Annotated in this window: 40 protein-coding genes; 13 read left to right on the top strand and 27 right to left on the bottom strand. The window is 64.3% G+C overall.

The genetic code is table 11. The features are described from left to right. Positions 1–3: 3 nt before the first annotated feature. From ABMA59_RS18455 to ABMA59_RS18440, 4 genes are all read right to left on the bottom strand, one after another. Positions 4–987, bottom strand: coding sequence for a threo-3-hydroxy-L-aspartate ammonia-lyase (locus ABMA59_RS18455; RefSeq protein ID WP_349006843.1), 984 nt, complete (start codon positions 985–987; stop codon positions 4–6). Between the two features lie 140 nt (positions 988–1,127). Beyond that, on the bottom strand, positions 1,128–1,703 hold the full coding sequence (locus ABMA59_RS18450) for a DUF1349 domain-containing protein (protein WP_349006842.1): 576 nt from the start codon (positions 1,701–1,703) through the stop codon (positions 1,128–1,130). 75 nt (positions 1,704–1,778) lie between these two features. After that, a complete protein-coding gene (locus ABMA59_RS18445) occupies positions 1,779–3,194 on the bottom strand; it encodes a mannose-1-phosphate guanylyltransferase/mannose-6-phosphate isomerase (protein ID WP_349006841.1) in 1,416 nt (471 codons plus the stop codon). Further along, positions 3,191–4,630 carry a phosphohexomutase domain-containing protein gene (locus ABMA59_RS18440; protein WP_349006840.1) on the bottom strand — a complete coding sequence of 480 codons (1,440 nt, stop codon included), beginning with the start codon at positions 4,628–4,630 and terminating at the stop codon, positions 3,191–3,193. Before ABMA59_RS18440 ends, ABMA59_RS18445 begins: the two co-directional genes overlap by 4 nt. A gap of 614 nt (positions 4,631–5,244) precedes the next feature. Between ABMA59_RS18440 and ABMA59_RS18435 the strand changes: the two genes are divergently transcribed. Both ABMA59_RS18435 and ABMA59_RS18430 read left to right on the top strand, forming a co-directional pair. Continuing rightward, entirely contained in the window at positions 5,245–12,747 is a 7,503-nt protein-coding gene (locus ABMA59_RS18435; RefSeq protein WP_349006839.1) for an SDR family NAD(P)-dependent oxidoreductase, read from the top strand. Beyond that, positions 12,744–14,135, top strand: a complete 1,392-nt coding sequence (locus ABMA59_RS18430; protein WP_349006838.1) for an aminotransferase class I/II-fold pyridoxal phosphate-dependent enzyme — start codon at positions 12,744–12,746, stop codon at positions 14,133–14,135. Before ABMA59_RS18435 ends, ABMA59_RS18430 begins: the two co-directional genes overlap by 4 nt. A 45-nt stretch (positions 14,136–14,180) precedes the next feature. Here the strand turns inward: ABMA59_RS18430 and ABMA59_RS18425 are convergent, their stop codons facing one another. Then, positions 14,181–15,479: a capsule biosynthesis protein gene (locus ABMA59_RS18425; protein WP_349006837.1), complete on the bottom strand. Its 1,299-nt coding sequence runs from the start codon at positions 15,477–15,479 to the stop codon at positions 14,181–14,183. Next, a complete protein-coding gene (locus ABMA59_RS18420) occupies positions 15,476–17,071 on the bottom strand; it encodes an LTA synthase family protein (protein ID WP_349006836.1) in 1,596 nt (531 codons plus the stop codon). The genes ABMA59_RS18425 and ABMA59_RS18420 overlap by 4 nt, the downstream gene beginning before the upstream one ends. A gap of 196 nt (positions 17,072–17,267) precedes the next feature. Between ABMA59_RS18420 and ABMA59_RS18415 the strand changes: the two genes are divergently transcribed. Then, positions 17,268–18,086 (top strand): SDR family oxidoreductase, encoded by an 819-nt coding sequence (locus ABMA59_RS18415; RefSeq protein ID WP_349006835.1) that lies wholly within the window; start codon positions 17,268–17,270, stop codon positions 18,084–18,086. Between the two features lie 8 nt (positions 18,087–18,094). Here ABMA59_RS18415 and rbsK read toward each other — a convergent pair whose 3' ends face one another. The 3 genes from rbsK to ABMA59_RS18400 are packed head-to-tail and all read right to left on the bottom strand — an operon-like array spanning position 18,095 to position 20,573. Then, the gene (rbsK, locus tag ABMA59_RS18410) at positions 18,095–19,015 is read right to left on the bottom strand and encodes a ribokinase (RefSeq protein WP_349006834.1); all 921 of its coding nucleotides are present in this window, start codon (positions 19,013–19,015) and stop codon (positions 18,095–18,097) included. 4 nt (positions 19,016–19,019) lie between these two features. Beyond that, positions 19,020–19,469, bottom strand: a complete 450-nt coding sequence (locus tag ABMA59_RS18405) for an RbsD/FucU family protein (protein ID WP_349006833.1) — start codon at positions 19,467–19,469, stop codon at positions 19,020–19,022. A 54-nt stretch (positions 19,470–19,523) separates the two neighbouring features. Further along, positions 19,524–20,573 (bottom strand): ABC transporter ATP-binding protein, encoded by a 1,050-nt coding sequence (locus tag ABMA59_RS18400; RefSeq protein ID WP_349006832.1) that lies wholly within the window; start codon positions 20,571–20,573, stop codon positions 19,524–19,526. 272 nt (positions 20,574–20,845) lie between these two features. Between ABMA59_RS18400 and ABMA59_RS18395 the strand changes: the two genes are divergently transcribed. The 3 genes from ABMA59_RS18395 (at position 20,846) to ABMA59_RS18385 (ending at position 24,858) form a co-directional block, all read left to right on the top strand. After that, a complete protein-coding gene (locus tag ABMA59_RS18395; protein ID WP_349006831.1) occupies positions 20,846–22,492 on the top strand; it encodes an extracellular solute-binding protein in 1,647 nt (548 codons plus the stop codon). 193 nt (positions 22,493–22,685) lie between these two features. Next, positions 22,686–23,711: a carbohydrate ABC transporter permease gene (locus tag ABMA59_RS18390; RefSeq protein WP_349006872.1), complete on the top strand. Its 1,026-nt coding sequence runs from the start codon at positions 22,686–22,688 to the stop codon at positions 23,709–23,711. A gap of 229 nt (positions 23,712–23,940) precedes the next feature. After that, the gene (locus ABMA59_RS18385) at positions 23,941–24,858 is read left to right on the top strand and encodes a carbohydrate ABC transporter permease (protein WP_349006830.1); all 918 of its coding nucleotides are present in this window, start codon (positions 23,941–23,943) and stop codon (positions 24,856–24,858) included. A 10-nt stretch (positions 24,859–24,868) separates the two neighbouring features. Here the strand turns inward: ABMA59_RS18385 and ABMA59_RS18380 are convergent, their stop codons facing one another. After that, positions 24,869–25,264 carry a type II toxin-antitoxin system VapC family toxin gene (locus ABMA59_RS18380; RefSeq protein WP_349006829.1) on the bottom strand — a complete coding sequence of 132 codons (396 nt, stop codon included), beginning with the start codon at positions 25,262–25,264 and terminating at the stop codon, positions 24,869–24,871. After that, positions 25,264–25,509: a type II toxin-antitoxin system VapB family antitoxin gene (locus tag ABMA59_RS18375; protein WP_349006828.1), complete on the bottom strand. Its 246-nt coding sequence runs from the start codon at positions 25,507–25,509 to the stop codon at positions 25,264–25,266. Before ABMA59_RS18375 ends, ABMA59_RS18380 begins: the two co-directional genes overlap by 1 nt. A gap of 199 nt (positions 25,510–25,708) precedes the next feature. On the opposite strand from ABMA59_RS18375, the gene ABMA59_RS18370 reads away from it, so the two are divergent. Then, positions 25,709–26,155, top strand: a complete 447-nt coding sequence (locus tag ABMA59_RS18370) for a hypothetical protein (RefSeq protein WP_349006827.1) — start codon at positions 25,709–25,711, stop codon at positions 26,153–26,155. Positions 26,156–26,278: 123 nt separating this feature from the next. Here ABMA59_RS18370 and ABMA59_RS18365 read toward each other — a convergent pair whose 3' ends face one another. The 5 genes from ABMA59_RS18365 to ABMA59_RS18345 form a co-directional block, all read right to left on the bottom strand. Continuing rightward, complete coding sequence (locus tag ABMA59_RS18365; RefSeq protein WP_349006826.1) at positions 26,279–27,022, bottom strand: creatininase family protein; 744 nt, start codon at positions 27,020–27,022, stop codon at positions 26,279–26,281. 11 nt (positions 27,023–27,033) lie between these two features. Beyond that, complete coding sequence (locus ABMA59_RS18360; protein ID WP_349006825.1) at positions 27,034–27,588, bottom strand: SIS domain-containing protein; 555 nt, start codon at positions 27,586–27,588, stop codon at positions 27,034–27,036. After that, on the bottom strand, positions 27,585–29,078 hold the full coding sequence (locus ABMA59_RS18355) for an FGGY-family carbohydrate kinase (RefSeq protein ID WP_349006824.1): 1,494 nt from the start codon (positions 29,076–29,078) through the stop codon (positions 27,585–27,587). The genes ABMA59_RS18360 and ABMA59_RS18355 overlap by 4 nt, the downstream gene beginning before the upstream one ends. 285 nt (positions 29,079–29,363) lie before the next feature. Further along, complete coding sequence (locus tag ABMA59_RS18350) at positions 29,364–30,500, bottom strand: M42 family metallopeptidase (protein ID WP_349006823.1); 1,137 nt, start codon at positions 30,498–30,500, stop codon at positions 29,364–29,366. Beyond that, positions 30,500–31,312, bottom strand: a complete 813-nt coding sequence (locus ABMA59_RS18345) for a BtpA/SgcQ family protein (protein ID WP_349006822.1) — start codon at positions 31,310–31,312, stop codon at positions 30,500–30,502. Before ABMA59_RS18345 ends, ABMA59_RS18350 begins: the two co-directional genes overlap by 1 nt. A gap of 131 nt (positions 31,313–31,443) precedes the next feature. On the opposite strand from ABMA59_RS18345, the gene ABMA59_RS18340 reads away from it, so the two are divergent. The 3 genes from ABMA59_RS18340 (at position 31,444) to ABMA59_RS18330 (ending at position 33,690) form a co-directional block, all read left to right on the top strand. After that, positions 31,444–32,466, top strand: a complete 1,023-nt coding sequence (locus tag ABMA59_RS18340) for an aldo/keto reductase (protein WP_349006821.1) — start codon at positions 31,444–31,446, stop codon at positions 32,464–32,466. 139 nt (positions 32,467–32,605) lie between these two features. Beyond that, a complete protein-coding gene (locus ABMA59_RS18335) occupies positions 32,606–33,424 on the top strand; it encodes an alpha/beta hydrolase (RefSeq protein ID WP_349006820.1) in 819 nt (272 codons plus the stop codon). A gap of 29 nt (positions 33,425–33,453) precedes the next feature. Continuing rightward, positions 33,454–33,690 (top strand): Lrp/AsnC family transcriptional regulator, encoded by a 237-nt coding sequence (locus ABMA59_RS18330; protein ID WP_349006819.1) that lies wholly within the window; start codon positions 33,454–33,456, stop codon positions 33,688–33,690. Positions 33,691–33,699: 9 nt separating this feature from the next. Here the strand turns inward: ABMA59_RS18330 and ABMA59_RS18325 are convergent, their stop codons facing one another. From ABMA59_RS18325 to hutI, 8 genes are all read right to left on the bottom strand, one after another. Then, entirely contained in the window at positions 33,700–34,491 is a 792-nt protein-coding gene (locus tag ABMA59_RS18325; RefSeq protein WP_349006818.1) for a heme ABC transporter permease, read from the bottom strand. 94 nt (positions 34,492–34,585) lie between these two features. Then, positions 34,586–36,361, bottom strand: a complete 1,776-nt coding sequence (locus ABMA59_RS18320; RefSeq protein ID WP_349006817.1) for a glucan ABC transporter ATP-binding protein/ permease — start codon at positions 36,359–36,361, stop codon at positions 34,586–34,588. A 220-nt stretch (positions 36,362–36,581) separates the two neighbouring features. Continuing rightward, positions 36,582–45,164: a glycoside hydrolase family 94 protein gene (locus tag ABMA59_RS18315; RefSeq protein WP_349006816.1), complete on the bottom strand. Its 8,583-nt coding sequence runs from the start codon at positions 45,162–45,164 to the stop codon at positions 36,582–36,584. A 264-nt stretch (positions 45,165–45,428) separates the two neighbouring features. Beyond that, complete coding sequence (locus tag ABMA59_RS18310) at positions 45,429–46,016, bottom strand: HutD/Ves family protein (protein ID WP_349006815.1); 588 nt, start codon at positions 46,014–46,016, stop codon at positions 45,429–45,431. Beyond that, the gene (gene hutU / locus ABMA59_RS18305) at positions 46,013–47,683 is read right to left on the bottom strand and encodes a urocanate hydratase (protein WP_349006814.1); all 1,671 of its coding nucleotides are present in this window, start codon (positions 47,681–47,683) and stop codon (positions 46,013–46,015) included. Before hutU ends, ABMA59_RS18310 begins: the two co-directional genes overlap by 4 nt. Before the next feature lie 28 nt (positions 47,684–47,711). After that, complete coding sequence (gene hutG / locus ABMA59_RS18300; protein WP_349006813.1) at positions 47,712–48,506, bottom strand: N-formylglutamate deformylase; 795 nt, start codon at positions 48,504–48,506, stop codon at positions 47,712–47,714. Positions 48,507–48,737: 231 nt separating this feature from the next. Continuing rightward, the gene (gene hutH / locus ABMA59_RS18295) at positions 48,738–50,270 is read right to left on the bottom strand and encodes a histidine ammonia-lyase (RefSeq protein WP_349006812.1); all 1,533 of its coding nucleotides are present in this window, start codon (positions 50,268–50,270) and stop codon (positions 48,738–48,740) included. Next, on the bottom strand, positions 50,267–51,502 hold the full coding sequence (hutI, locus tag ABMA59_RS18290; RefSeq protein ID WP_349006811.1) for an imidazolonepropionase: 1,236 nt from the start codon (positions 51,500–51,502) through the stop codon (positions 50,267–50,269). The genes hutH and hutI overlap by 4 nt, the downstream gene beginning before the upstream one ends. 73 nt (positions 51,503–51,575) lie before the next feature. Between hutI and ABMA59_RS18285 the strand changes: the two genes are divergently transcribed. Together ABMA59_RS18285 and hutC are read left to right on the top strand one after the other, a co-directional pair. Further along, a complete protein-coding gene (locus ABMA59_RS18285) occupies positions 51,576–52,931 on the top strand; it encodes a formimidoylglutamate deiminase (protein ID WP_349006871.1) in 1,356 nt (451 codons plus the stop codon). Between the two features lie 16 nt (positions 52,932–52,947). Next, positions 52,948–53,694: a histidine utilization transcriptional repressor HutC gene (hutC, locus tag ABMA59_RS18280; protein ID WP_349006810.1), complete on the top strand. Its 747-nt coding sequence runs from the start codon at positions 52,948–52,950 to the stop codon at positions 53,692–53,694. Positions 53,695–53,786: 92 nt separating this feature from the next. Here the strand turns inward: hutC and ABMA59_RS18275 are convergent, their stop codons facing one another. Together ABMA59_RS18275 and ABMA59_RS18270 are read right to left on the bottom strand one after the other, a co-directional pair. After that, entirely contained in the window at positions 53,787–54,131 is a 345-nt protein-coding gene (locus tag ABMA59_RS18275) for a RidA family protein (RefSeq protein WP_349006809.1), read from the bottom strand. Between the two features lie 27 nt (positions 54,132–54,158). Further along, positions 54,159–55,286 (bottom strand): NAD(P)/FAD-dependent oxidoreductase, encoded by a 1,128-nt coding sequence (locus tag ABMA59_RS18270; RefSeq protein WP_349006808.1) that lies wholly within the window; start codon positions 55,284–55,286, stop codon positions 54,159–54,161. A gap of 194 nt (positions 55,287–55,480) precedes the next feature. Between ABMA59_RS18270 and ABMA59_RS18265 the strand changes: the two genes are divergently transcribed. Then, on the top strand, positions 55,481–55,819 hold the full coding sequence (locus ABMA59_RS18265; protein ID WP_349006807.1) for a protein tyrosine phosphatase family protein: 339 nt from the start codon (positions 55,481–55,483) through the stop codon (positions 55,817–55,819). Between the two features lie 100 nt (positions 55,820–55,919). Here the strand turns inward: ABMA59_RS18265 and ABMA59_RS18260 are convergent, their stop codons facing one another. Continuing rightward, entirely contained in the window at positions 55,920–57,113 is a 1,194-nt protein-coding gene (locus ABMA59_RS18260; protein ID WP_349006806.1) for a M14 family metallopeptidase, read from the bottom strand. Positions 57,114–57,671 lie beyond the last annotated feature (558 nt).

The raw sequence follows: 57,671 nt of genomic DNA, 5'->3' as shown, positions 1-57,671 counted from the left end.
GGTTCATCCGCCTCGCAGCAGGGAATTGAACTTTTCGAGGTCGATATTTCCGCCGCTCAACAGGACGCCTACCCGCTTGCCGGCACTGGCAATCGTTCCCGACAAGACCGCGGCCGCGGCGAGGCATCCGGTCGGCTCGACCAGGATTTTCATGCGTTCGGCGAAAAAACGCATGGTCTCCACCAGTTGGGCATCGGTGACCGTGACGATGTCGTCGACGCAGCGCTGCAGGATCGGAAAATTGTGCTGCCCGACATGGGTAACGAGCGCACCGTCCGCGATGGACTTCGGCACCGGAATGCGGACGATCTCGCCCTTGCGCAGCGATTGCTGTCCGTCATTGCCGGCCTCGGGTTCGACGCCGATGACGGTGCAATTCGGGGACAATGCGCGGGCACTGAGCGCGCTGCCGGCAAGCAGGCCGCCGCCGCCCAGCGGGACGACGAGCACGTCGATTTCCCCGACCTCTTCGATCAGTTCAAGCGCGGCTGTGCCTTGCCCGGCAATCACATCCGGATGGTCATAGGGCGGAATGAGCGCCGCGCCCCGCTCCGCCGCCAAGCGCCGGCTTATCGCCTCGCGGTCTTCCGTGTAGCGGTCATAGAAGACGACATCGGCTCCATAACCCCTGGTGGCCGCCACTTTCACCTCGGGCGCGTCCTTCGGCATGACAATCGTGGCCCCGACGCCTTGCAGGTTTGCGGCATAAGCCACGGCCTGGGCATGATTGCCTGACGAATAGGCCACGACGCTTCTTTGTGAGGCGGAATCCAGCCCGGCGATGGCGTTGAAAGCACCGCGGAATTTGAAGGCGCCGGCCCTTTGGAGGTTCTCGGCCTTGAAGGAGAGAGTCGCGCCCGTCCTTTGGTCCGCGGTGCGCGAAGTCAGGACCGGCGTGCGATGCGCCGCGCCGGAAATCCGAAGGCTTGCGGCCTTGACGTCTTCGAATGTCGGGATGCGCAACAAGTCGGACATTTGGTTGTTCATGAGGAATTCCGCAAGCTCTTGTGCCGTTCGGTCACGATGGGATCGGGCAACGGCCGCAAACTAACACGGCGCCAAGTCTTCTACGAGCCGACCCGTGGAACTTGGTTCGCGCCAGCCCGCCGCGATGGTACCCCACCCGCTCAATCGTCGTGCAGCTTGCGCGGGATCGCAGGCCCGACCTCGATAGCGCGGAACCGGGCGCGAAAGCCTTCGCGTTCGGGCGAGCAGGCCATCACGCCAACGGAAGCGTCGGCATCGGAGAACGGTGCGAGCCGTGCCATTTGCCAGGGAGAGCCGTCGATGGAAAATTGGACGCGGACCACATCGTCGTGACGGGTCAGGCGCACGCGGACCTCGCTTTCGCGCGTGGCGCCGGGCAGCGGGATCATCGACCAGTCGGATATTTCGCGCGTCACCACCACGCTGAAATGCATAAGCTTGTCGGTGAATTCGATGCCGGTCTTGATCCAGTTGCGCTCGTCGACGCGCAGCATCAGGCCCGCCTGGTCGTAGAGTTCCTCGTAGGCGCCGACGACAGTGGCGGAGGCAGTGAAATCGCCGGAAACCGGGCGGAGCCAGGCATGACCGTTGTCGCGGACGAAACCGTAGAAGGTCTCTCGCCAGAAGTCGGTCGCCTCACCCGTCGCCAGGCTGAGATCGGCAGCATCGCCCTGCCATGAGGCAGGCTCGTTGATCCAACTGTAGGTGCCGGTCACAACTCTCCTCCCCGTCGCTTCGCCTGGATATCCCTGAAAACAGACCGGCCACGGAAAGCGTTTGCCGGATTCCGGTCAGCTCCGGCCATACACATCGTCGAAGCGGACGATATCGTCCTCGCCGAGATAGTCGCCGGTCTGCACCTCGATCATGACGAGGCCCAATATGCCGGGATTTTCCAGCCGGTGCTTCGTGCCGGACGGAATGTAGGTGGACTGGTTGGTGGCGAGCAGCTTTTCCGTCTCGCCATTGACCACCCGCGCAGTGCCGGAAACGACCACCCAGTGTTCGGAGCGGTGGTGGTGCATCTGCAAGCTGAGGCGGCCGCCCGGCTTGACCTCGATGCGCTTGATCTTGAAACGCTCGCCGTCCTCCAGCACCGTGTAGGTTCCCCAGGGGCGGTGGACGGTGCGATGCAGCTTCGTCGATTCGTGGCCCTCGGCCTTCAGCCGGTTGAACAGCGCCTTGACCTGCTGCGCGTCGTCGCGGTGGGCGACCAGCAGCGCATCGGCGGTGTCGACGATGATCATGTCCTCGACGCCGACGGCGCCGATCAGGCGGTCGCCGCCGCTGATGATCGAGTTCTTCGTGTCGACCAGCGCGACTTCGCCCACCGTGTGGTTGCCGAATTCGTCGCCGGGCAAGAGGTCGGCGAAGGCGGTCCAGGAGCCGATGTCGCTCCAGCCGATGTCGCATGGCACGACCGAGACGTTGTCAGCCTTCTCGAGCACGGCGTAGTCGATGGATTCCTTGCGGACTGTCGAGAAAATCGCCTTGTCCAGTTCGATCTGGACGACGCCGGTGCCCGACGCCTGCCGGGCAGCTTTCAGAGCGTCGCGGCAGCCCTGCAAGATGTCGGCGGCGTGCCTTTCCAGCAGATCGAGCATGGTGGCGGCGGTGAAGCAGAACATGCCGGCGTTCCAGAAGAAACGGCCGCTGGCGAGATAGTTTTCGGCCGTTGCCAGGTCCGGCTTTTCGACGAAGCGGATGACGTCGGTGCCGTCAGCCTCGATGTAACCATAGCCGGTTTCGGGCCGCGTCGGACGGATGCCGAAGGTGACGAGCCGGCCCTGCCGCGCCAGCGTGGCCGCCTGCTCGACCGCGGCGACGAAGGCCGCCACGTCCGCGACCATGTGGTCGGCGGGCAGCACGCACATGACCGCCTCGCGGCCGTGCGCCTGCTCGACCGCCAGCGTCGCCGCGGCGATCGCAGCCGCCGTCTCGCGTCCCTCCGGCTCCAGCAGATAGGTCAGGCCCGGCGGCGTCAGGCCGGTGTCGCGGTATTCGTCCTCGCTGGCGAACAGCAACTCTCGGTTGGTGACCGTCACGAGATCGGCCACTCCCGGGATCGCCATGGCGCGGCGGAAAGCGTGCTGGAGAAGCGACTGCCCGTCGCCGACATCGATCAGCGGTTTCGGATGGCTTTCGCGTGACAACGGCCAAAGCCGCGCGCCGGCGCCGCCGCTGATGATCACTGAAACGATGCTCAATCGCCTGCCCCGTTGTTGCCAGGGAACCGCTCGATCCTGGACAGCCCTGCCTGCAACAGGGCTGCCGCGCGCTCGCCGGTCGGCGCGGATGCGTAGCACCGCATTTCCGGAGCGTTGCCGGACGGCCGCAAATGGATCATGCTGCCATCCTCAAGATAGATCTGAATCCCGTCTATGTCCTCGACGCGGGACACTATGCCGACATCACTTAAGAAAACGCGGATGTTTTCCGTCGAAATGCGGAGCTTCGCCATCAGCCTGTCGCTGTCGGCGCGTGCGAAATTCTCGACGCGCCCGCTGACGCAGGCCGGCAGCGCCAGTTTCCCGACCAGATTCGACAGCGGCAGTTTTGCCGAATTGGCGGCCGAGAAGGCGCAGAGAATCGGAAGGATGCTGTCGCGGGTCGGCAGCGCGGCCAGGATGGAGCCGTTGACCTCGACGGGCGTGCCGAGCAGCAGCCCGCCATTCGCCTCGAAGCCGACGACGCGCTTGAACCCTTGCGCAACCGCCTTGTCCATCTCTTCCAGCACATAGGGCGAGCCGACTTTCGTACGGATGACTTCGAAGCCAAAACCAGCGGTGATTCCGGGGTTGGACGAGACCGGCGTCACCACGGCGTCCGCCTTGAGGAACAGCGACGCCACAAGGCCGAGCGCGTCGCCTCGGATGACACGGCCCGCCTCGTCGGTCATCAGGGGCCGGTCGCCGTCTCCGTCGGTCGAGACGATCGAGTCCAGACGATATTCCCGCGACCAGTTTTCCAGCCGCTCCGCTGTCGATGGCTCGATGGCCTCGGTGTCGACGGCGACGAACTCGCCGCTTTCACCCAGCGGCACGACCTCGGCCCCGAGCCAGGCGGCGAGGTCAGCCAATACGTCGCTGGCGACGGAGCTATGCCGGTAGACGCCGATGCGCCGGCCTTTCAGGATCGGATCGGCGAACACCGTCTTGTAGCGCGCGGCATAGGAACGCAGCGCCTCGCCGTCCGGCGGCGGCAGGTCCGGCAACGAGCCCAGCGCCGGCATGCCGGCATCGGGAAATTCATGGGCCAACGCGGCAATCGCGCGCTCGTCCGCCTTGTCGATCTCGCCGTCCGGCCGGTAGAATTTCAGGCCGTTGCGGTCCGGCGGGATGTGCGAGCCGGTCACCATCACCGCCGGTGCGCCCAGCGCCAACCCCTGGCATGCAAGCGCCGGCGTCGGCATGACGCCGCAAAAGACGGGATGAAGGCCAGCCTGGACAAGGGCCGCCAGCGACTGCCGCGTCAGGTCCGGACTGCTGTCGCGCCGGTCGCAGCCGACAAGAATCCTGCCGCCGCCAGCAATCCTGCCGCCGGAAATCAGACAGGAAGCGAAGGCCGCTACATGCGCATAAGCGGGGCCGGCCAGAAGGTCCGTGGCCAAGCCGCGAAGTCCGCTCGTGCCGAACGCAACCATTCCACCCCGCATTTCACGACGTCAGCGTATTTTCCGTCCAATTGATCGGGCCACGCCCCCTTGTCAATGGCGGGCGTTTGCTGCAACTATGCCGCGAACGATGGCTTCGTGTCTTAACAGTCCGGCGGACTCGCGATTCGCGGCCGCACTTTGCTGTGCAGTCATGGCCGCTATTTTTTTGTCGGATCGACGCAAGAAAACCATTATTGGATTCGAGTTGGGCCGCTGAATCGTCCGACTCACTTAAACAACAAGGACGGAAAGGCGGCGGCGACACGACCGTTCTTGAAGGGCTCGGTTAACGGTTTGAATGGAAACGCTTTCTCGAACGAGCTACGTTGTAGTGGCTTTCTATTCATCTGCCTCGATTGTTTCGCGCCACCATATGAGCTACTACAGAATTGCTGGGGAGCATGAGACTAGGCGGCAGGCAATTTGCGAGCTCAGGAATGCAACTACCTGGACCGGGGGACACGCCGATGGTGTCATTTCCAGTTTCTCATCCCGTTTTGCGGGGCGCAACCAATGCAGGAACCACGAGCGGTTTCCGCTGACGCTCGGCTTGCGAAAGCCGGTATTTCTTTCATGATCTTGGTATAGTGGCGTCAGGGCACATGTCGGTAGAAATCATAGGTCGCGCGGTCCGAGCGCCGGGCGCGGACACACCTGAGCAGCTTTTCGACCTGCTGCGGCAGCGTCAATGCATGATCACGCGGGTGCCTGCCGACCGGTGGGACCAGTCGCGCTATTGGCATCCCGAAATCGGCACGCGCGGCAAGACCTACACTTTCGCAGCCGGCATAATCGACGACTGCTTCAGCTTCGATCCCGGCGTGTTCGGGCTGTCGCAGCGCGAAGCGCAGCTCATGGACCCGCAGCAGCGGATGATCCTGCAACTGACCTGGCGCGCCCTGGAAAGCGCCAATATCGACCATTCCGACCTTCGGCATCAGCGCGTCGGCGTCTATGTCGGCGCTTCCGGGCTCGACCACGGCAATCTGATCGTCGAGGACCCCTCCGCCGCGGGTCCGCATTTCATGACCGGCAACACGCTGTCGATCGTCTCCAACCGCATCTCGCACGTCTTCGGCCTGAACGGCCCAAGCCTCACGGTCGACACGGCGTGCTCGTCGTCGCTCGTCGCGCTCGACCTGGCGATGAAGGCACTGGAGAGCGGCGAGGTCGATACCGCCATCGTCGGCGGCGTCAATGTGCTCGCCCATCCGCTCGCCTTCGTCGGCTTCGCGCAGGCGCGCATGCTCTCGCCGGAAGGACTCTGCCGCGCCTACGACAATGACGGCATGGGTTATGTCCGCGCCGAGGGTGGCGCCGTCATCATCCTGCGCCGCAGCGACGTCGCGCTGACGCAGGGCGACCGGAGTTACGGCCGCGTCCTGGCTTCCGCCGTCAATTCGGCTGGCCGCACCAACGGCATTTCCCTGCCGTCGGAACAAGCACAGGCGCAGCTTCTCAGATCGCTCTACGAAGGCAACGGCATCGATCCGAACCGGCTGGCCTTCGTCGAGGGCCACGGGACCGGAACGAAGGTCGGCGATCCGGCCGAAATCTGGTCGATCGGCACGGTCATCGGCGCGGCGCGCCGCGCACCGATCCCGATCGGTTCGATCAAGACCAATATCGGCCACACCGAACCCGCTTCCGGCCTGCTCGGGTTGATGAAGGCGATGCTGGCGCTGGAGAACAACTATTTCCCGGCCTCGCTGCATTTCGAGACGCCCAACGACGCGGTCGATTTCAACGCGCTCAACGTGCATGTCGCGGCCGAGCCGATCGAACTGCTGCACGGCAAACACGCCCGTCTAGCGGGCGTAAACTCGTTCGGCTTCGGCGGCACCAACGCCCACATCATCATCAGCGACCCGCAGAACCCGCGCGAACGCGAAAAGCCGGAAGCAGTCGGAAAAGTCTTCCTCGCCAGCGCGCATACGGCTTCGGCGCTCGACGTCCTGCTGAAATCCTATCGGGCAACCCTCCGCGACGCGACGCTGGCCGAACGGCGCCCGCTTATCGCAGCCGCCGGCGCCAACCGCCATCATCTCAAGCATCGCTTCGTGGTGGCAAACGACGATCCGGACGCGATCATCAAGGCAATCGATTCGCGCACCCGCGACAGGGACAGCCGCGAGGCGGTGCAGGCCGAGGCCATTCGCGACCAATCGAAGATCGCCTTCGTGTTTTCCGGCAACGGCTCGCAATGGGCGGGAATGGCGATCGACGCCTATCGCCGTAACATGGCCTTCCGCGACCGCTTCAACGTCATCCACGCCCTGTTCCAGGTGCGCTCGCAGATCAGCCTGATCGACCTTCTGTTCGACGGCGACCTGGAGACCAAGCTTCAGGACACCAAGATCGCGCAGCCGCTGCTGTTCGCCATCCAGGCGGCGCTTGCCGACGTGCTGTCTCTGCTCGGCGTCAAGCCGGATGCCGTCTACGGCCATTCGGTGGGAGAGGTCGCGGCGGCCTATGTTTCAGGCGCGATTTCTCTGGTCGACGCTGTTTCGGTGGTCGCCAAGCGCTCCTATCACCAGGACCGGCTCGCCGGCCTCGGCCGCATGGCAGCCGTGCAGCTTTCTCCCGACGACGCGCTCGCCTTCTGCCAGCGCAACGGCCTCGATCAGATCACCGTCGCCGCCGCGAACGCAAAGGGTTCGGTGACCGTATCGGGGCCGAGCGACCAGATCGTCGCGCTCAGGGACGTCATGAAGGCCGAGCGCGTGGTTGGCCAGGTTCTCGACATCAACTATCCGTTCCACCATCCGCTAATCGAGATCGCCAAGGACGACTTCCTCGAGGACATGGCGCAGATCGCGCTCAGGCCGTCGCAGATACCCTTCATCTCGACCGTGACCGGTGGCGTGCTCTCCGGAAACAGCCTCGATCCCGCCTATTGGTGGAGCAATGTCCGCGAGCCGGTGAATTTTCTCGCCGGCACCAATGCGGCGCTCGACATGGGCTGCACCTTGTTCGTGGAGATCGGACCGCGCCCGATCCTGACCTCGTATCTGCGCGACACCATCAAGGACCGTGCCGTGGCCGCGTCGGCGATCTCGTCGCTGATGCGCGAGGAAAGCGTCGCCGACCCCGTCTCCACCGTCTATGCGCGGGTCCTGGCGAATGGCGGCGCATTCGACCGGCGCAAGGCGTTCGGCCAGCGCAACGCCAGGATTGCGCTGCCGCTTCTGCCTTTCGAGCCGATCGACATGCGGCACGAATTCACCAGCGACGCGATCGACCTCTACGGGCGGCTGGAAGCGCCCCATTCACTCGCCGGCTGGCGGATCGACCTGTCGGGCGGCAGTTGGAAGAACCATATCGACGCGCATCTGTTCCCGGACTTGGCCGAACATGTCGTCGACCACAAATCGATCCTGCCGGGCAGTGCGTTCCTCGACATCGCGCTGTCCGTCGCGCGCCAGTTTCTATCGAGCGACCAGATAGAGGTCTCCAACCTGGAAATATTCAGGCCGCTCGAGCTCTCGGAAAACCATCTTCGCGAATTGTCGACGACGATGTTCGGCGACACCGGCGACGTCGAGATCAAGTCGCGCGACAGGCTGAGCAATGACGATTGGACGTTGCATGCCGTGGCCCGCTGCCGAAAGCTTTCCACCGAACGTCCGGCGGCGATGGCGGCTGCCTGGAAGCGCGCCGACACGACGCTGATCAATGGTGCGACGGCCTACGAGACCGCCCACCAGTTTGGATTGGACTACGGGCCGACCTTCCGCCTGATGCGCGAGGCGTCACGGATCAACGAAAACCGCATCGACGTGGCCATCGCGCCGCCCGAGCCGGCGGGAAATCCGCACGTCGCCTACAGCCTGCATCCGGTTTCCGTCGACGCGGCCTTCCATGGTCTCGTCGCGGTGTTCGGAGAGATTTCGGGCGACAAGCGCGGCGCGCCTTACATTCCCGTGCGCTTCGGAACGGCCCGTCTCTATCGCCCCGGCACGACGATCACCAGGGCCATCATCGATATTGGACGGGTTTCGGCCGGATCGATCAAGGCCGGGTTCATCTTCCTCGACAAGGCGGGCGAAGTCGTCGCCAGTTTCGAGGACTGCCGCTTCAAGCGCACGTTCCTGCGCCAGCAGAAGCCGCTCGAAGACGTCACCTATCACCAGAGCCTGGTCCCTTCGCGGCTGTCGCCCTTCGGCGACGCCGTCAGGTCGCAGCCCAGGGATGCTGGTCCGCTCTTCTCCGCATCGGACGACGACGAGGGCGACGGTTCCTCGCAGATGCTCGAGGCGGCGATCTATCGCGCCAATTTCGAGATTGCCCGCAAGGCGAGCCGCAACACCGGCGTGATTGCAAGCGATGCGCTGCCCGGCGATCTGGGTTTCCAGCGATTCGTCGCCAATGGCCTCTACCTGCTGGAGGAAGTCGGCCTCGCCACACAAAGCGACGGCAGCTGGACGCTTCAGCCGGAATGCTCTTTGCCGCCGGTTCCGGCGATCCTCAACGCGATCTATCGCGAACGGCCCGACCGCATCGCCGAGATCGTTGCCGTCAACGACGTGTATTTCGAGGCGCTCCAGCGGCTGGAGATTCTGCACGCGCCATCGGCAGGCCAAGCCCGACAGGAGGGTTCCGGCCAGTCGAAACCCTATGTCATCAGCGATACGATGCTTGAAAGCCTGCGGGTCCATTCGCCCGCCAGCGCGAGCCGCGTCGACATGGTCACCACAGCCTTGAAGACGGCGATCGAAACGCGCAAGGCATCGGCGCCGGTGCGCCGCATCGTCGAACTCGGCACGGTTTCACGCTCGGTGACGGCTGATTTCGCGCGTCTGGCGGCAGAAACCGGGGCGGCCTTCGTGGCGGTGGAATCGCGTGACGCGGCATTCGGCGAGCTTTCGATCGCTTTCGAAACCGAGCCCCATGTGACGGTCGCGCGGCCGTCGGAGCTTGCGCGCACCGGGACGGCCGACATCATCGTCAGCGCCGCCGACCACATATTCGAACTGCTGAGCGCCGAAGGGCGTCACGAGGCTGTCGAAGCCGCGGTCGGGGCTTCGACGCAGCTTCTGTTCTGCGCGACCGCGCCCAATGCATTCGCCGATTTCGCCTTCGGCCTCAACGAGGGATGGTTCGATCGCAGCAAGGGCGTCGAGTTCCCGGTCGGGCAGCTTGCCTCGGTGGACGACTGGCAGTCGCTGCTGCGCTACCTGCCCTTCGACAATGTCACCGTCGTTCGCCACAGTCTGCCGCACGGAGCGGCCATCGCGGTCGAGGCTCGCGGACGCGGCACCGACACGGTTGCCGCGGCACCTGTCGCCCGGCAGTCCACGCTGGTCGTCCATGATGGCCGGCTGTCCGCGAAGGCCAGATCGGCGTTCGAAGATGCCGAAGCCTGCTTCCTGCGCCTGACCGGCGTTGCCGACAAGGATCGCAGCGCGCTGGCAACCGCGCTCGGCCGCTTCGGCAGGGGCGACCTCAACATCATCTATCTGCCCGACACCGTCGAGGCCGACGGATCGGCCAGGCTGCAGCGCAGCCTCATGCGGCTGCGCACCGTCGCCGAAGTCTTGAGGGCACACGCACCTTCGGATGCGCCCGCCGGGAAGAAGCGTCTGGCTGTCGTGATGGAGGCCGAGGAAACGGCGCATCACGCATCCGCAAGCGATGCCGGATTGTGGGCGTTCCTGCGCGTGCTGAGAAATGAATTCGACGTGATCGACCTTCATTCCGTGGATATCTCGGGCGTTCAGGGTTGGAACTTCACGACCCGCATCAAGCGGACGCTGGCCCTGATGACAGCCGAGGGCGACAATCGCGAATGGGCGATCGACCCGTTGACCGAGGGCGCGATGGAAGTGCGCGTTGCGCCTGGCCCACTGCCGACCAGCCAGGCGTCGACCAGCGATTTCCCCGCCGCTACGGTCAGGCAGCGCACGGCCTCGCAGGTCGGTAGCATCGTCTGGCAGACCACCGTTCCGGCAGAGCCGGAGCCGGACGAAATCCGCATCGCCGTTGCGGCCACCGGCCTCAACTTCCGCGACGTGATGTGGGCGATGGGCATGCTGCCTGAGGAAGCGCTGGAAGACGGCTTCGCCGGCCCGACCATCGGCATGGAATGCGCGGGCTACGTCCAGGCCGTCGGCGCGGACGTCATCGATCTCGCGGTCGGCGACGCGGTGATGGCGGTGGCGCCCGCCGCCTTCTCCACGCATGTCTGCGTTAAGCGTTCCGGCGTGGCAAAGCTTCCGGCGGGCATCGACCCCGTTGCCGGTGCAACCCTGCCGGTCGCCTTCCTCACCGCCTACTACGCGATCGTCGAGCTTGCGCGCCTTCGCCCCGGCGAGACCATCCTCATCCATGGCGGCGCGGGCGGCGTCGGGCTCGCGGCCCTGCAAATCGCAAAAGCGCGCGGCGCCAAGGTCATCGCGACCGCTGGGTCGACGGAAAAGCGCCGGCTGCTCGAGACGCTGGGCGCCGATCACGTCTTCAATTCCCGCAGCTTGCAATTCGTCGACGACGTGCTCGCCGTGACGAACCAGGCCGGCGTCGACGCCGTACTCAATTCGCTGTTCTCGGAAGCGATGGAGCGCAGCCTTTCGCTGCTCAAGCCGTTCGGCCGGTTCCTTGAACTGGGAAAACGCGACTTCTATTCCGACACGAAGATCGGGCTTCGGCCGTTCCGGCGCAACATCAGCTATTTCGGCATCGACGCCGACCAGTTGCTGAACACGCTGCCGGAACTGAGCGCCAGCCTGCTTGCCGAGATCTCGGCGATGTTCGAGCGGGGCGAACTCGCGCCCCTGCCCTACCGCGCATTCAGGCATGACGAGATCGTCAGCGCCTTCCGCCTGATGCAAGGCTCGGGCCACATCGGCAAGATCGTCGTGACAGCGCCGGTGTCCGGCAAGGATTTCGTGTCCATCGCTCCACGCGCCAGCCTGCAATTGGACCGCGAAGGTGTGCATCTGGTGCTCGGCGGCATCGGCGGTTTCGGCCTGGCTGCGGCCGGGTGGCTGGTCGAACATGGCGCGCGTAAGCTGGCACTGTGCACGCGCCGCGGCGTCGCCGACGACGAGACCACGGCGGCGATCCGCAAATGGGCGACGCGCGGCGTGGTGACCAGCGTCTATGCCTGCGACATCACCGACGAAGCGGCTGTCGCCAAGCTTCTGGGAGACATCCGCGCGGATGCCCCACTGAAGACGGTGGTCCATGCGGCCATGGTGCTCGATGACGCGCTGATCGAGAATCTGACGGACGAGCGCGTACGCGCCGTCGTCGACCCAAAGGCCAAGGCCGCGGCGATCTTCGACCGGCTCACCCGCCAGGACGAGCTCGACCATTTCATCCTGTTCTCATCGGCGACGACCCTCGTGGGGAATCCCGGACAGGCGAACTACGTGGCGGCGAACGGCTATCTGGAAGGGCTGGCCAGGGCACGCCGCCGCATCGGCCTGCCGGCATTGGCCGTCGGCTTCGGCGCCATCTCCGACACTGGCTTCCTCGCCCGCAACACCGACGTCAACGATATGCTGTCGAAACGCATCGGCAAGACCGGCATGACGGCTGCGCAGGCGCTGGCCTATGTCGAGGACTATGTGTTGCGCGATCCCGGCACGGTCGACGCGGCAACCGTCGCAATCGCCGAGATCGACATGAGCATGGCCCGCCACTTGAGGACGGTCGCCGCTCCCCTGTTCGAGGTTGTTGCCCGTTCCGCCAAGACCCAGTCGACGGCGGGCGACGGCGAACTGATCGACCTCGTGGCGATGGTCGAGGGCAAGAGCCAGGAGGAAGGCGAGAACCTCATCTTCCAGCTCGTCGCCAGCGAGATCGCGTCGATCCTGCGGGTGCCGGCAAGCGAGATATCGCCACTGAAAGTGATTAAGGACGTCGGCCTCGACAGCCTGATGGCGATGGAACTCGGCATGAGCTTCCGCCAGAAGACCGGTTTCGAGATGCCGCTTTCCAGCGTCACCCAGAGCACGACCGTGGGCGACGTGTCGCGAAAACTCTACCTCAAGATCACGCAACATGCCGGAGCGGACGGCGCTGAGGAAAAGGCGGCGAACACAGTCGTGGTCGACCACCTCGCGTCGCGCCACACCAATCCGGCCAAGGCGAACGTGCAATGACCGACGGCAACCAGGGATCACGCGCGGTCCGGGATCAGGTTCTGAGCTTCATGAAGGACCACGCCCGGCCGGCGACGCCGAAGCGCGCCGCGCGGCCGGCCGCGGTGCCGCAGATCAATCCCGCGCCCGCCTTCACCGACCTGCCGGAGCACAAGCAGATCGTGGCGCAAGCCGCGGCCGGCGACCAGCTCGGCATCGACAACCCGTTCTTCCGCAGCCATGCGGGCGCCGCCGGCGCAACGACGGTCGTCGACGGCAGGACGCTGATCAACTTCGCGTCCTACGACTATCTCGGCATGAACCGTCATCCCGAGGTGCTGGGGGCGGCGAAGACCGCGATAGACCGCTATGGCATTTCGGCGTCCGCCAGCCGTCTCGTCGCCGGTGAGCGTCCCGTCCACGGCGAACTCGAGGCCAAGATTTCCGCCTTCTACGGCGTCGATGCGGCGATTGTTTTCGTCAGCGGCTACCTGACCAATGTGGCGACCATCGGCACCTTGCTCGGGCCGGAGGATCTGATCGTTCATGACGAGTTCATCCACAACAGCGCGCTGATCGGGGCGAAGCTTTCGGGCTCGCATCGCCGGCTGTTCCGCCACAACGACATGGAAGACTTGGAGCGCGTGCTGCGCTCGGTCACCGGCCGGCATCGGCGCATCCTGATCGTGGTCGAGGGCGTCTATTCGATGGACGGCGACGTCACCGACCTGCCGAAACTGATCGAATTGAAGTCACGTTACGGTTGCTGGCTGATGGTCGACGACGCGCATGCGCTCGGCGTCATCGGCGATACCGGCCGGGGCACGGCGGAATATCACAAGTGCAATCCGCGCGACGTCGATATCTGGATGGGAACCCTTTCCAAGACGACGGCGAGTTGCGGCGGATACATCGCCGGCAACGAAGCGTTGATCAGGCTGCTCAAGGGCAGCGCCGGCGGCTTCGTCTACAGCGTCGGGCTCGCCCCATCGCTCGCCGCCGCCGCCTGGACCTCGCTCGACCTGATCGACCGCGAGCCCGAGCGCGTCGCCCGGATGCGCCGCAACGGCAATCTGTTCTTCGATCTTGCCCGCGAGCGGGGACTGGACACCGGGGTCAGCGTCGGCTGCTCCGTCATTCCGGTCATCATCGGCGATTCGCTGCGCGCCGCGCAGCTTTCCAACGATCTGCTGGCGGCCGGCGTCAACGTCATGCCGATCATCCACCCGGCCGTGCCGGAGGGCCTGGCGCGGCTACGCTTCTTCATCACCAGCGAGCATACGCCGGAGCAGATCGAATACGCCGTGGACCAGACCGCGGGGAAACTCGAGGCGCTGGTGGACCGCAATTTCGGCATCGGCTCGGTGGACATCGAGGCGGTGCTGCGCAGGATGGCCGCGGAAGCCTGAGCCGATTGCCAGCCTAGGCGGCGCCGGAACTATCCGATATGCCCTTCAGAAAAGGTCCTTGTCGGGACGGCTGCGTTGCGGTTTCTCGACATAGCCGCCGGGCTCGTTGACGGACTTCTCGTGCAGGCGTTTGGCGATGGCCGCCGCGCCCGCGTCCACGCCGGTATCGGAATAGAAATTTCCGCGCACGTGAACGGTCGCCGCAACCAGGCGCACGAAAGCCCCGACAAGCTCAGCGTTCGGGGCTTTGGCTTCGCGCCAGAACCGGTCGAGCGGCTGATCGTCGGTCATGCCGGGAATGTCGTAGATCGCAAGCCCCAGCGTCTTCACCGGGATTCCGCGCTGCAGCCCGATCATCGCGGCGGTGGAATTGATCGTCACCACGCCGGCCGACTGAGAGACCATGCGATTGAGGTTGCCGCCGTCGACAAAATGGACGCGGTCGGCGACGCTATGGCGTTGCGCGTGCGCCTTGATCTCGTCGGACCATTTGATCAGCCCATTGTCGAGCGGATGAACCTTGATCAAGAGCCGGGCGTTCGGCTGGGCATGGTCGGCGAAGGATGAGATCACAAGTTTGATCGCGGTGCGCTGGCTTCGGAAGACCGAATAGCTGCGAATCTGGTAGTCCGTCTCCAGTTGCAGCGGCATCACAAAATAGGGATCGGGACCGTCCACCACGCTGGCTATGGTCTCTTCCGCCTCCACGGCGCGCCGCTTCCCGTTCAGCAACCGGCCGATCCAGCCGTAATATTCCGCAAGCGGATGAAAGATCGCGTGCCAGCGGTAGTGCGGATAAAAGAACCAGGCAAAGACATTCGGCAGATTGAACATCAGGTCGTAGATGGCATCCGACACGAAAGTCTGGCTGTAGTGCACGCTCAGGTCCGGCTCCGGAAGCTCGGAGGCCGCGCGAAGGATCATCTCCGGATCGACTGGAAAATGCGAGTGATGGCCGCTGCCGCCTTTCTCGATGCGAATCCAGTCGGGCCGGAGATAGCCCATCTCCACCGCGTAGACGGTGACGTTGCGTGCCTTGGCGGCTGCGATGGCGGCCACATGGTGCGGACGCTCCTCGCCGAGCAGGACTATGCCGGTGACTCCTTCGCGATCCATGACCTCCGCGACGAAGGCCGGCCAATGGTCGACCTGGCCCCGATAGTTGATCGCGCCGGGGCGTCGCCAGAACACCCAGTCTCCCGCGCATAGGTTGATGCGGACGCAGCGGTGGCCGAAGCGCTGCAGATTGTCGGCGATGCGCGCGAACAGCGGCGAAGACGGCCCTTGCAGGAAGAGGAAGGTTTGCCGCGACGAAGTATCTTCCGCCGGCATGTCTGCGGTCATCGGGCGATATCCGTGGCCGGTCCGCCTGATGCCAGCCAGTTGCCGAAACCGGCATGCCTGACCATGTCGGCGATGATGCGCCATGGCGCCTTTTCGGCGGGCGCGCCCGCAGCCGCGACCCCTCCGGCCGCGTGGCCCATCGGCACGATGAGATAATCGGTGCGCGGGTCCGGAAACGGGTCCGCGAAGGACTTCAACATCGGTGCATGGTCGCCGTAGAAGGCAAGCCAGACGGGCCGGTCCATGCGGTCGAGTTCGTCCGCCAGATGGCCCAGCGCGGCATCGGAACGCTGGAGGATGGCGAGGTAGATGTCGAGCGGATCATTGGCGTCGCCGTGACGGCCGGGATGCCAGGGCCCGTGGTTCTCCATCGACGCCGCGAACAGGAACTGCCCCTTCCCGCCATCTTCGCGACAGCGGTCCAGAACGCGCCGCGACAGCGTCAGATCCGAGACGTATGGACCCTCGTGCTCGCGGTCGTGGTCAAAGGCATCGAGCATGGTGAGCGCTTCGAAACCGAGTTGCGGAAGTGCGCGGTCGCGCGAGAAGAACTGGCGATCGTAGGGATGTATAAAGTGCGTCGACCAACCGGCCTTGCGAAAACGATTGGGCCAGGCAATGTCCGCATAAGGCCCGGCGCGCAGATAGGGGTGCGAGGCGTCGGGGCCAAGCTGGTCCGGCGGCAAGCCGGAAATCACCGAAAACTCGGTGCGCAGTGTATAGCCGCCCTCGAAGATGCTCGACATGCGGCCCCACTCCGCGGCGCGCCGGCGCAGACGGTCGAGATTGGGCAGCGCCAGCGACGACACGCCGAAATGGCGCATGTCCATGAAGGATTCCGACTGCCAGATGACCACCAGCGGCGGAGCCGTATGCCGGCTCGCGACGGCCGGGGCGCCGATGCCGGTCTCAGCCGGCGCCTGCAGCGTGTTTGGCCGCATGCCAAGCCACGTCAAGAAGCTGTAGGTCACGGCGGCAAGTGTGCCCAGGCGGACCGTCAGCACCTTGATGTCGTGGTTGCCGGTCAGCTTCGCGGAGATCGCGGCCAGCGTGCGCCGCGCGTGCCGCTCCAGCGGCAGCAGCCAGGGCAAGATGGCGGCCACGGCCATGAGCGCGATCAGCACCGGCCGATTCGCCGCCGGGAGCACCGAGGGCTCAAAAATCATGAACAGCGCCGAGGCGCCGAACACATAGCCAAAGGCGACGAGCCAGAAGAGGATGTTCAGCCAGCCGGCGTAGAACATCTCCTTGTGCCGAAAGACCAGCATCACCAGCGCGATGTCGGAAAACACCAACGGCTCGCGGATGAATTCGTATTTGGCGCGCGAGATCAGGGTGAAAATGGCGAGCGTGCTGATGGTGCCGGCCGCCGCATAGAGCGGGCGCCACGAGATGGCGAAGAACAGCGCGAAGACGACGGCCACCACCGCGGCCCGCGCCAGCAGGTCGACGAGCAGGCTCGCCGGCGGCCGCGGGCGGTTGGCAGCCCGCACCTTTGCCGGCATCGCAAACCCGTCGACCATCACCGCAACGGCGAAAGCGACGGCAAAGCTTGCCGCTACCAAAGCCAGAGGGTGCCCGAAAGGTGCCAAATTTTATCCCCGTCAGGATGCCGCCATGGATGAACAGCACCGCCAAATACAGAATGGCCGACCTCCCCTCCACCATGCCGCCGGCGCGCGGTGTTCGCAATTTTTACTCCGCAGATCAAGGCTTTTGCACCAGCAGCGTTTCGGGGATTTGTCGCGTCGGCGGCCACATGGTAACGACCTCACGAATGGATCGGGCATGGCGCACGTCATCATAACCGGAGGATCGAGCGGCATCGGCGCGGCGCTGGCCGAGGCCTGCGCCGCGCGTGGCGACGATGTATCGCTGATCGCCCGAAACCAGGCGTCGTTGCGTGCGGTGCGCGACGGGCTTCAGGCGCGGTTCGGCGCGGCAGGCAACGGCTTCCATACGGAAGCCGCCGACGTCGGCGACGGGCCGGGGATAACCGCCGCGATCGGGCGCTGCGAGGCCACGCTCGGTTCGTGCAATACGCTGATAACCTCGGCCGGCATCGTCGCGCCCGGCCGCTTCGAGGAGCAGCCGGCCAATGCCTTCGAAGGCCAGATTCGTACCAACCTGCTCGGTACGGTCAATGCGGTGCGCGCCGTCTATCCGGGTATGCTGGGGCGTCGGAGCGGCAATATCCTGATGCTCGGCTCGGGCGCCGGAATGATCGGCATTTATGGCTACACCGCCTACTGCGCGTCGAAATATGCCGTGGCGGGATTCGCGGAGGCGCTGCGCGCCGAGGCGCGGCTCGCCGGCATCACCGTGTCCATCTGTTTTCCACCCGACACGGAAACCCCACAGCTTGCAGCCGAACGGCCGCTTCGCCCCGCCGAGGCGCAGTCGACTATGGGCGCTGGCGGGTTGTGGGCGGCGCCTGACGTGGCGCGCGCCGCGCTTGCGGGGCTCGATCGCGGCCAATTCGCCATCTATCCGGGGATGCAAATGAAGATGCTCGGCATGTTCGGCTCGGTCGCGATGCCGTTCCTGCGCCAATGGTTCGACCGGAAAATCTCCGCGGCGCGCCGGAGTTCCTCGAGCGAACGCTGAGGCAATCGTCAGCACGCGAGCAGTTTTTCGACCTCGGCAAGCGTCGGCATGGAGGGGGCGGTGCCATGCCGGGTCACCGAAATGCCCGCCACCGCGCAGGCGAATCGCACCGCATCCACCGGGTCGAGACCTCGCGACAGGCCGACGGCAAACCCGCCGTTGAAGGCGTCGCCCGCTCCTGTCGTCTCGACCACCGGCCCCGCGGAAACGGCCGGCACGAGTTCCGAGACTTTTCCGTCATGCAGGAGCGCGCCTTTTTCGCCGAGCGTGATCAGCGCGGCACCCGCGCCCTTCTCCAAAAACACAGCGGCGGCGCGGCGTGCGTCGTCGGTGTTCTCGACCTTGATGCCGGTCAGTTCCTCGGTCTCGGTCTCGTTCGGCGTGACGTAGTCGCAAAGCGCGAAGATCGTGTCGGGAAGTTTCGCCGCCGGCGCCGGATTGAGGATGGTGGTCACCCCCGCCGCCTTGGCAATTTCCAGAGCGTGGATCGCGGCGTCGATCGGCTGCTCGAGCTGGGTGACGAAGACGCCTGCCGCGCGGATCAGGTCGGCGTTGCGGTCGATATCGGCCGGCGAGATCAGCATGGCCGCGCCCGGCGAGACGATGATGGCATTGTTGCCGGTGCCCTCCTCGACGAAGATGTAGGCGGCGCCGGTGTAACTTTCGGGTGTCTCGATGACGGCGGGTTTCACGCCCGCATCGCGCCAGGTCGCAAGCGCCATCTCGGCGAAGGGGTCCCGGCCAAGCCGCGTGATGAAACTGACGTCGGCACCGAGGCGCCCGGCGGCAACCGCCTGGTTGGAGCCTTTTCCTCCCGGCCCCAGCTTGAAGCCGTTGCCCAAAATGGTTTCGCCCATGCGCGGCTGGCGCTGGGCGCGATAGGCGGTGTCGGCGACGAAGACACCGAGGATGACGATCGGCTTCGACATAGCGTCACGCATCCGGCGGGATCACGCCCTTGCGGAAGGCGAAGCAGCCATAGAAGCGGCGCTCGCCGGTCTGGATCACGCAATAGGCCTGTTTGGCGCGCTCGTAGAAGGCGTAGCGTTCGACCGATATCATCGGCCAGGATTTTCCCTCGGCCACGTCTATCTCTTTCTGAACTTCCTGCTGGACAGCGGGAATCTCATCCGGCTTGCCGACGATCTCCATGCGCGCGGCCGCGTCGTCGACGAATGTGTCGAGCGGATAGAGCGACAGCACCGCCTTCGCCACCTCGGCGGCGGAGGCGTCGATCCTGAGCAGCTTTCCGAGCCGCGTCTGCCTGGCAACCGAATCGGAGGGGAAATTTGTATCGGCGATGATCAGGTCGTCGCCGTGGCCCATTGCCCGCAAGGCCTGGAGCACGTCAGCGTTGAGCAGCGGGTCTATTCCCTTCAGCATTCAAATTCCTCCCGAATGTTTTGTCGCGCCCGGTGGAATGGGCTGCGTGTATCCCTAGAGACGCCTGCCGCTCGCCGGATCGAACAGGTGAACGGATTCGACGCGCGGGCGCAGCGTCAGCGTGTCGCCCGGCTTGAAATTGTGCCGTTCGCGAAACAGCGCCACCAGCTCGCCCGCGCCGAAGCGCAAGAACACCATGGTCTCCGAACCGGTCGGCTCGACCACCTTGATCTCGGCCGGAAAACCCTCCGCCGCGAGTTCGAGATGCTCGGGCCGTACACCGTAGAGCACGTCCTGTCCGTCCGACACTTTTACGGCAGCCGGAACCGGCAGTCTCACGCCGTCGACCTCGACGGCGCCGCCCGACACCCTGCCCTTCAGGATGTTCATGGCCGGCGAGCCGATGAAGCCCGCTACGAAGACATTGGCGGGACGGTCGAACAGGTCGAGCGGCGCACCCATCTGCTCGATCCGCCCGGCCTGCATTACCACGATCTTGTCGGCCATGGTCATGGCCTCCACCTGGTCGTGGGTGACGTAGATCGTGGTGGTTTTCAGGCGCTGGTGAAGTTCCTTGATCTCGGTGCGCATCTGAACGCGCAGCTTTGCGTCGAGATTGGACAGGGGCTCGTCGAACAGGAACACCTGGGGATTGCGCACGATGGCGCGGCCCATGGCGACGCGCTGGCGCTGGCCGCCGGAAAGCTGGCGCGGATAACGCTCGAGATAGGGAGTCAAATCAAGGATTTCAGCCGCTTTCTTGACGCGATCTGCGATGACTTTCGGATCGGTCTTGCGGAGCTTGAGGGCAAAAGCCATGTTCTGCGCCACCGTCTTGTGCGGATAGAGCGCATAATTCTGGAACACCATGGCGATGTCGCGCTTGGCCGGCGGCAGGTTGGTCACCTCGCGCTCGCCGATGGCGATGTCGCCGCCGCTGACGCTCTCCAGGCCGGCCACCATGCGCAGCAAGGTCGACTTTCCGCAGCCGGAAGGCCCGACAAGCACCACGAAGGCGCCGTCGGCGATGTCGACGCTGACCTCGTGCAGCACCCTCACCGCGCCAAAAGCCTTCGAGACGTTCCGGATCGCTACCTGCGCCATCGCTCCCCCGCGTGTTCGCTTTTTGCGGCGAAGCTAACCAACGGATGGCGGCAAGTCCATGGTGAAACTGGTCCTACCAACGACCGTCCATCTCCGTTGACACGGAAACGCGTTCCGAGAATAGTGGCGAGCGTCTTGCACGCATGAAACAACTATGCGCCGATGAACGGGGTGACGCACCTCGTCCGTTTCGGACCGGGGGAACGACCAAGCGACACGCAAGCGGCCGGCAGGCCGACACCAGTTTACAGACATGTCCGGGAGGAAATGACATGAAAGTAAGTCTTTACAACCAGATGCTTCGCATGGGCGCCACACGGCGCGACGTGCTGAAGGGCGCAGCGAGCATGGCAGCCATCGCCGCCGCCTCATCCGCGGGGCTCGGTGCCCTCACCGGCGAGGCGTCGGCGCAGGACAATGTGCGCGCAGAAATCCTGAAGATTCCGGGTGTCGGCAAGGGTTCGCCCACCGACGCCGACTGGCAGAAGGTCGGCGAGCTCTGCCTCGGCGCCACCAAGGCAAACGTCAAGGAGGGCGAGTTCGCGGGCGTCGAGCTGACCTTCATGGGTCTCAACAACCAGAACCTCCACAACTTCCTGTTCCGCGGCTTCCTCAAGCCTTGGGAGGCCTATACCGGTGCCAAGATCAACTGGATCGACCTCGCCCAGGCGGACTACAACGCCCGCCTGCAGCAGTCGATCGCCACCGGCACCGTGGACTTCGACGTCATCGAGATGGGCGCGCCCTTCGAGGGCGACACAGCCGGCAAGGGCTTGCTCGACGAGATGCCCGACTGGGTCGCGAAGCAGATCGAGGCCGACGACCTGGTCAACTACCTCAAGGCGCCTGTCGGCACCTGGGATGGCAAAACCTATCGCATCACCATCGACGGCGACTGCCACACCTTCGCGTACCGCAAGGACTATTTCGGCGACGGCTCGCTCAGTGGCATGGCCGAGGTTCCCCGGCACTGGGAGGATTTTCCGGCGTTGGCGACCGCGCTTGCCGGCAAGACCGATCCGCTCACCGGCGCACCGGCCTTTGGCTTCCTCGATCCGCTGAAGTATCAGTGGGGCGGCTTCGGCTTCTACTTCCTCGAGGACCGCGCTTCCGCCTATGCCAAACATCCGGACGACAAGGCTTGGCTGTTCGACCCGGACACCATGAAGCCGCGCGTCAACAACCCGGCCTGGGTGCAGGCGATCCAGGACGTGCTCGATCTCGTCAAGGCCAACGCCTATCCGCCGGATCAGCTCAACGCCGACCCGAACGCCACGGCGTTCTCGCAGTTCCTCGGCGGCACGGGTGCCGCGCTCTGCTGGTGGGGCGACGTCGGCTCCAACGCCCGGACCTCCGACACCTCCGTCGTGGGCGACGTGGTCGGCTTCTCGATCAACCCCGGCGCCAGGCGCGTCTACAACGCCAAGACGAGCGCCTGGGAGGAGAAGGAGAACTTTGCTCCGAACATGGCCTATCTCGGCTGGGGCGTTTATGTGACCAGCCGCGTCTCGTCGGACGAGAAGAAGCGCAAGGCCGCCTGGTCGGCCGCGGCGCATCTCGGCGGCAAGGACCTGTCGCTCTGGACCGCTGCCTATCCCTCAGGCTTCCAGCCCTACCGCAATTCGCACTTCCAGTACGACGAGTGGGAAGCGGCGGGTTACGATCGCGCCTTCGTCGAGGATTATCTCGGCTCCAACCTCGACAGCTACAATCACCCGAACGCGGCGATCGAACCGCGCATCCCCGGCATCTTCCAGTACTACTCTATCGCCGAGGATGAATTGGTTAAGGGCGTCAACGGCCAGTACAAGTCGGCGCAGGAGACCGCCGATGCGATCGCCGCGGCCTGGGAGAAGATCACCGACCAGATCGGCCGCGAGAACCAGATCAAGCTCTACAAGGCTTCGCTGGGCATGTGAGCCGGCCGAAAGGCCTGAATATCGTCCCGGCGGCGCTGCCGCCGGGCTTTTTTGACCGGCGAGCCGCGATAGGCCTTCGTCATTCATCGTCTGGAACGACCGCGTGTCCGAACAAGCCACGGCCATAGCCCAGAACAGTTCCCTCGGCGCCGCGCTCGACACGATTCCGGCGGGCCGCAAGAAGCTCGGCCGCATGCTGATAGCGCTCGCCACGGCCGGCCTTGCCATCGTGGCGATCATGCAGATCCTTTATGCCGCCGGCGCTATCGACTTCGGCTTCTCGACCTGGCGGCCTCTGCTCTATGCCTACATTCTGTGGGGCGTGGCGCTCGGCGTCGGCCAGGTGCTGACGCGCGGCGAGGAAGGGCACCGTGCGCTGTTCCTTCTGCCCGCCGTCCTGTTCACCGTCGCCATGGTGGTATTTCCCACCCTGTTCGGCTTCTACATCGCCACGCTCGACTGGAATCTCAGCGGCACGCCGAAATTCAACGGCCTCGACAATTTCTGGCAGATGCTGCGCGATCCATTCTACAGCAACGCCCTGCTCAACATGGTTTTTTACGTGCTGGCGGTGTTCGTGGAATACGTCATCGCCTTCGGGCTGGCGCTGCTGCTCAACGCCCAGATCCGAGCGCGGAAATTCTTCCGCGTCGTCTTCCTGCTGCCGCTGATGCTGTCGCCCGTGGCGGTGTCGTGGATGATCGGCAAGTCGCTGATGGAATACCGCTTCGGCCCGGCGGCGACGCTCGCCCGAAAACTCGGTTGGGACAACCCGGCCTTCTTCGCCAGCCCATGGACGGCGAAGATCTCCATCATGCTGCTCGACGCCTGGACCTTCATCCCCTTCCTGATGATCATGCTGCTCGCCGGCCTGCAGGCGATGCCGCGCGACGTGCTGGAAGCCGCCAAGGTCGACGGCGCCACAGCCTGGCAGACTTTCTGGGGCGTGACGTTCCCGCTGATGCTGCCGGTGTCGGTGACCGCCGTCATCCTGCGCATCATCTTCAAGCTGAAGCTCGCCGACATCGTCATTACCGTCACGTCCGGCGGGCCGGGCGGCGCGACCGACACCGTCACCAGCTTCATCTTCCGCGAATACCGCGATCGGTCGAATGTCGGCTACGGCACAATGCTCGCCATGGTCTATCTCATCATCATCATCGTGTTCGTGACGCTGCTCCTGAAGCTCGCGAACCGTTTTGTGCGGAATGTGACGTGATGGCGATGATAGCCAGCCCGATCCGTGATCTCTCTCCCTTTTTGGGCGGAGCGAGTGTGTATGGACGTGATCCTGTCCGATCCGGCTTCGCCGGCTCGCCTCGGCAGCACCCGCGTCTCGCCAAAGGCGAGGCGGGGAGGATCGTTTCCCTACCTTTGTGGGGAAGGGCGAAGGACGGGGATGTCCGGCCCACCGCACCAACCAACAACCGCCGCTTCGAGGTGGCCGCATGACCGCCGAAGCCATCGAACACGCCCCGTCGGAAGTCCGCTCGCCGGCCGCCTTCTTCACCAGCCGCGTCTTCATCTATGGCGCACTGATTTTCTGGGCCTTCATCTGCCTTTTCCCGATCTACTGGACCATCACCACCTCGTTCAAGACGGCGCCAGACGTCACCCAGGGACGCCTGATCCCGTGGGTCGACTTCACCCCCGACTGGCGCGGCTGGCGTTCGCTCGGCCTGTCGCCGGACACGATCGGCGGAACCTCCACGGTGCGCGACGAATTTTTGAAGCGCTTCTTCAATTCGGTGATCACCTCTATCGGCGCCTCGGTGCTGGCGATCGTCATCGGCAGCCTCGCCGCTTACGGGCTCACCCGCTTCCGCTACAAGTTCCTGTGGATGAAGAACGAGGACATATCCTTCTTCTTCCTGTCGCAACTCATCCTGCCGCCCGTTGTGCTCGCCCTGCCCTTCCTGGCGCTATACAAGGGGCTTGGCCTGCTCGACACGCGCATCGGCCTGATCCTGCTCTACACGCTGGCGGTGCTGCCGATCGTCATCTGGATCATGCGCGACCAGTTCAACTCGATCCCGGTCGAACTGGAGGAAGCAGCCCTCGTCGACGGCCTGTCGGTGTGGGGCGCGTTCTTCCAGATCGTGCTCCCCATAGCACTGCCCGGCATGGTCGCCGCCTTCATCCTCTCGATGGTGCTGTGCTGGAACGAGTATTTCTTCGCGGCCCTGCTCACCTCCACCAACGCCAACACAATTCCCGTCATGGTCGCCAGCCAGACAGGCTCACAGGGTATAAACTGGTGGTCGATGGCGGCACTCTCCACCGCCGCAATCGCCCCGCTGGCCATCATCGGCGTGCTGCTGGAGCGCTATCTGATCAAGGGCATGACGGCGGGGGCTGTGAAGTAGAGGCAGACGATCAGGCTGTCTCGATGTCGGTCTGGGCGAAATCGTCGTCCTTGTAGAGCAGCGGTTGAGCGAAATGCCGCGCGCGGGCATAGGCGAAGCAGTCGCCCATGTTGAGCCGGGCCGGATGCCGCCCCTTGCCGTAGCGGTCGAAGGCCCCGAGCGCCAATTCAGCGGCTTCGGCCGGGATCGGCACGAGGTCGATCTTCGCAAGTGTCAGATAGTCATCGACTTCGTGCCCTGCCTGCTCAATCTCGAGGCCGGTCGTTCTCGACACCGCCACGGCGGCTTCCCAGACCGCAAGCGGCGACGTGAGCCGCGTCCCCGCGCGCTCAACCTTGGCAAACAGATGGTGTGAACCGTCCTCGACGGTCATCAGGACCGTAAGCGCCGAGGCGTCTACGAACATCAATCATCCTCGTAAAGGCTGTCGATGAACTCCTTGTCGACCGGCTGTCCCAGTTCAGGCCGTCCCTTCTCACGCAAGCGCCGGGCGAATTCCATGCTCTTTTCGAGCAAGGAAGGCTTTCCAACGTCGCGCTCCAGCTCGTGCTGAAGAGCGACATGCACGGCCTCCGTCAGCCCGACATTCTTGATGGCGGCAACCCTGCGCGCCAGCGCATCCGTCTCCGGATTCTTGATATGGAAGGCCACGCTATCCTCCGATAGTGTATCCCGATACAAAGATCAGGATACACCAAATCAAGCACTAATAGCCTTCCAAAGCTGGCGCCGCCGCATCGGACGTCGACGGGTCTTCCACGCAGAAACAGTGAATGCCGGACCGACATAGGAATTATTTCCTTGACCGTTCTCGCCTCTCTGCTACGATGCGTGACGAACGGAGGCTGGAATGGACCGGGCTGAACGCGAAGAGGAGCAGGAGACGCTGAGAGGCATCGCGGCCACACTGCTTCGACTGGCTGTTCTGGCCGACTTCCTTTGCCTTCTGCCGCTCCCGCTTCGCCTTGTGGTGCTATCGCTGCTGCGGCCGGCCGAGGCCGTCGCGCGGGTCTTTGCCGCCGAGCGGATCGGCGGCGCGATGGCCTTGCCTCCGACCCCGATCTGCGGGACCGATGGCGACGGCTGCGTCGAAGCTCTGCGGCTGGCCCGCTGCTTCCGCGTGCTGGCCCGCGTCTTCGGCGGCCTGCAGGGCGTTTTCGCTGGGTGGCGGCAGTTTCGCGGCGGGCCAAGCGGGCGTTTTTCGCAACGCGCGCAGGCGGTGACAGGGCGGGGCCACGCGATGAAGGCACGGCGCGCAATGATCTCTTGCGGGGCAGGACGCATCGATACGTCATGACCGCCGACCGTCCAGTATAAAACCAGTTGAGAATTCGAACGCCATCCGCCAGGAGCGCTTGGCGGCAAGAGCCGTGGTATTTATGCCAACGGCGATCAACGTCGACCGCCGTTGGTATCAGCCTCAACCCTTCAATAAGGCCCCTAACCGGGCCAGAATCATCTCCACGCCCCTGGCTCCTACTTCGACGCTCGCCGCCTTCGCCGTTTCCGTGTACCAGCCCTTGTTGTCGCCGACCTTCGCCATATCAACAGCTTCCGGGCACAGCGCCAGCATCAGCGACGTCTCGCCCTGCCCGGCATGGTCGAACGGGAATTTTCCAAACATTTCAGGCCCCATGAGGGAATGCACCTGCACCCAGTTGAACGGGTTCGCGCCCGCCGCATGGTCGGCATAATAATTGGCTGAGGCCTCGTCACCCCACCAGCCCTCGCCGTGTTCCTTCTCGAGGAAGCGGAAGATCGCTTGGCGCCCGGCAGTCTTGAAGGCCAGATCGGTCGGCATGCCAGCCGCGAAATTCTCGGTCTGGTGATGGATGATGGCGTGGATGTTGCGAAAACCGATCCTGAGCAGCGAGTAGAAAAAATCCTCGCCGAACGCCGCCAGCGCCTTGCCGCCGACCTGCACCGAGCCGTTGCCCTCCGGTTTCTCCACCGCGTAGCTCGCCGCGCCGTAATAGAAGGGCGGCATGATCACGAGGGGCATCTCCCTTTCGATCAGGTCGAGCGTCTTGATGACGGCCAGCGTGTCCATACCCACGGCCATGTGCTCGCCATGGTATTCGAGCACGCCGAGCGGCAGCACCACCGGCCAGTTTTCGGCGATCGCCTGCCGGATCTGGTGCGGCAGCATCAGTTCGTAGCGCATCCGCGAGGCCCCTATTCCATATTCGTATGCCGCGCCCTCATGGCTTCCGGCGAGGCATTTGTCAGCGCCTTCAGCTTCAGCACCATCACCTCGAACAGCAGGAAGAGCGCGCCTTCGAAGGCCGAGCCCATCGGCAGCACCGAGGTTTTGGCGGCGCCCTGGTCGCTCGCCATGGTCTGCGCCGGGATTAGCAGCGTGACGTCGGCCAGTCTCGCCGCGCTGCCCTGGGGTTCGGCCGTCAGCACGACCACCGTGGCGCCGGCTTCCTTCGCCACCTTCATCAGCGTCAGCGCCGTCGCCGTCTCGCCTGGGCCGGAGGAGGTCAGGAACACGTCGCCCTTGCCCAGCGGCGGCATGGTCATGTCGCCGACGACGCCGACCGGCATGCCGAGATGGAACAGCCGCATGGCGAAACCGCGCATCTGCAGCCCCTCGCGGCCCAACCCATGCGTGCCGATGCGCCCGGCCTGCGCCAGCAATTTGCACACTTCGTCGACGCGCGACTCGTCCACTCGGCCAAGCACCGCGCCCAGTTCATCCAGTGCGGTCTGGAACAAAGTCGTCACGATAACTCCGCCATCAGGTCCTTCGTCTGACCGTAGATGCGCTTGAAGATCGAATACTGCCTTTCATAGACTTCCCGGAATTTCCCGCGCGGCGAGACTTTTCGCGCCGTGGGGTTCCACGCGCCGATGTCGCTTTTCCCGGCCGCGCCGATCGCCAGCGCCGCCAGAAAAGCATCGCCGTAGCTCGCGCCGAATGAACGCTCGCGTACCGTCTGCGGCATCCCTGAAACGTCCGAGGTCGCCTGAATCCAGACCGGGTTCTTGGTGCCGCCGCCGACCGCCAGCAGTTTTTTGGGCGCCTCGCCGATCTCGCGATAGGCCTCGAAGATGCGGTTGGTGCCGTAAGCTATGCCTTCCACCGCGGCGCGATAGAGGTCGCCGCGGGTGTGCGTCAGGTTCAGCCCAAAGATCACGCCCTTGGCGTGCGAATCGTGGATTGGCGTACGCTCGCCCGACAGATGCGGCAGCATGATCACGCCGTTGGCGCCGGGCGGCGATTTTTCCGCCTCCTGTGTCAGTGTGCGGAAGGCGCTTTCGAACGGCAGGTCCTTGGCGAACTGATCTCGGAACCAGTGGGTCAGTGTGCCGCTGGTCGCAAGCCCCGACATCGAGGCGTGCTCGCCGGGGAACAGCCACGGCGCATACCACAGCCGCCCGTCCTGGATGCGTTTCGAGGACAGCATGATGATGAAGATGGTCGAGCCATACATGACCATCATGTCACCGGCTTTCGTCACGCCGACGCTGAGCGCCTCCGCCGCCGCGTCGATCGTGCCGGTTATCACAGGAGTTCCCGCGGCCAGGCCCGTCTCCCGTGCCGCCTTCCTGGTCACCTGCCCGGCTATGTCGGTCGTCCACAGCACCTTCGGCAGCCGGTCGAGTTCGATGATGTCGGGCGCCAGCGCCGCGCTCCAACCCTTTACGTCGATCTCGTACAGCGGCGAGAAATTCGCCGCCGAATAGTGGTCGACCACACATTCGCCGGTGAGCTTTTGGACCAGATAGGTGGTCGAGGTGACGACCTTCGCCGCCTTGTCGTAGAGTTCCGGCCGGTTCTTCTTAAGCCACAGGATTTTCGGGCCCACCGACTGCGTCGTCAGCGCGTTGCCGCAGCGGTCGAGGATTCTTTCGGCCCCGATACGGATGGTCAGTTCATCGATTTCGACCACGGCGCGATTGTCGACGCCGTAAAGCGCGGCGTTGGAAAGCGCTTCGCCCTCGGCATCGACCGGCAACATGCAGGGGCCGATGGCGCTCGTCCCGATTGCCTTGATCGCTTTCGGGTCGATGCCGCTCTCAGCCAGCATCTTCTTAGCGATGAAACAGAAATCGCCCCACCAGTCCTGCTTCGGCCGGTGCTCGGCCCAGCCGGGCCGCGGCACCAGCATCTTGTGCGGTCGCGCCGCCGCGGCGACGACATTGCCCGACCCGTCGACGATCGCGCCTTTCGATTCGAAGGTTCCGATGTCGATGCCGAGTGTGTAGCTCATGCGGCGCTCCAGCGGTCGGTCAATGGGATTTTGCCGGCACGGTAGCACTCCGTCCAACACCCCTCATCCGACCTCGCTTCGCTCGGCCACCTTCTCCCACAAGGGGAGAAGGTAGAGCGCGTCATTTCCGCTCCTGCAAATCTCCAACGTTGACGATTGGCTGCGAGGCTGGCGCGAAACTCCACCTTCTCCCCTTGTGGGAGAAGGTGGCCGAGCGAAGCGAGGTCGGATGAGGGGTGTTGGACGGAGTACAGCCGTAGCCCGGAACCCACCCACCGACCGCGCTCACCGATCATTCCAGTCGTCCCGGTCAAGGCCGAAATCCTTGTCGATCGAAGAAATCCCCGCCACCAGCAGGCGGGTCAGTTGCTCGAGGTCACCGAGATCGACCATCTCCAGCGAGGAATGCGAGTAGCGCATGGGAAAACCGACATCGATCGACGCAACGCCGCCTTCGACGAGTTGGACGTAGGAGGAATCCGTCAGCGCGCCGGTGTGGGCGCTGCGCTGCAGGGGGATGTTCTCCGCCCGGCTAGTGGTCTCGAACAGCGCAACCAATGCCGGATGCGGAATGGTGCCGTTCAGCGTGCCACGGCCATGGAAAGAATAGAGGCTGATCCCCGGGCCGCCGCCCATCGCAACGTTGCCGCGATAGGCCATGTCGGGCGTGTCGGTGGCGAGCAGCAGGTCGAGCTGGATGCAGATGTCGGGCTTCAGCACCTGCGCCGCCGTCAGCGCGCCGCGCAAATTGAATTCCTCCTGCACGGAAAAGACGAAATGCACGGTCGGGCGCTTCGCCGCGTCGACAAGCGCGCGGGCAACCTCGATGATGACCGCGCAGCCGGCACGGTCGTCCACCGAGGTGCCTGCGATGCGCGTCTCGGAAAGCGCGATGACCTGCGGGCGGTAGACGATCGGCGAGCCGATCAGCACACCGGCGGCCTCCGCCTCGGCGCGGCTCGAAAAGCCGGCGTCGATATAGAGGTCCATGTAGGGAACGACCTTGTATTTCTCGTCCGGCGTGGTGGCGTGGTGGCTCTTGTTGGCGATCAGGCCGGCGCGGTCCCTGCCCCCGCCGACGCAGATCGTCACCGCCTGCGACGGCAGCGCCCGCTCCGGCACGCCGCCGAGCCGCTCGACGCGGATAAAACCGTCGTTCTCGATGTTGCGCACGACAAAACCGAGTTGGTCCATATGAGTAAACAGCATGACGCTGGGGGCGCCTTCATCGCCGTTCAGCGTGGCGATGAGGTTGCCCAGCCGGTCGGTGCTGGTGGCCAGACCCTGCTTGCGCAGTTCGGCGGCGAGATGGCGCCGCACCCGGCCCTCATGACCGCTTAGGCCGGGAATCAGCATCAGCTCCGTAAGAAGCGTGCGGAGGCGGTCGCGCAGGCTCTCGTTCGATCCGGCGGCAGCAGGCATCACGCGCCCCGCGCCGCCCGAGCCAGCCGCATGAACTCCGCCGCGCGATCCGGATCGACCGCGTTCCATGTATTGCCGTCGACCTTCAGCGAAGAGCCGACGATCACCCCGTCGGCGATCTTCAGCACGTCGGCGATGGTCGCATGCTTGACGCCCGTATTGGCCAACACCGGCGTGGTGGGTAGCACCTTCTTGACCGCTTCGAGATCGCTCATCGACGCGGCCTCGCCGGTGATCTGGCCGGACACCAGGATCGCGTCCGGGATGCTCGAAAACACCGCAGAGCGGGCGCGGTCGGGCAGCGACCGCTGATCGAGGGAATAGGCGAACTCGGCCGAGACGTTGTAGAGCAGCGCCAGGTCGGAGCGGTGCAGCCGGTCGCGGTAGCGCATGGCCTTGCCGGCATCCGGCGTCCACGGCCCCATGTCGGACGCATAGGTGCCAGTGAAGATCTCGCGCACGAAGGCCGCGCCCGTCGCCGCGGCCAGCGCCACCGAGGCCATCGGGTCCCACAAGACGTTGATGCCGAACGGCACCGTTATCCTGTCGCGGATCTTGCCGATCACATAGGCCATGGTGGCGGTCGAGGCGGTGTCCACCTGGAACTCGTAGGGCCGATCGTTCTCGTTGCCGAACATGACGGCGTCGACGCCGGCCTTCTGCAGTGCGCCGAGATCCTTGGTAACGCCGTCTATCAGGGCGTCGAGACCGCCCTTGGCGTCATAAAGCGGCGAACCGGGCAACGCACCAAAATGCACCATGGCGATCACCGGCTTGCCGGCGCCGAAAACGTTCCTGAATTTCTGTGTCACTCTTGCCTCGAACCGCTGGTTTCCACGCATGCTTAGCAACCGGAAAAATACCTGTCCAACGCTTCGGCATACTTTTGGTCGTACCAGAGTGTTGCTAGTGTCCGGTCCAAAATTCGGAGAGGAAACGGCGTATGAAAGTCAGGCATTTCGACCGCATCGGCAATGGCGGTCTGGACTTCACCGAACTCGGCTTCGGCACCGCGCCGCTCGGCAATCTCTATCGCGCCATCTCCGACGACGACGCCAACGCCATCCTGGAAAAGGCCTGGGAAACCGGCGTGCGCTATTACGACACCGCGCCGCTCTACGGGCTTGGCCTCTCCGAAACCCGGCTCAACCGCTTTCTGCGCGGCAAGCGCCGCGACGACTACGTGCTGTCCACCAAGGTCGGCCGGCTGATGCGCGTCTCCAAGCCGGAGGAGCGTACCGGCATCGGCAAATTCTTCGAAACGCCGACGCGCCGTGAGGTCTACGACTACAGCTATGGCGGCGTCATGCGCTCCTTCGAATTTTCGCTGGAGCGGCTGGGCGTCGACCGTGTCGACATCCTGTTCGTGCACGACGTCGACATCTTTACCCATGGCAGCAAGGAAGCTTCCGACGCCCGCATCGAGGAATTCATGCGCTCCGGCTACGATGCGCTGATCGCGCTGCGCGACCAGAAGGTCATCAAGGCGATCGGCGGCGGCATCAACGAGTGGCAGGTCGCGCAGACGCTGGCCGAGCGCGGCGACTTCGATCTTTTTCTCCTCGCCGGCCGCTATACGCTTCTGGAACAGGAGGCTTTGAACAGCTTCCTGCCGCTCTGCGAAAAGCGCGGCATCGGTATCGTCCTTGGCGGGCCATATAATTCCGGCATCCTTGCCACGGGCGCGAAGCCCGGCGCGTACTACAATTACGAAGCGGCGCCGCAGGACATCCTCGACCGCGTCGCCCGCATCGAGGCGGTCTGCAAGCGCCACGGCGTAAAGCTGATAGAGGCGGCGCTGCAGTTTCCTCTTTCGCATCCGTCGGTGGTTTCGGTCGTTCCCGGCGGCCAGCGCGTCGCCGAGGTCGATAGCAATCGCTCGTTGATGGACGCGAAGATCCCGGAAGGCCTTTGGGCAGACCTGAAGGCCGAAAAGCTGCTCCGCGAGGACGCTCCGTCAAGCTGAATGGCCGATCGGCAGCGCTTGATGGCAGCAACGGCTTGCAAGCATTCGAACTTTCGGGCTTGACGCAATTCCGGCAAGGCACGTAGCGCCGGTTGCCGCCTGTGGCTACGCCTTCATCGATATTTGAGAGACAAGAAATATGGAACAGATCACCGATTGGGACGATGCCTATGCCAACCGCGCCTATATCAAGGATGCGAACACCATCGTCGACCAATGGCCTGTGGATGCGAAAGCGTTCCGCGACGAGTTGGGGCAATCAGGGCGGATGCGGGCCGACATCCCTTACGGCCCGCACGCCCGCAACCGGCTAGACCTGTTCCTGCCGGAGGGAAAACCCAAGGGGCTGGCCGTCGTCGTCCATGGCGGCTACTGGATGCTGTTCGACGGCAAGACGTTTTCGCATCTGGCGAAGGGTGCGGTCGAACAGGGATTTGCCGTTGCGGTCCCCAGCTACGTGCTCTGCCCGGAGGCGCGGATCACCGATATCACCCGGCAGATCGGCGACGCGATTTCCGTCGCAGCCAAGGAGGTCGACGGGCCGATCCATCTGACCGGCCATTCCGCCGGCGGCCACCTGGTGTCGCGCATGGTTTCGGCGACCTCGCCCCTCTCATCTGATCTTCGGTCCAGGCTGCGGAAAACCGTGTCGATCTCGGGTGTGCATGACCTTCGCCCGCTGATGAACACCAAGATGATCGAAACCCTGAAACTCGATGCGGTCGAAGCCAAGCACGAAAGCCCCGCCCTGCTTTCGCCACTCGACGGGATCGACATCACCTTCTGGGTCGGCGCGGACGAACGGCCGGAATTCGTGCGCCAGACGCGATTGATGCGGGACGCCTGGAGCGGCGTAGCGCCGGAAATCGTGGTCGAGCCGGCAAAACACCATTTCAGCGTCATCGAAGGGCTGACGGATCGCAACCACGCTCTGGTCCGATCGCTGCTTGCCCTGTAAGAAGGGCCGGATAGCCAACCGGAGTTTCCATGCGAGCCGTCTTTGTCCAGCTTCAGTGTACACCTGGCAAGACCTATGAGGTCGCTGGCGCGCTCTACGAGCGCGAGGTGGTGTCGGAACTTTATTCGACGAGCGGTGAATACGACCTGCTGATGAAGATCTATCTCGAGGACGAGGTCGACATCGGCAAATTCATCAACGAAAACATCGCCAACGTGCCGGGCATCGTGCGCTCGCTGACGACCCTGACCTTCACCGCATTCTGAGCCGACCGCTTACGACGACGCCCTGGCGGCGCCGCGTTCGGCGCGGCGCGCCGCGATCTGCCGCATGGCGGCGACGCGGCGGCGGAAAATCTCGTTGCGCATCGCCATCAGGTGCAACGTGAAGAACAGCACCGTGAACCCGACGGCCATCACCAGCAGCGGCCACAGCAGGCTCGGATGGATGGTCGGGCCGTCGAGGCGCAGCACCGATGCCGGCTGGTGCAGCGTATTCCACCACTCGACCGAGAATTTGATGATCGGGATATTGACGAAACCGACCAGCGTGATGATCGCGGCGGCGCGCGCCGAGCGCTGGGGATCGTCGAGCGCCCGCGTCAGCGAGATGATGCCGAGATACATCAGAAACAGCACGAAGACCGAAGTCAGCCTTGCGTCCCAGACCCACCAGGTGCCCCACATCGGCTTGCCCCAGATCGAGCCGGTGACCAGCGCCAGCGCGGTGAAGACCGCGCCGATCGGGGCTGCCGACTTGAGCGCGACATGGGCCAGCGGGTGCCGCCAGACCAGTGTGCCCAGCGCCGAAAGAGCCATCAGCGAGTAGCACATCATCGACAGCCAGGCGAACGGCACATGGATGTACATGATCCGCACTGTAATGCCCTGCTGGTAGTCTTCCGGCGCGGTGAAGGAGAGATACAGGCCGATCGCCAGGATGATCCCCGAGACGGCGGCGAACCACGGCACGAGACGGTCGGCAAGCGCCAGGAACCGGGTCGGGTTGGCGAGATCAGCCCACCGCCCGGTCCGGGAAATCGTCTGGTTGCCAGGAGTATCGCTCATCGGCTCTACATAGACTGCGCTGCCGATCGCCGCAACGCGGCGAAAGGTCGAAGCGGCCTTCCCACGAACCGGTGAGCGTAAAACCGCTACCGGCTCAGGCAGCCTCGTCCTTCACCGAGATGCGGCTCAGGCGGCGGACCTCCTCGTCGGACAACAGGCCGCCGGCGCGCAGCAGGGCGGCGAAACGGCCGTTCGTCGCCGACAGTTCGGAAAAGCCGCCCATCTCGACGATGCGGCCTTTGTCCATGAAGATCACCAGATCGGCATCGCGGACGGTCGTCAGCCGGTGGGCGATGATGAAGGTGGTACGGCCCCTGCGCAGCCCGTCGATGGCGTCCTTGACACGCGCCTCGGTCTCGACGTCCAGTGCGCTGGTCGCCTCGTCGAGCACGAGGATCGGCGCGTTCTTGAGGATGGCGCGAGCAATGGCCACGCGCTGGCGCTCGCCACCTGAAAGCTGTCCGCCACGCTCGCCGACGCGGGTGTCGTAGCCCTCGCTCTTCGCCAGGATGAATTCCTGGGCCGCGGCGGCCTCGGCGGCGGCGTGAATCTCGACGTTGCGCGCGCCCTCGCGGCCGATCCTGATATTGTCCTCGATCGACCGGTTGAACAGTCCGGCGTCCTGGAAGACAGCGGCGATCGACTGTCGCAGCGAATGCTTGGTGACCGTGCTGATGTCGGTGCCGTCGATCAGGATACGGCCGTGCCTGGGTGAGTGTACCCGCTGCAGAAGGTTGATAAGAGTGGTCTTGCCGGCGCCGGTCGGGCCGACGATCGCCACCGTCTGGCCGGCCTTGACCTCGAAGGAAACGTCCTCAAGCCCCTCGCCCGTGTCAGGGAAGGCGAAGCTCACGTCATCAAAGCGCACGCGACCGTCGACATTGCCGAGATCCGCCAGACCCTCCGGCTCCGCGGCGACTGCTGCTGCCTGCTCCAGGTCGTAGAACGCCTCAAGCTTGGCGCGCGCCTCGAAAATCTGGTTGGCAAAGGCCGAAAGCTGATCGAGCCTGCTGATCAGCAGCGTCGCGAAGCCGGTGAAGGCCACGATGTCGCCGATGCGAAGCTGGCCGCTCTGTACCAGAAGCGCGCCGATCAACAGGACGACCATCATCGAGATCGTCGCCGACAGCCGGTGGAGCGCGCTCGCCAGCGCCCACCAGTCGAGAACGGGGAACTGCGCGTCGAGCAGGCGGCGCGTGTAGGTCTTCAGCGCCTCGGTTTCCTGCGTGACCCGGTTGTAGCTCTGCAGCACGGTGACGTTGCTCACCGAATCCGTGACGTGAGAAACGACCTCGTGGAAATGGGTCTCGACGCGCGCCTGGCCGTCCTTGGTCTTGCGCATCACAAGCCGGCCTATGGCGACGTAGAACACGCCAAGCATCAGCAGCACGGCCGACATGCGCAGATCCATCGACATGGCGGTCGGGATAAGCAGCAGAAGCGCCACGGCCGTCGACAGATGGGTGCGCATGAATTCCAGCCACAGGCTGAAAAGCGTCTCCACCGCCCGCAGCAAGGTATGCAGCGCATTGGAGGTGCCGCGTTTCTGATGCCAGGACAAGGGCATCGAAATGACGCGCTCGAAGGATTCGCAAAGGACGGCGACGCGGCGCGCGTGTGCAAGCCGGTCTGCGCCACGGGCAACCAGTACGAACGCAACGATGTTGAAGGCGCCGAGGCCGGCCCAAAGCGCCAGCGAGTCGACGAGCTCATCCTTGTCGGCGATGGCGTCGATGATCTGGCCGAAAAGCACCGGCTCGGCGATGGTGACCATGCCCAGCCCGATATTCGCCGCGCAGATCAGGGCAACCTTGTGCTTTTCCGCTGCTAGGTAACGGAGCGCCCGCCAATAGACTTCAAACAAAGTCACGCGAATACCTCATACCTGAAACATTGTGCGTTGCAGCAATCGTCAAGAGGTACTGACTGCGGCCCCGCACTTCAATGCCCCCCTACACACCCGGTTCCCTAAATTCGAACAAAAGATCGTAACCGCGCGCAACTTTTCGTGATCACGTAACGGTTTGAGATTTAAGGAAAAAAGGCATCGATGCGGCAAAATCATGGCAATCGATACCCAATTTGTGATCTCAGCCGCCAGCGCCGCGAAGCGGAATGACGTTGGAGCGTTCCGCACCCGTCTTCGCGCCGGCCACCCGAAAGCTTTGTCCCTGCAGTTTCTTGCCGTTTACTTCCACCATCGAAGCCCCAGTGCCGGCCTCGCGCAAGACGCGGATACGATAGCTTTCATTGTCAAGAACTAGGGTTGCGGAGTAGCCTTCCCAATCACCGGGAATCGCAGGATTGACAATGACTTCGCTGCCTTTTCGAGTAATGCCGAGGATGCCCTCGACGGCGGCGCGATAGAGCCATCCGGCCGAGCCCGTGTACCAGGTCCAGCCGCCACGCCCGCCCTTGTCGTCGCTCGAATAGATGTCGGCCGCGACCACATAGGGCTCGACGCGGTAGCGCTCGGCGGCGGTCTCGTCGGCTGCATGGTTCACCGGATTGAGCATGCGGAAACAGCGCCAGGCATCATCCGTCCGCCCCATTTTAGCCAGCGCGATGACAAACCACGTCGCGGCGTGCGTGTACTGGCCGCCATTCTCGCGAACGCCCGGCGGATAGTTTTTTATGTAGCCGGGTTCCTTCTTCGTCTTCGAGAAGGCCGGGGTGAACAGCTTGACGATATCGAGTTCCGTATCGACCAACCGCTCGAAGGCAGACTCCATCGCCTTTTCGGAACGCTTCGGATCGCCACCGGCGAGCACGCTCCAGGACTGGGCGATCGAATCGATCTGGCATTCGTCGGATTTATGCGACCCGAGCGGCGCGCCGTCGTCGTAGCTGCCACGGCGATACCACGCGCCGTCCCACGCAGACTGCTCCAGCGCCTTCTTGAGGACCTTCGCATGCGCTTCCCACTTCGCCGCCTGGGCGTCGTCCTTGCGGTCGCGCGCGATCGGTGCAAAGTCACCCAGCGCCTTCAGGAGGAACCAGCCGAGCCAGACGCTCTCGCCCTTGCCATGCGCGCCAACGCCGTTCATGCCGTCGTTCCAGTCGCCGCCCAGCATCAGCGGAAGCCCGCTCGGCGCCGACCGTGTTATCGCGAGGCCGAGCGCGCGGACGCAGTGCTCATAGAGCGTCGCGGTTTCGCGGGTCTGCTCCGGTGTAAAGAAGGCGTCGTGCTCTCCTTCCTTCAGTGTGGCACCGGAAATGAACGGTATCTTCTTGTCGAGGATGGTCGGGTCGCCAGTCACCTCAATGAAATGCGCGGTTGCATAGGCTAGCCAGACCACGTCGTCCGAGATCATCGTGCGGACGCCGGCGCCGGTGCGCGGGAGCCACCAATGCTGTACGTCGCCCTCCAGGAATTGGCGGGCGGCGGCATTGAGGATCTGCTCATGCGCCAGATTCGGGTCGTGCATCAGGAAGGCGAGTGTATCCTGAAGCTGGTCGCGGAAGCCGAAGGCGCCGCTCGCCTGGTAGAAGGCCGAACGTGCGCGGATACGGCAGGCGAGGCTTTGATACGGCAGCCAGTTGTTGACCATGGCGTCGAGCGCCTTGTCGGGCGTCTCGACCTGCAGCGTGTCGAGGAAGCCGCGCCAGGCGGCGTCGTTCTCGGCCAAGCGTTCGTCAAAGTCCAAGGCGCGGTGGCGGGCGATAAGTTCACCGGCTTCCTGCGCCGATCCCGCATCGCCCATCATCCAGAGCAGCGACACTTCGGCACCCGGCGCGATTTCGACTTCGCGGGCCATCGCCGCGCAGGGATCGAGGCCGGCCTCGATCTTGCCCGACAGCGCCAACCCAGCACTGGCCGTAACCGGCCATTCGACCGAACCTTCCGGCCCGAGGAATTCGCCACGATCCGTCGTCACCGACTCCGCCTTTTCGTCGGACGCCAGGAAGGCGACACGATCCGAGAAATCCAGGCTGTACGGATTGCGGGCGAGCAGCGCGCCCGTCTCCGCGTCGAGCGAAGGCACGATGTTCGGCGCCGAGAGCGCCCGGTTGTTGCCGAGCACCCATTCGACATAAGCGTAGACGGTGAATTTTGCCGCCAGCGAACCGGTGTTGCGCAGCTTGAGGCGCGCGAGTTTAACCGGATCCTTGGGATCGACCGTCTGCGTCAGTTCGAGCGAAACTGTCCCGCGTTTGGCGGCGAAAGTGCTGACACCCTGCCCGTGGCGAGCCTCATAGGTCACCGAGGGATCACGCGCCACGCAAGCGAAAGGCGAATAGAGCTTGCGGCTGGCGTGGTCGTAGACATAGAGCGCCTCGCCCGGGCGGTTCGACACCGGATCGTTGGACCATGGCGTCAACTGGAAGTCGCGGCTGTTGCGGCTCCAGGTGAAGGACGCGCCCTCGGCGGACGTATGGAAGCCGAAGGACGAATTGGCGATGACGTTGATCCATGGCTGCGGCGTGAAACGTGTGCCCGCAAGCCGCACAACATAGTCGCGGCCATTGTTGGCGAAGCCGCCATAGCCGTTCCAGAGTTCCAGCCCTGATCCATCGGCCGCGACGTCGCGCCGTTCGGCGAGCCGCGCCACCGGCCGGATATCGGCCATCGGCGTGGCGGTCGTGGTTGTTTCGGCGGCCCGAAGAGCATCGCGGGCCTTGAGCGCCTCAGCCTCGGCGCGCTCGACCTGGTCGAAGACCGTGCCGTTGCGGGTGTGCAGCACGATACGCGCCACCGCCAGCAGCGTCTTGTAGGACTCCTCGTCCATGAGGTCGCGCCGCACGGCAAATATATGCTGGCGCGGGCCAAGCTCGGTGCCGCGGGCACGGCTGTTCTCGCAGAGCGATTCGATCGCCTGCTGCAGGTCTTGAACGTACGACGCGGCCTGCTCGTTGAGGATGACGAGGTCGGCGACCAATCCCCTCGCCCGCATGTATTCCTGATATCGCAGCGCCTGCGCGACGATCTCGAGATCGGCAACATCGCCGATGCGCACCGTGAAGATCGGATAGTCGCCGGAGATCGCCATCGGCCACAGCGCCGATTGCTTGCCGAGGCCGGCCGCAATCGTCTCCGGCGCGGTGCGCAGGTACGGATCGGGATATATGAGGTAGCGCGCCAGTCGCTGGACGTTGGCGGCATCGGCGAGGCTGAGGCCCATATGGCGGGTCTGCACCTGCGAGCGCGTCCACGACAGCATCGCCTGACGCGCGAAGCTTTCCGGATGATCGAGCAGGGCGACCACCGCTTCGATCTCGCCGCGATTGGCGCCGACCACCGTCCAGAAGGTCAGTTGCACCTTCTTGTTGGCCGGCACGCGCACGCGCCGCCGCAGCGCCATGACCGGGTCGAGCACGAAGCCGGCGCTTCCGCCGAGGGTCGCGCCGGGATCGAAGGCCGCCGGATCGGCGATGCTGCGACCGCGCCCGATGAAAGCGCGCCGGTCGGTTTCGGCCTCGGTCTCGCGGGCAACACCGGAGGCGTCGGTGACAAAATGCGCCGCCTCGACATCCGGCTCGTTCTCCGCACGCTTGCGGCGGCGCGCAAAGATCGCGTTGCCGCCGCGTCCGATCTCGGTCTCGACGAACATTTTTGAGAAAAGCGGGTGTGCCACGTCGTTGGCATCCGGCCCCAGCACGAACTCGGCGAAGGAGGTCACCTCGATATGACGGTCGACATCGCCGTCATTGTTCAGGGTGACCCGCCTGCCTTCGCCGTTGCCCTCGGAGACGACGATGCATTCGACTTCCGAGCGCAGCGTGCCCACGGTTTTGACGAAGGTGGCCTTGTCGTCGTTGAAATGCGCATAAACCCTCTCACCTTCGGCACGGCGGGGCTCGACCGTCGTCGACCACCACTCGCCGGTCTCGATATCGCGCAGGAAGACGAAGGTGCCTTCCCGATCCTCCGACGGATCGCCTCGCCAGCGGGTCACCGCAAGGTCCTGCCAGCGGCTGTAGCCGGTGCCCAGCGCCGTAACCATTACCGAGTAGCGGCCATTCGACATCACGTTGGTGGCGCGCAGCGCATGCGCGGGATTGAGGACGGTGCGGCTGTCGTTGCTGGTCTCGTCCTCCTCGACGGCCACCTCGTCGTCGGCCTCGGTGCGGACGGTGGCCACCGGAATATGGCGCGGGGCCTTCTCCTGCAGCAGCAATTCGGCCGCCTCGATGACCGGATCGCTGTGGAAGCGGTCGCGCATCCTGCCCTCGAAGATGGCGTTGGCGACGGCGACGATCGACATGCCCTGGTGGTGGGCATAATAATTGTAGACGACCGCGTGGTCAGTGCCTTCCGGCACGCGCTGCGGCGTGAAGTCCACCGCGTCGTGGAACCCGTATCGCCCGAGCGCGCCGATCGACTTCAGCCGTTCGAGATTACGCATCGCCTCGTGCGGCATGAACTGCGCCGCGAGAATCGTCGCATAGGGCGCGATCACCGTGTTCTGGGCCAGACCGCGCTTGAGGCCGAGCCCTGGCACGCCGAAATTGGTGTACTGATAGGTCATCTCGCGGTCGCGCGCATTGTATGCGGCCTCCGAAATGCCCCACGGAATGCGCTTCGAGCGGCCGTACTGGATCTGGCGGTGAACGATCAGCTTGTTGGTCTGGTTGAGGATGCCGCCCTGCGGCTCCTTCATCACCAGAGGCGGCATCAGGTATTCGAACATCGATCCCGACCAGGACAGCAGCGCGCCCTGGAAGCCGATCTCGACGATCGGCCGGCCGAGCCGGAACCAATGGTCTGTCTGGATGTCGCCCTTGGCTATGGCGAACAGGCTGGTGAGCCGCGCCTCCGAGGCCAGCAGATCATAGCAGGCTTCGTCGAGTTGGTGCTGCTCGACCCGGTAGCCGATGGACAGCAGCTTGCGGTCTTGTCTGAGCAGGAAGGAAAAATTCATCTCGAAGGCGAATCTGCGCGTGCGGTCGCGCAGTTCGATCAGCTTGGCGCGAAGCGCCTCGACCGCCTTGTCGTCGCTGTGGGCATCATGGACATGCGCCTCGCAGGTCGCCAGCAGCTTCTCGGCCCATTCGGACAGGATGACACTCTTCTCCGAACCCACTTCGGCGTGCATGGCGCCCGCCAGCTTGCGGATCTCGCCCGCCAGCACCGTCAGGTTGATGGTGCGGATCGAAGCCATTTCCGGCTGGCCCTTGATGGTCTCGACGGCGCGGCGCACACCTTCGATGCGGTCGCGCAGCCGCTGGCGCAGCGGCCGCAACTGCCTGCGGTCGTCGGGCAGTTCGTCGAGGCTTTCCTCGAGGATGGTCACCGTATCGAGCAGTCCGTCGAACTCGCCCTGCAGATGGACGGAGGGCGCCTCCGCCCATTCGTTACAGGCGGCGGCGACGGCTACGAGGTGGCCGGCAAGATTGCCACTGTCGACCGCCGAGATATAGAGCGGATAAAGCGGCCGGAGCGTGTTCGTCTCATACCAGTTGTAGAGATGACCCTTGAAGCGCTCCATGCCCTCGATGGTCGCCATCGTCTGGTCGATGCGGGTGACGGCTTCCGACAGGCTGATCCAGCCGAAGTCGCGCGCGGAGACCGTCGACAGAAGATAGACGCCGATATTGGTGGGCGAAGTGCGCGGTGCGACCAGCGGCAGAGGCGTTTCCTGAAAATTGTCGGGCGGCAGGAAATGCTGCTCAGGCGTGACATGCGCCTCGAAATAGGCCCATGTACGGCGCGCGACGACGCGCAGCGCCTTGCGGTCGAAATTCGAGACGCGCAGCCGATCCTCTGTCTCGGCCGAGCGGCTGATCAGCCAGGCGAAGGCCGGCGATCCGGCCCAGAAGATGGCGAAGAAAAAGGCGACGAAGGCGCCGGTCGAATCCGCCATGACGGGGATGACCAGTCCTACGACGGCAATGATCACCGCGCCGTACATCATGCGATAATAGGATGTTAGCGTGTTGTCGCCGGACTTGTGTGCCTGCGAGGCCGTGCGCCATTCCAGCATGTGCTTGCGGCTGACGAACAGCCGGTAGAGCGTGCGGATGATCGCGTCGCCCATCATCCAGGCCGAATGCGCCATCAGCACAATCTTCAGCGCGACCATCGCGGTGCCGAATGCCGCGTCATGGAAGAGCGCGTTGAAATGCCCGCGCGCCGTCGCATCGGCGCTCTTGGGAAGGATGGCGTCGACGACATTGAAGGTCGGGGCCATGAACAGGCTGAGGATCAACAGGGCCTGCCACTGCGCGGCCTGCGTGAAGGGCAGGAGCGTCCAGCCGGCGACGGTCGCCATCACCCAGAAGATCGGGGTGATCGAGCGCCTGAGATTGTCCACCATCTTCCAGCGCGACAAGGCCGGTACGCCCGAGGTGGGATCCAGAATATAGGGCAGCAACTGCCAGTCGCCGCGCGCCCAGCGGTGATGGCGTGACGCATCGACCGAATAGCGCGTGGGATAATCTTCCACCACCTCGACATCGGTGACCAGGGCGCAGCGGCTGTATGCGCCTTCAAGCAGATCGTGGCTGAGAACCGTGTTTTCGGAGATGCGTCCCTTCAGCGCCGCCTCGAATGCGTCGACGTGATAGAGCCCCTTGCCGGTGAAGGTGCCCTCGCCAAAAATGTCCTGATAGAGGTCGGAGACTGTGAAGACATAGGGGTCGAGGCCGCGGTTAGCGGAAAAGACCCTCTGGAAGAAGGAGGCCTCGTCGCCGGTGGTCAGCGACGCGGTGACACGCGGCTGAAGGATCGAGTAGCCGTGAGTTACTTTCCCGGTCTTGGCGTCGAACTCCGGACGGTTCAGCGGATGGGCCAGCTTGCCCACCAGTTCGGTGACCACGTCGCGGGTCATCTTGGTGTCGGCGTCGAGCGTCATCACATAGACGATGTCGCTCGGCAGCGGATGCTCGGTCGGCATGAAGGTCGTGTCGCCGTCGCCGCGCAACAGCATGTTCAACTCATGCAGCTTGCCGCGCTTGCGCTCCCAGCCCATCCAGCAGCCTTCGGATTCGTTGAAGAGCCGCCGACGATGCAGGATGTAGAATTTCGGAGCGCCCTGCGACGGGTAGCGTTCGTTCAGGAGCGCGATTTCTTCCCGGGCGTGTTCGAGGATCTCCAGGTCGGCGGTGCTTTGCTCGGTGTCGCTGTCCGGCCAGTCGGACAGCAATGCGAAATGCAACGCACCCTTCATGTTGGCGAGATGATGGACTTCGAGCGTGCGTACGGCCTCTTCGACGTCATCGCGCGAATTGATCAGCGACGGCACGACGACCAGCGTTCGCGCCTGGTGCGGAATGCCTTCCTTGAATTCGTAGCCCGGCAGGCGGGTTGGCTCCAGGAACAGCAGGACGACCGTGTTGAAGAACGACATGGCGCCTTCGCTGGCCGGCACCGCGAACAGCACCAGCATGAGCGCTATCGCCCAGCCCGGCAGACCGATGCCAGCCAGCGCCATGCCACTGGCTGCTAACAGGATCACCGTGAGGAAGAAGACGGGAACGGCAATGCCCAGCCATCCCGTCGACCGGAAGGCGCGGACCAGCCGGCGGCCGAAGCCGGGCTTGTAGCCGATCGCCCTTTCCAGTTCGGGACGGCGTTCACCGACGAGGAAGAAACCGACATCGGTTCCTTGCGGCGTGCCCTGGTCGTCAAGTGGATCGCCCGGCCGCGATGACATGCCCGCAAGCTCGGTGGCCCGCTTGGCAACCTCGAACTCGGACAAATTGGAGCGTCGGGCCAGTTCCTCGATCTCGCCGCGATATTGGTTGCGCGATTCGAAATCGAGCGCCGCATAGTCGCCACGCTGGCGCAGTTGCTCGTCGATGCGGCTGACGCCCTCGAACCAGTCCGGCCAATCGACGTCGTTGATCAACCGCAGACCGCGAATGATATTGCCGGCCGTGACGTTGCCGCTGGATAGGGTGTGATGCTCGCCGAGCGTGATTTCTTCGGCGTCCGATCCGGATTTTTCCAGCTCTTCCTCGAGCCAGATCAGCGCCTCGCCGGCATTGTGCGAGCCGTCGCGCAGGCGGTAGAGGAGTTGCGTCGCGAAGGTTGTGTCGCGGGCGTGAGCAGCATAGCCCGACATAATCTTGCGCCGGTCCTCACCGTCGCCGGAGGCCAGCACGCGGTCGGCCACTTCATTGGCGATCTGCCGCATCTCGCGCGCCCGCTTGACGCGCACCGCGATGCGGCGAAGGTTTTCGACCAGTACGAAACGCAACAGTGAGGGCAGCGCCCATAATTCGCCGATACGGAACGGCTCGGCGCTCTGGAAACCATCGACAAGCGCCTTCAGCATCTGCGCCGAAACGGCGCTGTCGGAATGCGCGACATAGGCCCAGGCCAGCGCCAGGGCGCGCGGCACCTCGCCGCCGCCCGGCAGCTTCATCGACGGCAACTGGCGATAGAAGCGCTGGGGCAGATCGCGTTTGATCTGGAAAATCGTCTCCTCGACCAGATAGTTATTGTCGAGCAGCCATTGCGCGGCCGGCGTTATCGGCTCACCGCGGGCCTGCGCGGCATTGGTCGAGCGATAGGTTTCCAGGATCTTCGCAGCGTTGTCGCGATGGCGCGCCTGAAAGTCGAACGCCTTAAGCCCGTAGAGGCTTTCCAACTCGTTGCGCGCAAGGCTTTCGCCGAGAGAGCGCAGACGATCCTCTTGGAGGAAGGTCGACCGAATGGGCTGCTCAGCTTCGGCTGGGAACAGCAAAGTCGCAGTCTGGGTGGCTTCGGGCCGAGCCTGAATATTCATGAAACGACAGATTCCAGGGTACAAACAGGGAGACCACGGCGAATGCCGCAGCCGGAATCAAGGCTTAACCGCTTCAGATGGCAAAAGTTGCATTGCAACACCAGCCGATCCTCACTTCAGCCGCGACACAATGACTTTCGAAACTCGATTGCTCCGGCAGCTTGCCGAAACCAGCCGAACCCGTCCGGTCGGCGATGCAAAGCGGCGAGATTTTGGCTTTTTCGTGATTAAAATGAGCGCGTCCCAAATATCGCGGACGCGTGGTCAGACGCGCCGGATTTCGACCGTGTAAACCAAGGCAAATGGACGAGGACGAAGCCTTGCTTCGGTCCGGCCATTCGACCAGATCGCGGTGTCGTGGCGGGCGAGTTCGATCTGCTCGTCACCCATATCCACTTGCAATCGTCCTTCGGCGCAAAAGATGGCCACGTCATGGCCGCCGGGCGCGATATCCACCGCTTCCGCGAGATGCAGTCGGCGAACCCTGTGTTCGACACGGCCACGCCGCGACATGACGTTGAGGTCAATGACAGTGCCGGCGATCAGTTCGGCCGAGGACGCAGCGTCGGCGGCGAAGACATGCGGCTCGGAGGTTTTCGTCAGTTCGACAGGCGCGTCCGCGCCGATGTACAGACGAATGCCTTCGCCTTCGAGGATCGACAAGGTGCGGTCGATGCCGGAAAATGTCGAAAAAGGGCCGTCCGTCTCGACGGTGGCCATCGACAGCCGCCAGTCGAAATTCTCAAGCCCTGCGCCATCGGGGGATACAGCGATCTCGGCCGTCGTGCCGCCACCATTCTTCCACCGCATGACGCGATGGTCGGCGGCCCGGACGACCGTGAAGCCGTTCACCCGAGGATTCCGGGCAGGTTGAGCTGCTGCTCGCGCGCGCAGTCCAGCGCAATCTCGTAGCCCGCATCGGCATGACGCATGACGCCGGTCGCCGGATCGTTCCACAGCACCCGTTCGAGCCGGCGCGCCGCATCTTGCGTGCCATCGGCGACGATGACCATGCCGGCATGTTGCGAAAAGCCCATGCCGACGCCGCCGCCATGATGCAGCGACACCCAGGTGGCGCCGGACGCCGTGTTGAGCAGTGCGTTGAGCAGCGGCCAGTCGGAGACGGCGTCCGATCCGTCCTTCATGGCCTCTGTCTCGCGGTTGGGCGAGGCGACCGAGCCGGAATCCAGATGGTCGCGTCCGATGACCACGGGCGCTTTCAGTTCACCCTTGGCCACCATCTCGTTGAAGGCGAGACCCAGTCGATGGCGGTCGCCGAGCCCAACCCAGCAGATGCGCGCCGGCAGGCCCTGGAAGGAAATACGCTCGCGCGCCATATCCAGCCAGTTGTGCAGGTGGGTGTTACCGGGTGTCAATTCCCTGACCTTGGCGTCCGTCTTGTAGATGTCCTCCGGATCGCCGGAAAGTGCCGCCCAGCGGAACGGGCCGATTCCGCGGCAGAACAGCGGCCGGATATAAGCTGGCACGAAGCCCGGGAAAGCAAAGGCGTTCTCGAAACCTTCGTCCTTCGCCACCTGGCGGATGTTGTTGCCGTAGTCGAGCGTCGGCACGCCGGCGTTCCAGAAGCCGACCATCGCCTCGACATGCTCGCGCATCGAGGCACGCGCCGCCTTCTCGACCACCTTCGGATCGCTCACGCGTTTCTCACGCCATTCAGCCAGCGACCAGCCTTTCGGCAGGTAGCCGTTGAGCGGATCGTGAGCGGAAGTCTGGTCGGTCAGCATGTCGGGCATTATGCCCCGGCGCAACAGCTCTGGCACGATGTCGGCGGCGTTGCCGAGCAGGCCGACCGACTTCGCCTCGCCCGCCTTCGTCCAGCGGTCGATCATCGCCAGCGCCTCATCGAGTGTCTCGGCGCGCTCGTCGACGTAACGGGTGCGCAGGCGGAAATCGATCGAGTCGGGATTGCATTCGATGGCGAGGCAGCAGGCGCCGGCCATGACGGCCGCCAGCGGCTGCGCGCCACCCATGCCGCCGAGACCCGCGGTAAGAATCCACTTACCCTTGAGGTTGCCGCCATAGTGCTGGCGGCCGGCCTCGACGAAGGTTTCGTATGTGCCTTGCACGATACCCTGCGTGCCGATGTAGATCCACGAGCCGGCCGTCATCTGGCCGTACATCATCAGGCCCTTCTTATCGAGCTCGTTGAAATGCACCCAGTCGGCCCAGTGCGGCACCAGGTTGGAATTGGCGATCAGCACGCGCGGCGCGTCGGCATGGGTGCGGAACACGCCGACCGGTTTGCCCGACTGCACAAGCAGCGTCTGGTCGTTCTCGAGCGTCGTCAGCGAATCCACGATGCGGTCGAAATCGTGCCAGGTGCGCGCCGCGCGTCCGATCCCGCCATACACCACAAGCTCGTTCGGGTTCTCGGCCACGTCCGGGTCTAGATTGTTCATCAGCATCCGGAGCGGCGCTTCGGTCGTCCAGTATTTGGCATTGAGCTTGTCGCCACGCGGGGCGCGGACTTCGCGGATGTTATGGCGCGGATTGGTCATGATACGCTCCTATGACGGCGGCCAAGGCTCAAGCGGCGAGCCGCCGGGCGATGGTTTCGAGTTCGGTCAGGATTTTTTGGAGGTGGACGCGCAGACGGACCGCCTTGGCCACGTCATAGGCGAAGGGCAGGCTCTCGCTGGCAAGGTGCGTGGACTGCGTCAGTTCCATCTGGATCGCGTGGACGCCGCTTGATGGCTGTCCGTATTGGCGCGTCGTCCATCCGCCCTTGAAGCGGCCATTGACGACATGCGTGTAACCTTCTGCTTTCGCGCAGGTTTCGTGCACCGCCGCCTCTATCTCGGGGGCGCAGGTCAGCCCGTTGTTGGTGCCGATGTTGAAATCCGGCAGCTTTCCGTCGAACAGGAACGGGCAATGCGAGCGGATCGAGTGGCAATCGTAGAGGATCGCGACGCCATGTTCGGCCTTTACCCGCTCGATCTCGGCGGCGAGCGCTGCGTGATACGGTCGGTGAAAGGTCTCCAGCCGCCCGGCGATATCGGCTTTGGTCGGCGCCTCGCGCCAGATCGGCTGGTCGTCGAAATCCGTCAGTGGCACCAGGCCGGTCGTGTTCTGGCCGGGATAGAGGCTTTGGCCGGACGGGTCGCGATTGGCGTCGATGACGTAGCGATGGAACGTCGCCCGCACCATTGTCGCGCCAGGCAGGAGGCCCAAGTAAAGACGGTCCACATGCCAGTCCGTGTCCCGGAGTTTTTGTCCCTCGTCATTCAGACGCTCTCGGACATCGGGCGGAACGAACGTGCCGACATGCGGAAAACCGAGAATGACGGGAGATGTGCCGCGGGTGACTTCGACCGGGTTCATGTGCTCACCCCATCAAGGTCGCACTCCGTCCAACACCCCTCATCCGACCTCGCTTCGCTCGGCCGCCTTCTCCCACAAGGGGAGAAGGGGGAGTTTCGCGCCGACCTTGCCGCCAATCTCCGACGTTGGAAACTTGCAGAGGCTAAGCGGCAGCCCTCCACCTTCTCCCCTTGTGGGAGAAGGTGGCCGAGCGAAGCGAGGTCGGATGAGGGGTGTTGCACGAAGTTCGACCTATGCAAGTTCGGGCAATATTTCTTCCGACACGCTGGCGTTCAGCGTGCCGGACAACACCAGATCGGCACCGGCGGCGAGATCATCCGCCATGTATCGGTCGACCTCCAGATCGGGCACGGCAGCACGGATCGCGGCATGCGCCCTAAGCAACTCGGTCCCTGTCCTCAATGGCGCGCGAAAATCCACGCCTTGCGCGGCGGTGATAGCCTCGATGCCGATTATGCCGGCGAGGTTTTGGGTCATCTGCAACAGTCGCCGCGCGCCGTGGCAGGCCATGGATACGTGGTCCTCCTGATTGGCGGAGGTAGGCGTCGAATCCACCGAAGCCGGATGGGACATCTGCTTGTTCTCGCTCATCAGCGCGGCTGATGTCACCTCGGCGATCATCAAGCCGGAATTCAGCCCCGGCTTCTTCGCCAGGAAAGCGGGAAGCCCGAAGGACAGCGCCGGATCCACCAAGAGCGCGATGCGGCGCTGGGCGATCGCGCCGACCTCGCAGACGGCGATGGCGATCTGGTCGGCGGCGAAGGCCACCGGTTCGGCATGGAAATTGCCGCCCGACACCACCGACCCGTCGGCCAGCACCAGCGGATTGTCGGTGACGGCATTCGCCTCGGTTTCCAGCGTGCGCGCCGCCATGCGCAACAGGTCGAGGCAAGCGCCGTCGACCTGCGGCTGACAGCGGATGCAATAGGGGTCCTGGACGCGCTCGTCGCCCTCCAGGTGGCTGTCGCGGATTTCCGAACCTTTCAGCAGCGCCCGCAGCGCGGCCGCCGTGTCGATCTGGCCGCGATGGCCGCGCAATTCGTGGATTTCGGCATGGAACGGCGCGGAGGAACCCATGGCCGCGTCGGTCGACAGCGCACCGGTAATCAGCGCCGAGCGCGCCGCGCGATGCGCGCGAAACAGGCCGGTCAGCGCCAGCGCGGTTGAGACCTGCGTGCCGTTGATCAGCGCCAGACCCTCCTTGGCGGCCAGCACGATCGGCTTCAGCCCTGCCTTTTGCAGCGCGGCCTGCGCTGGCATCCGTGCGCCTTCGAAAAAGACATCGCCGACGCCGATCATCGCCGCCGTCATATGCGCCAGCGGTGCGAGGTCGCCGGACGCACCGACCGAACCCTTTTCCGGAATGACCGGCACGATGCCCTTCGCCAGCATCGCCTCGATCAGTGCGATGGTTTGCGGCCGCACACCCGATGCGCCTCGGCCGAGCGAATTCAGCTTGAGCGCCATGACCAGCCGCACGATCTCCGGCGCCAGAGGATTGCCGACACCGCAGCAATGCGACAGGATCAGGTTGCGCTGCAACGTCTCGACGTCATTTGCCGGAATGCGCACGCTGGCGAGTTTTCCGAAGCCGGTATTGATGCCATAGACCGGATCGCCCTTGGCTACGATGCCGGCAATGACCGCAGCACCCGCGGCGATGCGGTCGCGCCCGGTCGGGTCGAGCGACGGCACGGCGCCATCCAGAACGTTGCGCCAGTGACCAAGCGGAACCGCTCCGGGCCGCAGGACGATCTCGTTCATTGGCCCCTCCAGAGACGCTTGTGCAGCGGATTGAATCCCATGCGGTAGACCAGTTCGGCCGGCCGCTCGATGTCCCATATCGCAAGGTCCGCCCATTTGCCGGCTTCCAGCGTCCCGGTCTCGCCGGAGAGGCCGAGCGCGGCAGCGGCGTTGCGGGTGACGCCCAACAGGCACTCTTCCACTGTCATGGAAAACAGCGTCGCCGCCATGTTCATGGTCAGCAGCAGAGAGGTTAACGGCGATGTGCCGGGATTGCAGTCGGTCGCGATCGCCATCTTCACGCCGGCGTCGTGGAAAAGCTGGATCGGCGGCTTTTTGGTCTCGCGAATGAAATAGTATGCACCGGGCAGGATCACCGCGACCGTGCCGGCCTTGGCCATCGCCGCGGCGCCATCCGCGTCGGTGTATTCGAGATGGTCGGCCGAAAGCGCGCCATAGCGGGCGGCGAGCGCGGCGCCGCCGAGATTGGAAAGCTGGTCGGCATGGAGTTTCACCGGCAGTCCGAGCGCCTTGGCCTTATCGAAAACGCGCAAAATCTGGTCCGGCGAAAAGGCTATACCCTCGCAAAAACCGTCGACCGCGTCGGCAAGCTCTTCGGCGGCGATCGCCGGCAGCATGTCGTCGACGACTTTGGCGATGTAGGCATCCTTGTCACCGGCGGCCTCCGGCGGCAGTGCATGGGCGCCGAGAAAGCTGGTCCTGACGGAGACGGCACGCTCATATCCGAGCAATCGCGCGGCGCGCAGCGATTTGGCTTCATTTTCGAGATCGAGCCCATAGCCGGATTTGACCTCGACGGTCGTCACGCCTTCCGCGATCAGTGCGTCGAGGCGCGGCAAGGTTTCCCGGACCAGATCCGTTTCGCTCGCGGCGCGCAACGCCTTGACCGACGACACGATGCCGCCCCCTGCCCGCGCCACTTCCTCATAAGTCGCGCCGGCCAGCCGCATCTCGAATTCGTTGGCGCGGTTGCCCGCGTGGACGAGATGGGTGTGGCAGTCGATCAGCCCGGGCGTGATCCAGCGGCCCTGGCAGTCGACCGTCTCGGCATTGGCGGCTAAGCTCGCCGGCAGTTCCGCGTCCGGTCCGGCGAAGGCGATCTTACCGTCAATGGACGCGACGGCGCCGCGCTCGACGACGCCCAGGCCCGAGCAAGGCCTCGCCATGGTCGCCAGCCTGGCGTTGCGCCAGATGCGCGCGCCCGTCGCTGCTCTCCGTTCCGTTTCGGCCATTGACTTTTCCGCTTCCCAATCGGCCAAATATGTATATACATAATGAGCGACGACGCAAGTGGGTGATCACGACGTGACGGGAATTTTTGCCAGGGAGGCGCTGCTGGCCGATGGATGGGCCGAGAATGTGCGCATCACGGTCGAGCAAGGCGCCATGGCCAGCGTCGAGCCCGACGCTTCGCCTGCGCCAACCGACGAGCGCGTCGCCATCCTGCTGCCGGCCATGCCCAATCTGCATAGCCACGCCTTCCAGCGGGGCATGGCGGGGTTGGCCGAGACACGCGGTCCTGGCGATGACAGTTTTTGGTCGTGGCGCGAGGTCATGTACCGTTTTGCCCTGTCAATGACGCCCGAACAGGTCGAGGCGGTGGCCGCGCAACTCTATGTTGAGATGCTGGAGACCGGTTTCGGCCGCGTCGGCGAGTTCCACTATCTTCATAACGATCGCGACGGCGGGTCTTATGCGAATATCGCCGAGATGGCGGAACGCATCGCAGCGGCGGCTGCCGAGACCGGCATCGCGCTTACCTTGCTGCCGGTCTTCTACGCTCATTCCGGTTTCGGCGGTCTCGCGCCGAACAACGGGCAGAGGCGATTCATCAACGATATCGGATCTTTCTCGCGGCTGCTTGAAGCAAGCCGTCAGGCGGTGGCCGGCTTGTCCGATGCCGTCGTCGGCGTCGCGCCGCACAGCCTGCGCGCGGTGACGGCTGAGGAACTTGCGGCGGTCATCCAGTTCGCGTCGTCAAATCCGATCCACATCCATGTCGCCGAGCAGACGCGCGAGGTGGACGATTGCATCGCCGCGACGAGCGCGCGGCCGGTCGAATGGCTGCTCGCCAACGCGCCCGTCAACGAAAGCTGGTGCCTTGTCCACGCGACCCATATGACAGAGGAGGAGACCGAGGCAATGGCCAAGAGCGGTGCGGTCGCCGGCCTCTGCCCAGTTACCGAGGCCAATCTCGGCGACGGCACATTTGAGGCCCGCCCCTTCCTGACGAATGGCGGAAAATTTGGCGTCGGTTCGGATTCCAACGTGCTGATCGGCGTCGCGGACGAACTGCGGCAACTCGAATATTCGCAGCGGCTTCTTCATCGCCAGCGCAACGTTCTGGCGCCGGCCGGAGGCTCCAATGGCCGAGCGCTTTTCGACGCAGCCCTCGCCGGCGGCAACCGGGCGCTGGCTGGCCGTCCCGCCGGCATCGCAACGGGCAATGCCGCAAGCTTCGTGTCCCTCGCCCCCGGCGGTCCCTCGCTCGCCGGCAAATCGAAGGACGCCATCCTCGACGCCTGGATTTTCGCCAGCGGTGCGAAAATCGACTGCGTGTGGGTGGGCGGGCGCAAATGCGTGGCGGAAGGCCGGCATTTCCACCGGGAGGCCATTGCCGAGCGCTTCAGGAAGACGATGATCGCGCTTGCGGAAGCATGATGGAGAATCGCTGGCGATGACGGATTTGGACGTGATGGAAAAGCCTGGCGGCGAGGAAGCGCCGTCGCTCCACCAACGCATCCTCTCCGACATCTCGGAAAGAATTGTATCCGGCGAATGGGCGCCCGGCCACCGCATCCCGTTCGAATACGAGCTTTCGGCCGCCTACAGCTGTTCGCGCATGACGGTGAACAAGGCGCTGTCGCAACTGGCCAAGGCCGGCATGATCGAGCGCCGCCGTCGTTCCGGCAGCTTTGTTCGCCGACCGAAATCGCAAGCGGCGGTCCTGGAAATCCACGACATCAAGACCGAGGTGCTGGCGCTCGGCCTGCCCTATCACTACCGGCTCGAATCGCGGCGCGTCCGTCGCGGAACGGCCGAGGACCGCGAGCGGCTGGGCTTGGCGGGGCCTTCCGCGGTCATCGAGTTGATATCGGTGCATTTCGCCGGGCCGCGCCCGTTCTGCCACGAGAACCGCGTAATCAGCCTGAAGACCGTGCCCGAGGCCGAGCATGAGCCTTTTGCGGAGATGGCCCCCGGACCGTGGCTGGTGGCGCGCATTCCGTGGAGCGTGGCCGAACACCGCATCCGCGCCACCGGCGTGGAGGCCGGCATCGCGGCGATACTCGACATCGACGCCGGCACGCCCAGCCTCGTGGTCGAGCGCCAGACCTGGAGCGCCGACCAGCCGGTGACGCATGTGCGCTTCACCTATGCGGGCGACAGCCACTCGCTGGTCGCCCGCTTCACCCCTTCGCACTAGCACAGGGGACAGTTTACTTTTATCCCCCCGCGCCAGCCTTGCCATCGTGACGCCGCTCTTGGGATAAAAGTAAACTGTCCCCGGCGCTTACTTCAGATCGCAGCCGTGATGATGATCTCGACCTTGTAGTCGGGTGTTGCGAGCTTGGCTTCGCCGGTGGCACGGGCCGGCGTGTTGCCCTGCGGCACCCAAGCGTCCCATACGGCATTCATTTCCTGGAAGGTCGACATATCGGCCAGCCAGATGATCGCCTGCAGAATCTTCGTCTTGTCGGTGCCGGCCTTGGCGAGCAGATCGTCGATGCTGGCGAGGATCGCCTTGGTCTGCGACGTCACGCTTTCGCCCGGCGCGCCGACCTGGCCGGCGAGATAGACCGTGTTGCCGTGAATGACGATGTCGCTCATGCGCGGACCGACACCAAGTCTCTTTACACTCATATTCATTCCTTCCTCGAAATTGCCGGACTATTCCGGCAGGGAGCCGCGAAACCGGTTGGGAGAGAGCGCCGGCACGATCTGTTCCATCTCGGCCGACAGCGAGGCCCGTCTTATCAGCGCTCCGGCCAGCCGTGACAAGCCCGGCGATGTCTGGATACCGTAGCCGCCCTGCCCGGCCAGCCAGAAAAATCCGTCAGCGGTGCTGTCGAACCCCGCAACCGGCGTGCGGTCCGGCGCGAAAGTGCGCAGGCCCGCCCAACTGCGCTCGACATGCGTAACCGGGATCGTCACCGCCTGCTCGAAGCGATAGAGACCTTCCGCCAACACCATGTCGTCGGGAAAGGCGTCGTGCGGCTCGACCGGATCCTGGTCCGACGGCGAGACGAACAGCCTGCCGCCGTCTGGTTTCGCATACCAGGTTTCGGCCGCGTCATTGAGCAGCGGCCAGCGGCGCGTGTCAAAACCCTCCGGCGCCGGCAGGACCGCCATCGAGCGGCGCAGGGGCTGCAGGCCGACTGGCTCCAGCCCGAGAGCTCGGGCGACGACGTCCGCCCAGGCGCCGCAGGCATTTACGACCACCGATGCGGCGATGCGATGGTCGCGGGTCTCGACGATCCAGCGGCCGTCGGCGTGTTCGCCGGAAACAACCGCGCTATCCGTTAGCAGCCTTGCGCCCGCGCTCTTGGCCGCCTTCAGCCAGCCCTGGTGCAGGGCGGCGACGTCGATATCCCGCGCATCCTCCTCGTAGGAAGCCGAAACGATGGTCTCCTCGCGCAGGATTGGCACCATCGCCATCGCCTCGGCAATCGAGACCTCCCGCAGTCCCTCCGCCTCGGCCAGCAGTTTCGCATGCACGTCGGCCGCCTCTTCATTGGCGACGTTCAGCACGCCGCGCTGGGAAAGCAGCGGGTGCGGGAAAAGTGCGCTGTCGGCGCCTTCGAAGAGCGGCGCGCTGGCGCGGGTCAGCGCACGGACGACGTCGTTCCCGTAATTCTGGATGAACAGGGCCGCGGAGCGCCCGGTCGAATGATAGCCCGGCCGGTCCTCGCGCTCGACGACCACCACGCGAAAATCTCGCGCCAGGTCGGCGGCCACGCCGGCGCCCGCAATGCCCGCTCCGATGACGAGGACATCGGTCTCGATGAAGTCAGACATCGGCTGCTCCCATTTTGGCGGATATACCGCATTCCCCGGCCCCGCAGACGACCTAACGAGACCCCGCCGGCGATGCAAGCACACGGCCTGTCTGGCCCCATCGATAAACCGGCTGACTGGCCTGTCCCTCGACGGTTGCGGCGCGGCGCGCGTGGTGGCATGACAGCCTCAGCGAAATTTAGGGAGCTTCGATCATGGACATCCGCCAGGTAACCGACGCCTACGCCGTCTCCGCGCAGATCGCCGTCGACGACATCAAGACCATCAAGGATGCAGGCTACAGGAGCATCATCTGCAATCGCCCCGACGACGAGCAGCCGGGCCAGCCAAGTGCAGCCGACATCGCCGTGGCCGCGGAAGCAGCCGATCTCGTCTTCCGCCATATTCCTTTCGTCAGCGGCCAGATGACCGAAGACGACGTGCAGAAGATGGTCGAGGCGCTCGACGAGATTCCCGGCCCGGTCTTCGCCTATTGCCGCTCCGGCGCGCGCTCGACCAACATCTATATGGCCGCGAAGCAGGCGAAGGGGTAAGCACGCACTCCCTCTCGCCTGTTTCGGCTTATGCCACGTCCCGCGCCGGCGATGATGCCGTGAGGTCAGGCGCCGGGGCGGAGATCGGTCGAGCGTTGGATCACTCCGGATAGGCTTCCGTGCCATCCGGAGCCGGCCGTTGGAAAAGGATGAATGCCAGCGGGTTGCCGGGCTCGGACATTACGTCGCTGCGCTGGCCCGTCACCTCCCCTGACACGCCGCTCGTGTACTCGGCAACGACCTCGCCAAAACTGTTGCGCTGGATGGCAATCTTCTGTCCGGCTTCTACTTTTTCGTTGAGCTTGACCAGGTGCTCGACGATTCCGCCCTCGGTCGCGAGGATCGGGAACGAACTGTTGCCGACGAAGACCGTCACGTCCTTGCCCGTGCGGCCCATCGGCCCGGCCAAGATGCCGTGATGCTTGAGCACGTTCATCGTGCCTTCCACGAACAGCGCGATCATCTCTAGGTCCAGGTGGCGGGCCGCCCCGATTTCTGGGCAAAAGGACGGTATGCCCGCGGCGACAAACGTGTTGTGGAGGACACCCGGATATGTCGGGTTGTCGTAGATCTGGCCGACGGGATAGAGTTCCACCATCGCCTTGATCTCGGGAACATTCATCTCGGCAATATTGAATGCGGTCACCTCGAACCCGGTCGTGCCGGTATGAAAGTCGATCGCGAAGTCGGCGTTCGGCCGCAGCAGTCGATTGAACAGCAACCCGGCGTGCCGGCTGGGCGCGGTGATGTCGTTCTCGTTGCCGGGCCACACCCGGTTCATGTCGACCAGATCGATGCCCCTGCCTTGGTTGGGCCATCTGCGCTGCATGCTTTCAATGGCGGGACGTGCCACATCCGTGACCGCCAGGACCATTCCCGACATCGCAGCCGGATCGAGCTGGTTCATCACGGTCTGGACCGTGTGAATGGAACTCATCTCGTCGCCATGCACACCGCTGGTCAGCACGCCGCGCTTGCCGGGCTTTGCCCCCTTGGCGACCGTCACCGAGGCGTACCAATACTGCCCGCTCGGCATCTGCACGCCCTGGAAATACAAAAGGTGCTTCTTGCCGGGTTCCAGGTCGTTGACGTCAAGCGCGCTGACGACCTTTTTTCCGTCGATCACATCGCCGGTGTAGACGGTTCCGGATCCCGGACTGGCAGGGGAGGTCGCCGCCTCCTGGGCCTTCACAGCGCCGGTGCTTGCAGCGAGTGCAGCCGACGCGCCGACCGTGGCGATCGATGCGAGCATGAAGTCGCGGCGATCCAGGCGTTCATGAGGTCTGTCAGACATGACGGAAATCCTTTGCAATGTGAAGAACGGCGTTTGCAGAACGAAACGCACATCGACGACATGGGCACCACTCGACTACCAGCAGCCCCGTGGGCTGGCAAGGATCGCAGGGCGCAGTCGGGGCGTTGCTTCCTTCAACTCAAGATGATCGCCTTGGCCGGATAACGATTGCCGCGAGGCCGTCATCCCCGCTGCGTCGTTGGAAGAGGTGTGGAGACCGCTGCTGCCCGGTCTCGCTGTTGCCGCCCTGTCCTGCCGGGCCGGACAATTTGCACCTCAAAACCCTGTCCGACGTGCAGTGCGCCCCATACCGATCACGCCTCGGGCATGTTGATCTACGTCAAAATACGGCAAGACCAGAACTGTATGGTGAGTGATGTCGAAGGCCTCCGGATTCGCGTGCGGTCACCTGCCTAAGGTGGCGCCGACTGAACCGTCCGCAGGCTGGGCATCAACATTGGAGCGCTGGGGCGCTCGACCAAGGAGGGACTTCGCGTTGGTGGAATGCATGCAGGGCTGCTGTTGCGCCATCCCACCGGTCCGCCGGCTGAACGGCAT

The sequence above is a fragment of the Mesorhizobium yinganensis genome (assembly GCF_040081985.1).
GTDB classification, from domain to species: Bacteria; Pseudomonadota; Alphaproteobacteria; order Rhizobiales; family Rhizobiaceae; genus Kumtagia; species Kumtagia yinganensis.
The sequence above is the reverse complement of the archived record's forward strand: the minus strand, read 5'-3'. Positions and strand labels throughout refer to the sequence as shown.

Coding starts and splice junctions, on each gene's coding strand:
- ABMA59_RS18455 (WP_349006843.1), bottom strand. CDS start 987: ATGAACAACCAAATGTCCGACTTGTTGCGCATCCCGACATTCGAAGAC.
- ABMA59_RS18440 (WP_349006840.1), bottom strand. CDS start 4,630: ATGGTTGCGTTCGGCACGAGCGGACTTCGCGGCTTGGCCACGGACCTT.
- ABMA59_RS18435 (WP_349006839.1), top strand. CDS start 5,245: ATGTCGGTAGAAATCATAGGTCGCGCGGTCCGAGCGCCGGGCGCGGAC.
- ABMA59_RS18430 (WP_349006838.1), top strand. CDS start 12,744: ATGACCGACGGCAACCAGGGATCACGCGCGGTCCGGGATCAGGTTCTG.
- ABMA59_RS18425 (WP_349006837.1), bottom strand. CDS start 15,479: ATGACCGCAGACATGCCGGCGGAAGATACTTCGTCGCGGCAAACCTTC.
- ABMA59_RS18415 (WP_349006835.1), top strand. CDS start 17,268: ATGGCGCACGTCATCATAACCGGAGGATCGAGCGGCATCGGCGCGGCG.
- rbsK (WP_349006834.1), bottom strand. CDS start 19,015: ATGTCGAAGCCGATCGTCATCCTCGGTGTCTTCGTCGCCGACACCGCC.
- ABMA59_RS18405 (WP_349006833.1), bottom strand. CDS start 19,469: ATGCTGAAGGGAATAGACCCGCTGCTCAACGCTGACGTGCTCCAGGCC.
- ABMA59_RS18400 (WP_349006832.1), bottom strand. CDS start 20,573: ATGGCGCAGGTAGCGATCCGGAACGTCTCGAAGGCTTTTGGCGCGGTG.
- ABMA59_RS18395 (WP_349006831.1), top strand. CDS start 20,846: ATGAAAGTAAGTCTTTACAACCAGATGCTTCGCATGGGCGCCACACGG.
- ABMA59_RS18390 (WP_349006872.1), top strand. CDS start 22,686: ATGCTGATAGCGCTCGCCACGGCCGGCCTTGCCATCGTGGCGATCATG.
- ABMA59_RS18385 (WP_349006830.1), top strand. CDS start 23,941: ATGACCGCCGAAGCCATCGAACACGCCCCGTCGGAAGTCCGCTCGCCG.
- ABMA59_RS18380 (WP_349006829.1), bottom strand. CDS start 25,264: ATGTTCGTAGACGCCTCGGCGCTTACGGTCCTGATGACCGTCGAGGAC.
- ABMA59_RS18370 (WP_349006827.1), top strand. CDS start 25,709: ATGGACCGGGCTGAACGCGAAGAGGAGCAGGAGACGCTGAGAGGCATC.
- ABMA59_RS18365 (WP_349006826.1), bottom strand. CDS start 27,022: ATGCGCTACGAACTGATGCTGCCGCACCAGATCCGGCAGGCGATCGCC.
- ABMA59_RS18355 (WP_349006824.1), bottom strand. CDS start 29,078: ATGAGCTACACACTCGGCATCGACATCGGAACCTTCGAATCGAAAGGC.
- ABMA59_RS18350 (WP_349006823.1), bottom strand. CDS start 30,500: ATGCCTGCTGCCGCCGGATCGAACGAGAGCCTGCGCGACCGCCTCCGC.
- ABMA59_RS18340 (WP_349006821.1), top strand. CDS start 31,444: ATGAAAGTCAGGCATTTCGACCGCATCGGCAATGGCGGTCTGGACTTC.
- ABMA59_RS18335 (WP_349006820.1), top strand. CDS start 32,606: ATGGAACAGATCACCGATTGGGACGATGCCTATGCCAACCGCGCCTAT.
- ABMA59_RS18330 (WP_349006819.1), top strand. CDS start 33,454: ATGCGAGCCGTCTTTGTCCAGCTTCAGTGTACACCTGGCAAGACCTAT.
- ABMA59_RS18325 (WP_349006818.1), bottom strand. CDS start 34,491: ATGAGCGATACTCCTGGCAACCAGACGATTTCCCGGACCGGGCGGTGG.
- ABMA59_RS18315 (WP_349006816.1), bottom strand. CDS start 45,164: ATGAATATTCAGGCTCGGCCCGAAGCCACCCAGACTGCGACTTTGCTG.
- hutU (WP_349006814.1), bottom strand. CDS start 47,683: ATGACCAATCCGCGCCATAACATCCGCGAAGTCCGCGCCCCGCGTGGC.
- hutG (WP_349006813.1), bottom strand. CDS start 48,506: ATGAACCCGGTCGAAGTCACCCGCGGCACATCTCCCGTCATTCTCGGT.
- hutH (WP_349006812.1), bottom strand. CDS start 50,270: ATGAACGAGATCGTCCTGCGGCCCGGAGCGGTTCCGCTTGGTCACTGG.
- hutI (WP_349006811.1), bottom strand. CDS start 51,502: ATGGCCGAAACGGAACGGAGAGCAGCGACGGGCGCGCGCATCTGGCGC.
- hutC (WP_349006810.1), top strand. CDS start 52,948: ATGACGGATTTGGACGTGATGGAAAAGCCTGGCGGCGAGGAAGCGCCG.
- ABMA59_RS18275 (WP_349006809.1), bottom strand. CDS start 54,131: ATGAGTGTAAAGAGACTTGGTGTCGGTCCGCGCATGAGCGACATCGTC.
- ABMA59_RS18270 (WP_349006808.1), bottom strand. CDS start 55,286: ATGTCTGACTTCATCGAGACCGATGTCCTCGTCATCGGAGCGGGCATT.
- ABMA59_RS18265 (WP_349006807.1), top strand. CDS start 55,481: ATGGACATCCGCCAGGTAACCGACGCCTACGCCGTCTCCGCGCAGATC.
- ABMA59_RS18260 (WP_349006806.1), bottom strand. CDS start 57,113: ATGTCTGACAGACCTCATGAACGCCTGGATCGCCGCGACTTCATGCTC.